Annotated in this window: 47 protein-coding genes, 6 tRNA genes, 3 rRNA genes, 1 pseudogene and 1 riboswitch (2 of these 58 only partly in view); of the genes and pseudogenes, 24 read left to right on the forward strand and 33 right to left on the reverse strand. The window is 46.5% G+C overall.

Going from position 1 to position 57,671, the window contains the following annotated elements:
• The 7 genes from GA693_RS09175 to GA693_RS09205 form a co-directional block, all read right to left on the reverse strand.
• Positions 1–805, reverse strand: partial view of an RNA polymerase factor sigma-54 gene (locus tag GA693_RS09175; RefSeq protein WP_160241019.1) — the 5' portion only. 647 nt of this gene lie to the left of the window's left edge; 805 of the gene's 1,452 nt are visible here — the first part of the coding sequence; it begins with the start codon at positions 803–805; the stop codon falls past the left edge of the window.
• A 145-nt stretch (positions 806–950) separates the two neighbouring features.
• Entirely contained in the window at positions 951–2,201 is a 1,251-nt protein-coding gene (locus tag GA693_RS09180) for an esterase-like activity of phytase family protein (protein ID WP_171502397.1), read from the reverse strand.
• Positions 2,202–2,428: 227 nt separating this feature from the next.
• Positions 2,429–2,543: ribosomal RNA gene (rrf, locus tag GA693_RS09185) — 5S ribosomal RNA — on the reverse strand.
• A gap of 191 nt (positions 2,544–2,734) precedes the next feature.
• A 23S ribosomal RNA gene (locus tag GA693_RS09190) occupies positions 2,735–5,624 on the reverse strand.
• Positions 5,625–5,977: 353 nt separating this feature from the next.
• Positions 5,978–6,053 (reverse strand) — tRNA-Ala (locus GA693_RS09195).
• 112 nt (positions 6,054–6,165) lie between these two features.
• A tRNA-Ile gene (locus tag GA693_RS09200) sits at positions 6,166–6,242 on the reverse strand.
• A 61-nt stretch (positions 6,243–6,303) separates the two neighbouring features.
• Positions 6,304–7,840: ribosomal RNA gene (locus tag GA693_RS09205) — 16S ribosomal RNA — on the reverse strand.
• Together the 16S, 23S and 5S rRNA genes with 2 tRNA genes alongside form the textbook arrangement of a ribosomal RNA operon.
• Positions 7,841–8,415: 575 nt before the next feature.
• Here GA693_RS09205 and GA693_RS09210 point away from each other — a divergent pair.
• From GA693_RS09210 to GA693_RS09225, 4 genes and pseudogenes are all read left to right on the forward strand, one after another.
• Complete coding sequence (locus GA693_RS09210) at positions 8,416–8,877, forward strand: YfiR family protein (RefSeq protein WP_228718917.1); 462 nt, start codon at positions 8,416–8,418, stop codon at positions 8,875–8,877.
• Positions 8,870–9,013 carry a hypothetical protein gene (locus GA693_RS14895; RefSeq protein WP_160241016.1) on the forward strand — a complete coding sequence of 48 codons (144 nt, stop codon included), beginning with the start codon at positions 8,870–8,872 and terminating at the stop codon, positions 9,011–9,013. The genes GA693_RS09210 and GA693_RS14895 overlap by 8 nt, the downstream gene beginning before the upstream one ends.
• On the forward strand, positions 9,010–10,098 hold the full coding sequence (locus GA693_RS09220) for a sensor domain-containing diguanylate cyclase (protein WP_160241015.1): 1,089 nt from the start codon (positions 9,010–9,012) through the stop codon (positions 10,096–10,098). The genes GA693_RS14895 and GA693_RS09220 overlap by 4 nt, the downstream gene beginning before the upstream one ends.
• 7 nt (positions 10,099–10,105) lie before the next feature.
• Positions 10,106–10,586, forward strand: a pseudogene (locus tag GA693_RS09225) (OmpA family protein).
• A 133-nt stretch (positions 10,587–10,719) separates the two neighbouring features.
• Here GA693_RS09225 and GA693_RS09230 read toward each other — a convergent pair.
• From GA693_RS09230 to secA, 8 genes are all read right to left on the reverse strand, one after another.
• Positions 10,720–10,796, reverse strand: a tRNA-Pro gene (locus tag GA693_RS09230).
• An 18-nt stretch (positions 10,797–10,814) separates the two neighbouring features.
• Positions 10,815–10,890, reverse strand: a tRNA-His gene (locus GA693_RS09235).
• Between the two features lie 34 nt (positions 10,891–10,924).
• Positions 10,925–11,001, reverse strand: a tRNA-Arg gene (locus tag GA693_RS09240).
• A gap of 41 nt (positions 11,002–11,042) precedes the next feature.
• Positions 11,043–11,119 (reverse strand) — tRNA-Pro (locus GA693_RS09245).
• Between the two features lie 154 nt (positions 11,120–11,273).
• Positions 11,274–12,341, reverse strand: a complete 1,068-nt coding sequence (nadA, locus tag GA693_RS09250) for a quinolinate synthase NadA (protein ID WP_160241014.1) — start codon at positions 12,339–12,341, stop codon at positions 11,274–11,276.
• Between the two features lie 144 nt (positions 12,342–12,485).
• Positions 12,486–13,706 (reverse strand): bifunctional glutamate N-acetyltransferase/amino-acid acetyltransferase ArgJ, encoded by a 1,221-nt coding sequence (gene argJ / locus GA693_RS09255; RefSeq protein ID WP_016658664.1) that lies wholly within the window; start codon positions 13,704–13,706, stop codon positions 12,486–12,488.
• Between the two features lie 160 nt (positions 13,707–13,866).
• A complete protein-coding gene (locus tag GA693_RS09260; RefSeq protein WP_152342516.1) occupies positions 13,867–14,220 on the reverse strand; it encodes a hypothetical protein in 354 nt (117 codons plus the stop codon).
• A gap of 157 nt (positions 14,221–14,377) precedes the next feature.
• The gene (secA, locus tag GA693_RS09265; RefSeq protein WP_160241013.1) at positions 14,378–17,095 is read right to left on the reverse strand and encodes a preprotein translocase subunit SecA; all 2,718 of its coding nucleotides are present in this window, start codon (positions 17,093–17,095) and stop codon (positions 14,378–14,380) included.
• Positions 17,096–17,433: 338 nt separating this feature from the next.
• On the opposite strand from secA, the gene GA693_RS09270 reads away from it, so the two are divergent.
• Positions 17,434–18,075 carry a peroxiredoxin gene (locus GA693_RS09270; protein WP_005179960.1) on the forward strand — a complete coding sequence of 214 codons (642 nt, stop codon included), beginning with the start codon at positions 17,434–17,436 and terminating at the stop codon, positions 18,073–18,075.
• A 120-nt stretch (positions 18,076–18,195) separates the two neighbouring features.
• Positions 18,196–18,777, forward strand: a complete 582-nt coding sequence (locus GA693_RS09275) for a dual specificity protein phosphatase family protein (RefSeq protein WP_160241012.1) — start codon at positions 18,196–18,198, stop codon at positions 18,775–18,777.
• A gap of 33 nt (positions 18,778–18,810) precedes the next feature.
• Here GA693_RS09275 and GA693_RS09280 read toward each other — a convergent pair whose 3' ends face one another.
• From GA693_RS09280 to trpA, 4 genes are read right to left on the reverse strand one after another with little or no spacing between them, the layout of a single operon-like run.
• A complete protein-coding gene (locus tag GA693_RS09280; RefSeq protein ID WP_160241011.1) occupies positions 18,811–19,836 on the reverse strand; it encodes an SPOR domain-containing protein in 1,026 nt (341 codons plus the stop codon).
• A complete protein-coding gene (gene folC / locus GA693_RS09285) occupies positions 19,833–21,116 on the reverse strand; it encodes a bifunctional tetrahydrofolate synthase/dihydrofolate synthase (RefSeq protein WP_160241010.1) in 1,284 nt (427 codons plus the stop codon). The genes GA693_RS09280 and folC overlap by 4 nt, the downstream gene beginning before the upstream one ends.
• The gene (accD, locus tag GA693_RS09290; protein ID WP_005179967.1) at positions 21,113–22,009 is read right to left on the reverse strand and encodes an acetyl-CoA carboxylase, carboxyltransferase subunit beta; all 897 of its coding nucleotides are present in this window, start codon (positions 22,007–22,009) and stop codon (positions 21,113–21,115) included. Before accD ends, folC begins: the two co-directional genes overlap by 4 nt.
• Positions 22,006–22,809: a tryptophan synthase subunit alpha gene (gene trpA, locus GA693_RS09295; RefSeq protein WP_005179970.1), complete on the reverse strand. Its 804-nt coding sequence runs from the start codon at positions 22,807–22,809 to the stop codon at positions 22,006–22,008. The genes accD and trpA overlap by 4 nt, the downstream gene beginning before the upstream one ends.
• A 364-nt stretch (positions 22,810–23,173) precedes the next feature.
• Between trpA and GA693_RS09300 the strand changes: the two genes are divergently transcribed.
• Positions 23,174–24,505, forward strand: a complete 1,332-nt coding sequence (locus GA693_RS09300) for a Na+/H+ antiporter NhaC family protein (protein ID WP_160241009.1) — start codon at positions 23,174–23,176, stop codon at positions 24,503–24,505.
• A gap of 11 nt (positions 24,506–24,516) precedes the next feature.
• Here GA693_RS09300 and GA693_RS09305 read toward each other — a convergent pair whose 3' ends face one another.
• On the reverse strand, positions 24,517–25,602 hold the full coding sequence (locus GA693_RS09305; RefSeq protein ID WP_160241008.1) for a helix-turn-helix domain-containing protein: 1,086 nt from the start codon (positions 25,600–25,602) through the stop codon (positions 24,517–24,519).
• Positions 25,603–25,722: 120 nt separating this feature from the next.
• On the opposite strand from GA693_RS09305, the gene GA693_RS09310 reads away from it, so the two are divergent.
• The gene (locus GA693_RS09310) at positions 25,723–26,601 is read left to right on the forward strand and encodes a metal-dependent hydrolase (protein WP_016658655.1); all 879 of its coding nucleotides are present in this window, start codon (positions 25,723–25,725) and stop codon (positions 26,599–26,601) included.
• A gap of 101 nt (positions 26,602–26,702) precedes the next feature.
• Here GA693_RS09310 and GA693_RS09315 read toward each other — a convergent pair whose 3' ends face one another.
• From GA693_RS09315 to GA693_RS09330, 4 genes are all read right to left on the reverse strand, one after another.
• A complete protein-coding gene (locus GA693_RS09315; protein ID WP_005179978.1) occupies positions 26,703–27,695 on the reverse strand; it encodes a DUF2804 domain-containing protein in 993 nt (330 codons plus the stop codon).
• A gap of 167 nt (positions 27,696–27,862) precedes the next feature.
• On the reverse strand, positions 27,863–28,381 hold the full coding sequence (locus tag GA693_RS09320; RefSeq protein WP_160241007.1) for a DUF1543 domain-containing protein: 519 nt from the start codon (positions 28,379–28,381) through the stop codon (positions 27,863–27,865).
• 371 nt (positions 28,382–28,752) lie between these two features.
• Entirely contained in the window at positions 28,753–29,997 is a 1,245-nt protein-coding gene (gene trpB / locus GA693_RS09325; protein ID WP_160241006.1) for a tryptophan synthase subunit beta, read from the reverse strand.
• The gene (locus GA693_RS09330; RefSeq protein WP_075168221.1) at positions 29,978–30,622 is read right to left on the reverse strand and encodes a phosphoribosylanthranilate isomerase; all 645 of its coding nucleotides are present in this window, start codon (positions 30,620–30,622) and stop codon (positions 29,978–29,980) included. Before GA693_RS09330 ends, trpB begins: the two co-directional genes overlap by 20 nt.
• 145 nt (positions 30,623–30,767) lie before the next feature.
• Positions 30,768–30,988, forward strand: a riboswitch (cobalamin riboswitch).
• Between the two features lie 38 nt (positions 30,989–31,026).
• On the opposite strand from GA693_RS09330, the gene GA693_RS09335 reads away from it, so the two are divergent.
• The 3 genes from GA693_RS09335 (at position 31,027) to GA693_RS09345 (ending at position 34,441) form a co-directional block, all read left to right on the forward strand.
• Positions 31,027–32,907 carry a TonB-dependent receptor plug domain-containing protein gene (locus GA693_RS09335; protein ID WP_160241005.1) on the forward strand — a complete coding sequence of 627 codons (1,881 nt, stop codon included), beginning with the start codon at positions 31,027–31,029 and terminating at the stop codon, positions 32,905–32,907.
• A 93-nt stretch (positions 32,908–33,000) separates the two neighbouring features.
• The gene (locus GA693_RS09340; protein WP_160241004.1) at positions 33,001–33,582 is read left to right on the forward strand and encodes a cob(I)yrinic acid a,c-diamide adenosyltransferase; all 582 of its coding nucleotides are present in this window, start codon (positions 33,001–33,003) and stop codon (positions 33,580–33,582) included.
• Positions 33,583–33,727: 145 nt separating this feature from the next.
• Positions 33,728–34,441 carry a glycerophosphodiester phosphodiesterase gene (locus GA693_RS09345; RefSeq protein ID WP_160241003.1) on the forward strand — a complete coding sequence of 238 codons (714 nt, stop codon included), beginning with the start codon at positions 33,728–33,730 and terminating at the stop codon, positions 34,439–34,441.
• A gap of 63 nt (positions 34,442–34,504) precedes the next feature.
• On the opposite strand, the gene GA693_RS09350 is transcribed toward GA693_RS09345, so the two are convergent.
• Positions 34,505–34,996, reverse strand: coding sequence for an META domain-containing protein (locus GA693_RS09350; RefSeq protein ID WP_005179993.1), 492 nt, complete (start codon positions 34,994–34,996; stop codon positions 34,505–34,507).
• A gap of 228 nt (positions 34,997–35,224) precedes the next feature.
• On the opposite strand from GA693_RS09350, the gene GA693_RS09355 reads away from it, so the two are divergent.
• From GA693_RS09355 to GA693_RS09365, 3 genes are all read left to right on the forward strand, one after another.
• Positions 35,225–36,391: an acyl-CoA desaturase gene (locus GA693_RS09355; RefSeq protein ID WP_005179996.1), complete on the forward strand. Its 1,167-nt coding sequence runs from the start codon at positions 35,225–35,227 to the stop codon at positions 36,389–36,391.
• A gap of 114 nt (positions 36,392–36,505) precedes the next feature.
• Positions 36,506–37,951, forward strand: coding sequence for a protein adenylyltransferase SelO (locus GA693_RS09360; RefSeq protein WP_016658647.1), 1,446 nt, complete (start codon positions 36,506–36,508; stop codon positions 37,949–37,951).
• Positions 37,952–38,026: 75 nt separating this feature from the next.
• On the forward strand, positions 38,027–38,407 hold the full coding sequence (locus tag GA693_RS09365; protein WP_160241002.1) for an MmcQ/YjbR family DNA-binding protein: 381 nt from the start codon (positions 38,027–38,029) through the stop codon (positions 38,405–38,407).
• A 69-nt stretch (positions 38,408–38,476) separates the two neighbouring features.
• Here GA693_RS09365 and GA693_RS09370 read toward each other — a convergent pair whose 3' ends face one another.
• The 3 genes from GA693_RS09370 to baeS all read right to left on the reverse strand — a co-directional run bounded on the left by GA693_RS09370 (position 38,477) and on the right by baeS (position 41,381).
• Entirely contained in the window at positions 38,477–38,743 is a 267-nt protein-coding gene (locus GA693_RS09370; RefSeq protein WP_104505830.1) for a hypothetical protein, read from the reverse strand.
• Positions 38,744–39,008: 265 nt separating this feature from the next.
• Complete coding sequence (locus tag GA693_RS09375; RefSeq protein WP_005180005.1) at positions 39,009–39,695, reverse strand: response regulator; 687 nt, start codon at positions 39,693–39,695, stop codon at positions 39,009–39,011.
• A gap of 15 nt (positions 39,696–39,710) precedes the next feature.
• Positions 39,711–41,381, reverse strand: a complete 1,671-nt coding sequence (gene baeS, locus GA693_RS09380; RefSeq protein WP_005180006.1) for a sensor histidine kinase efflux regulator BaeS — start codon at positions 41,379–41,381, stop codon at positions 39,711–39,713.
• A 134-nt stretch (positions 41,382–41,515) separates the two neighbouring features.
• On the opposite strand from baeS, the gene GA693_RS09385 reads away from it, so the two are divergent.
• The 4 genes from GA693_RS09385 to GA693_RS09400 all read left to right on the forward strand — a co-directional run bounded on the left by GA693_RS09385 (position 41,516) and on the right by GA693_RS09400 (position 46,827).
• Entirely contained in the window at positions 41,516–42,127 is a 612-nt protein-coding gene (locus GA693_RS09385) for a hypothetical protein (protein WP_104484490.1), read from the forward strand.
• A 296-nt stretch (positions 42,128–42,423) separates the two neighbouring features.
• The gene (locus GA693_RS09390; protein WP_075168330.1) at positions 42,424–44,226 is read left to right on the forward strand and encodes an acyl-CoA dehydrogenase C-terminal domain-containing protein; all 1,803 of its coding nucleotides are present in this window, start codon (positions 42,424–42,426) and stop codon (positions 44,224–44,226) included.
• A 173-nt stretch (positions 44,227–44,399) separates the two neighbouring features.
• A complete protein-coding gene (locus GA693_RS09395) occupies positions 44,400–46,181 on the forward strand; it encodes an acyl-CoA dehydrogenase C-terminal domain-containing protein (RefSeq protein WP_075168331.1) in 1,782 nt (593 codons plus the stop codon).
• 148 nt (positions 46,182–46,329) lie between these two features.
• Positions 46,330–46,827, forward strand: a complete 498-nt coding sequence (locus GA693_RS09400) for a phosphate-starvation-inducible protein PsiE (protein ID WP_005180016.1) — start codon at positions 46,330–46,332, stop codon at positions 46,825–46,827.
• 147 nt (positions 46,828–46,974) lie between these two features.
• Here the strand turns inward: GA693_RS09400 and GA693_RS09405 are convergent, their stop codons facing one another.
• Positions 46,975–47,400, reverse strand: coding sequence for an RcnB family protein (locus tag GA693_RS09405; RefSeq protein ID WP_005180017.1), 426 nt, complete (start codon positions 47,398–47,400; stop codon positions 46,975–46,977).
• 183 nt (positions 47,401–47,583) lie between these two features.
• Between GA693_RS09405 and GA693_RS09410 the strand changes: the two genes are divergently transcribed.
• Entirely contained in the window at positions 47,584–48,039 is a 456-nt protein-coding gene (locus tag GA693_RS09410) for a hypothetical protein (RefSeq protein WP_005180018.1), read from the forward strand.
• Between the two features lie 165 nt (positions 48,040–48,204).
• Here the strand turns inward: GA693_RS09410 and GA693_RS09415 are convergent, their stop codons facing one another.
• Positions 48,205–49,668, reverse strand: coding sequence for a phospholipase D family protein (locus tag GA693_RS09415; protein ID WP_160241001.1), 1,464 nt, complete (start codon positions 49,666–49,668; stop codon positions 48,205–48,207).
• 105 nt (positions 49,669–49,773) lie between these two features.
• A complete protein-coding gene (znuD, locus tag GA693_RS09420) occupies positions 49,774–51,930 on the reverse strand; it encodes a zinc piracy TonB-dependent receptor ZnuD (protein ID WP_160241000.1) in 2,157 nt (718 codons plus the stop codon).
• A 142-nt stretch (positions 51,931–52,072) separates the two neighbouring features.
• Between znuD and GA693_RS09425 the strand changes: the two genes are divergently transcribed.
• From GA693_RS09425 to GA693_RS09440, 4 genes are all read left to right on the forward strand, one after another.
• Positions 52,073–52,837 (forward strand): DUF4184 family protein, encoded by a 765-nt coding sequence (locus tag GA693_RS09425; protein ID WP_075167455.1) that lies wholly within the window; start codon positions 52,073–52,075, stop codon positions 52,835–52,837.
• A gap of 144 nt (positions 52,838–52,981) precedes the next feature.
• Positions 52,982–54,766 (forward strand): aspartate--tRNA ligase, encoded by a 1,785-nt coding sequence (gene aspS / locus GA693_RS09430; protein WP_160240999.1) that lies wholly within the window; start codon positions 52,982–52,984, stop codon positions 54,764–54,766.
• A 111-nt stretch (positions 54,767–54,877) separates the two neighbouring features.
• On the forward strand, positions 54,878–55,096 hold the full coding sequence (locus tag GA693_RS09435) for a hypothetical protein (RefSeq protein WP_005180031.1): 219 nt from the start codon (positions 54,878–54,880) through the stop codon (positions 55,094–55,096).
• Between the two features lie 23 nt (positions 55,097–55,119).
• Positions 55,120–55,983 (forward strand): lysophospholipid acyltransferase family protein, encoded by an 864-nt coding sequence (locus tag GA693_RS09440; protein WP_160240998.1) that lies wholly within the window; start codon positions 55,120–55,122, stop codon positions 55,981–55,983.
• A 1-nt stretch (position 55,984) separates the two neighbouring features.
• On the opposite strand, the gene GA693_RS09445 is transcribed toward GA693_RS09440, so the two are convergent.
• Positions 55,985–56,737, reverse strand: coding sequence for a glycosyltransferase family A protein (locus tag GA693_RS09445; protein WP_252726054.1), 753 nt, complete (start codon positions 56,735–56,737; stop codon positions 55,985–55,987).
• 177 nt (positions 56,738–56,914) lie between these two features.
• On the opposite strand from GA693_RS09445, the gene GA693_RS09450 reads away from it, so the two are divergent.
• The gene (locus GA693_RS09450; protein ID WP_104484482.1) at positions 56,915–57,607 is read left to right on the forward strand and encodes a glycosyltransferase; all 693 of its coding nucleotides are present in this window, start codon (positions 56,915–56,917) and stop codon (positions 57,605–57,607) included.
• 45 nt (positions 57,608–57,652) lie between these two features.
• Here GA693_RS09450 and GA693_RS09455 read toward each other — a convergent pair whose 3' ends face one another.
• Positions 57,653–57,671 carry the 3' end of a glycosyltransferase family 25 protein gene (locus GA693_RS09455; RefSeq protein WP_104484481.1) on the reverse strand. Its footprint extends 794 nt past the window's final position, so the window shows 19 of its 813 coding nt (coding positions 795–813); its start codon lies off the right edge, out of view; its stop codon occupies positions 57,653–57,655.

Raw genomic sequence — 57,671 nt, forward strand, 5'->3', positions numbered from 1 at the left:
CCATACCCGGATGCGGTTTCAAAGTTTTCAGCAACTCGACCGCACATTTCAGCTGATCGGTATTTAAACCAGTCTGCTTGAGTAGTTTTGGAATTTCATTGCTGATTAATAACTCATAATGGGTCATTAGCTGCATAGCATCCTGACGACATGGGGTATTTGTCGGCAGACTTTCCAGCTGAATCAACAGACATTCCGCCAGATGACGCGAACCAACCCCCACCGGCTCCAGCCGTTGAATATGTTTCAATACCACCAGCACTTCATCGTCTTCGATGCTGTCTTCATACTCCATCGAATCGAGCAGATGCTGGACTGAAGCAGTAATCTCGCTGATATCGCTTTCCAGAAAACCCTTATCATCCAGAGAATCAATAATGCAGTAAGCAATCAGCTGGTCAATTTTAGAAAAATGCAGCAGGTTAATCTGCTCCAGCATATGCTCTTTTAAACCCAGTACACCCTGACGGTTATCTTCACGCTCTTCATATTCTGGCGTACCCAAACTGGTCGGCTGATGGGTATAGACATCATCCCAGTCGGTATCGACCGGTAAATCATCTGGCAGATGATCGGCATTTAATTCATTGGTTAAATCTTTTTGATCACGATCTGTATCTGCCGCTGACAGACTCTCAACATCGGCCTGTTCTTCAACTTTCTCTAATAATGGATTACTATCGAGCTGTAATTGAATTTCTTGCTCAAGTTCTAAACTTGATAATTGAAGTAAACGAATGGCCTGTTGCAACTGGGGTGTCAATGACAGGGAGTTGGCAACTTTTAATCCCACTGATAACTTCATACTACCCACCTTTTTTAATACCGCATTTTATAAGCAATTTTTATGCCTGTTTTAATTTTTATAGCATGCTTTTATTAAAAAATATACAAAAAAAATTTCATAAAAAAAGGCCACCCGTGGTGACCTTCTGTAATTGCTGATAAATTTAGAACAATGCTTTTGGCAAACGAATCTGAATAATTTCATTATCATCGGCCAGATTGGCATTTCGCCCGCTTGAACCAGGAAAGTTATTATCATTCAGCACAGTAATCAGGTCCGGACCTTCAATGACAATATCTTCAATGGTCTGAAACGGAAAACCAAAACGCTCACCGGTCGCAATATCACCCGCTCGCGCAGTGCCATAAAGTAAATCCGGATTGGCAATATCCATCAAGTTGACCAGATCTTCTCTCTGCATATTCTGACCAGCGGTGCTGAGCGTGACTTTAATCAGCTTTTTATAGCCCAGCAGATCGTTTTCACTATCATCCCGTTCAATAATCATCCCTTCCGTCGGGCTATACAGCTGAAAATCACCAATCGCGGTAGCGCTAGTATGCAATGGAAAATAATAATATTTGCCTGTATAGGCTTTTTTTGCCAAATCAAATTCAGACACGATTAAACGATTAGAACTATCGTTCAGTAATGGCTTTTCCAACAGCGGATACAGATATTTTCCATCTTGAGAGATCGCCATGCCTTCAAAACCACCACTACGCTGTACCAATGGCTCAACAAAATTCAGCTGTTCTTTATTGAACTGATTCTGAGGTGAACGCAGCTCTTGCGCCGGATTCAGTGGATTCGGTAATGGAATTGGTGGACTCAGTAATACACCCTCAGCAGAAAAATGCAGTAAATAGGGTCCAAACTCATCTCCAATCCAGATCTCGCCATTCGGTGCGCGTTGCATCGATTCCGGATCAAAATCGGCACCAGTTAATAATCGTTCGACCGTGTCTTGATGGACGATAGAAAAGGGAATCAGTTTATTCGGATCACGCAGCTGCACATAACTTAAATGCTTTACTTCAGCGTTAGTTGCTGTTTTTGTTCTAAAGGTCGGTTGAATCACATGCAAACGCAGCAGATAGTCAGCCGAGTTATCTTGCGTGCCAAAACCATTGTCAGACATCACCAGATAAGTCCCATCATTATTTTTTAAAGCAGCCGAAAAACCTTGCACAGGCTGCCCAGAAAATGGCGGCAAAATTCCGTTTGCACCGGTCACATATGCACCGGAATCTGGTCCTTCTGCATAGGTGGCCACATCCAGTTTTGCAAAAGCCACCAAAGTTGGCTCATTGATCAAGGGTGTAGGCGTCACCTGCGTCTTTTCATCAGAATCATTACATCCGTTCAAGCCCAACACAGCGGCCATAAAAAGGCCAATAGATCTTTTTTTCATAAAGTTTAAAAATAGCAATTGGGGAAACCATTCAAACAAGAAAAAATGACAGTGTTGGGATGATTCAGTGACAATTTAAAGACCGGTTTTTGCGACCGAATACTTGTCTTTCTATTTATTTGATCATGATGCTTAGATACTTTTCTGGGACTTATAATTCTTTAGCTTTATTAAAAGCATAAAAAAAATCCCCCTGCTGTTTAAGCTAGGGGGATTTTGAATTAATGAGCTGGCGATGACTTACTCTCACATGGGTAACCCCACACTACCATCAGCGCTAAGAGGTTTCACTTCTGAGTTCGGGAAGGGATCAGGTGGTTCACTCTTGCTATTGTCGCCAGCACAACTGTTATGGACTTGTTCGGGTCTTAGTTACTTTGCTTAAGCTTGATGCTTTTGCATGTAATGCCTTACTTTGTTCCAAATGAGTTATTAACGGATTGGCCATTGGGTCTGAATTTTATTGTGTCGCATTAACTAAATCAAGGATTAGTTTAGAATTCAGCTTGATACAACAACTGTTTGGGTGTTGTATAGTCAAGCCTCACGAGCAATTAGTATTGGTCAGCTTCACATATCGCTATGCTTCCACACCCAACCTATCAACGTCCTAGTCTCGAACGGCTCTTTAGAGGAATAAATTCCTAGGGAAATCTTATCTTGAGGTAGGCTTCCCGCTTAGATGCTTTCAGCGGTTATCCCTTCCGAACATAGCTACCCGGCGATGCGACTGGCGTCACAACCGGTACACCAGAGGTTCGTCCACTCTGGTCCTCTCGTACTAGGAGCAGATCCTCTCAAATTTCCAGCGCCCACGGTAGATAGGGACCGAACTGTCTCACGACGTTCTAAACCCAGCTCGCGTACCTCTTTAAATGGCGAACAGCCATACCCTTGGGACCTGCTTCAGCCCCAGGATGAGATGAGCCGACATCGAGGTGCCAAACACCGCCGTCGATATGAACTCTTGGGCGGTATCAGCCTGTTATCCCCAGAGTACCTTTTATCCGTTGAGCGATGGCCCTTCCATACAGAACCACCGGATCACTAAGACCTACTTTCGTACCTGCTCGACTTGTGGGTCTCGCAGTTAAGCGCGCTTTTGCCTTTATACTCTACGCGTGATTTCCGACCACGCTGAGCGCACCTTCGTACTCCTCCGTTACTCTTTAGGAGGAGACCGCCCCAGTCAAACTACCCACCAGACATGGTCCTCGTCCCGGATCACGGGACAGAGTTAGAACCTCAACATTACCAGGGTGGTATTTCAAGGACGGCTCCATTGGAACTGGCGTTCCAACTTCAAAGCCTCCCACCTATCCTACACAAGTAAGGTCAAAGTTCAATGTCAAGCTGCAGTAAAGGTTCACGGGGTCTTTCCGTCTAGCCGCGGGTACACTGCATCTTCACAGCGATTTCGATTTCACTGAGCCTCTGCTGGAGACAGCGCCGCCATCATTATGCCATTCGTGCAGGTCGGAACTTACCCGACAAGGAATTTCGCTACCTTAGGACCGTTATAGTTACGGCCGCCGTTTACTGGGGCTTCGATCAAGAGCTTCGCTTACGCTAACCCCATCAATTAACCTTCCAGCACCGGGCAGGCATCACACCCTATACGTCCACTTTCGTGTTTGCAGAGTGCTATGTTTTTAATAAACAGTTGCAGCGGCCTGGTTTCTGCGGCTGTCAACCGCTCAGGGAGCAAGTCCCATCACCGTCAACAGCGTACCTTCTCCCGAAGTTACGGTACCATTTTGCCTAGTTCCTTCAGCAGAGTTCTCTCAAGCGCTTTGGTCTACTCGACCTGACCACCTGTGTCGGTTTCGGGTACGATTCCAGTGTAACTGAAGCTTAGAGACTTTTCCTGGAAGCATGGTATCAGCCACTTCGCTAGTAAACTAGCTTGCTATCAGCTCTCAGCATAGAGCACCCCGGATTTGCCTAAGATGCATGCCTACAGCCTTCCACCTGGACAACCAACGCCAGGCTGACTTAACCTTCTCCGTCCTCTCATCGCATTACACTGAAGTATTGGAATATTAACCAATTTCCCATCGACTACGCCTCTCGGCCTCGCCTTAGGGGTCGACTCACCCAGCCCCGATTAACGTTGGACTGGAACCCTTGGTCTTTCAGCGAACGGGTTTTTCACCCGTTTTGTCGTTACTCACGTCAGCATTCGCACTTCTGATACCTCCAGCAGACTTCTCAATCCACCTTCATCGGCTTACAGAACGCTCCCCTACCACGTATACAATGTATACATCCGCAGCTTCGGCACATAGTTTTAGCCCCGTTACATCTTCCGCGCAGGCCGACTCGACTAGTGAGCTATTACGCTTTCTTTAAAGGGTGGCTGCTTCTAAGCCAACCTCCTAGCTGTCTATGCCTTCCCACATCGTTTCCCACTTAACTATGATTTTGGGGCCTTAGCTGGCGGTCTGGATTGTTTTCCTCTTGACTACGGACGTTAGCACCCGCAGTCTGTCTCCCGGATAGTACTCATCGGTATTCGGAGTTTGCATCGGTTTGGTAAGTCGGGATGACCCCCTAGCCGAAACAGTGCTCTACCCCCAATGGTATTCGTCCGAGGCGCTACCTAAATAGCTTTCGGGGAGAACCAGCTATCACCAGGCTTGATTAGCCTTTCACCCCTATCCACAAGTCATCCCCTGGCTTTTCAACGACAGTGGGTTCGGTCCTCCAGTTAGTGTTACCCAACCTTCAACCTGCTCATGGATAGATCGCCTGGTTTCGGGTCTACACCCAGCAACTATACGCCCTATTAAGACTCGGTTTCCCTACGGCTCCCCTATGCGGTTAACCTTGCTACTGAATGTAAGTCGCTGACCCATTATACAAAAGGTACGCAGTCACCACACGAAGTGGCTCCCACTGCTTGTATGCATGCGGTTTCAGGATCTATTTCACTCCCCTCACAGGGGTTCTTTTCGCCTTTCCCTCACGGTACTGGTTCACTATCGGTCAGTCAGGAGTATTTAGCCTTGGAGGATGGTCCCCCCATATTCAGACAAGGTTTCACGTGCCTCGCCCTACTCGTCATCATTATGTGTGCCCTTTCGTGTACAGGACTATCACCCACTATGGTTGCACTTCCCAGAGCATTCCACTAAAACACACATAACTTAATGGGCTGTTCCCCTTTCGCTCGCCGCTACTGAGGGAATCTCAATTGATTTCTTTTCCTAAGGGTACTGAGATGTTTCACTTCCCCTCGTTCGCCTCAATACACTATGTATTCATGTATTGATACCTACCTTATGGTAAGTGGGTTTCCCCATTCAGACATCTCCGGATCAAAGGATATTTGCCGCCTCCCCGGAGCTTTTCGCAGGCTATCACGTCTTTCTTCGCCTCTGACTGCCAAGGCATCCACCACATGCACTTAATTACTTGACTATACAACCCCAAACAGTCGTTAATCCCTACAAGTAGGATTAAGACAATTAAATAAATAATCAATTATCTATTTAATCTACAGTTCGAAGTCCCGTGCACTTAAGCACCGTACAGCTTCAATCTAAATTCATATACCAAAACGCTTGATTCAGTTAATTTGCTAGTTCTCAATTCAATCTACGTTCATCAACCCGTCATAACAACGCGTTAACGTATATTGATTGAGTGAACAATTTATTTCAGACTCAATTTTGCCAATCTGTTAATGATTCACTACATCCTCGTCGGACTGCAGTCAACTGTGATAAATCACAGAGATTAATAAGCATAAACTTACTAAGCTCTATAATCTATGGTGGAGACTAGGAGAGTCGAACTCCTGACCTCCTGCGTGCAAAGCAGGCGCTCTACCAACTAAGCTAAGTCCCCAGCTTATCATTTGTGATTCGATGTATTGTAGACTGTGTTAAGGCGAATGCTTAACTCGAGCATAGCTCTCGTCTTGCGCTCGGGCGAAACATGTTTCGCTGACCCTCGCTCATGGTGGGTCTGACAAGACTTGAACTTGTGACCCCACGCTTATCAAGCGTGTGCTCTAACCAACTGAGCTACAGACCCTCAGATACATCGTCATGAAGAACAACTTGTTGTGGATTCTTACTAATCGTCAATCTTTCGTTAAGGAGGTGATCCAGCCGCAGGTTCCCCTACGGCTACCTTGTTACGACTTCACCCCAGTCATCGGCCACACCGTGGTAAGCGTCCTCCCTAAGGTTAGACTACCTACTTCTGGTGCAACAAACTCCCATGGTGTGACGGGCGGTGTGTACAAGGCCCGGGAACGTATTCACCGCGGCATTCTGATCCGCGATTACTAGCGATTCCGACTTCATGGAGTCGAGTTGCAGACTCCAATCCGGACTACGATCGGCTTTTTGAGATTAGCATCACATCGCTGTGTAGCAACCCTTTGTACCGACCATTGTAGCACGTGTGTAGCCCTGGCCGTAAGGGCCATGATGACTTGACGTCGTCCCCGCCTTCCTCCAGTTTGTCACTGGCAGTATCCTTAAAGTTCCCATCCGAAATGCTGGCAAGTAAGGAAAAGGGTTGCGCTCGTTGCGGGACTTAACCCAACATCTCACGACACGAGCTGACGACAGCCATGCAGCACCTGTATCAGAGTTCCCGAAGGCACCAATCCATCTCTGGAAAGTTCTCTGTATGTCAAGGCCAGGTAAGGTTCTTCGCGTTGCATCGAATTAAACCACATGCTCCACCGCTTGTGCGGGCCCCCGTCAATTCATTTGAGTTTTAGTCTTGCGACCGTACTCCCCAGGCGGTCTACTTATCGCGTTAGCTGCGCCACTAAAGCCTCAAAGGCCCCAACGGCTAGTAGACATCGTTTACGGCATGGACTACCAGGGTATCTAATCCTGTTTGCTCCCCATGCTTTCGCACCTCAGTGTCAGTATTAGGCCAGATGGCTGCCTTCGCCATCGGTATTCCTCCAGATCTCTACGCATTTCACCGCTACACCTGGAATTCTACCATCCTCTCCCATACTCTAGCTAACCAGTATCGAATGCAATTCCCAAGTTAAGCTCGGGGATTTCACATTTGACTTAATTAGCCACCTACGCGCGCTTTACGCCCAGTAAATCCGATTAACGCTCGCACCCTCTGTATTACCGCGGCTGCTGGCACAGAGTTAGCCGGTGCTTATTCTGCGAGTAACGTCCACGCATCTAGGGTATTAGCCTAGAGCGCCTCCTCCTCGCTTAAAGTGCTTTACAACCAAAAGGCCTTCTTCACACACGCGGCATGGCTGGATCAGGGTTCCCCCCATTGTCCAATATTCCCCACTGCTGCCTCCCGTAGGAGTCTGGGCCGTGTCTCAGTCCCAGTGTGGCGGATCATCCTCTCAGACCCGCTACAGATCGTCGCCTTGGTAGGCCTTTACCCCACCAACTAGCTAATCCGACTTAGGCTCATCTATTAGCGCAAGGTCCGAAGATCCCCTGCTTTCTCCCGTAGGACGTATGCGGTATTAGCATCCCTTTCGGAATGTTGTCCCCCACTAATAGGCAGATTCCTAAGCATTACTCACCCGTCCGCCGCTAGGTCAGTTACCGAAGCAACCTTCCCCGCTCGACTTGCATGTGTTAAGCCTGCCGCCAGCGTTCAATCTGAGCCATGATCAAACTCTTCAGTTAAAATCATTTCGAGTTTTATAAGTAAAACTCTTAAACTTGGCTCATCAATTTTCTGACAAATATTTCTCAAATAAACTTCGAGTAATTTCTACCATTCAATCAATGAAAATAATTTCGATCAATCAACCAGTAAAAATCCACACAAGTTGTTCTTCATAATCTCTTAATGATCTTCTCGATGCTTCGTCAGCATCAAGCTAGGTCGGCTATATTACTCTCTATTTTTAGAAAGTCAACATGCAATGTTGATTTTATTTCTAAACTTACCACCTAAACCAGAACTCAACCATTTTAGCTAAATCCTTGTTTATCAACAAGTTTTTATCAACATCACCGCCGATGGATGTGCATTATAGAGCAAATAAAACCTGACGCAACCCCTATTTTTAATTATTTTGGGAAATATATTTTAACTGTATTTTTTATGATCAATTTCAGGTTTTTTAGTTTATTTTTCATCCTTTTCTTTCATTTTTATTTTAGTTAGACTGCGGCCATAATTTTATTTTTAATTTTTTATAAAAATGCCTTCTCTCCCCTTACACAAAACACTGTGTTTTTTGCTGTGTTTATGTTTGCACCCTGCCCATGCCAATAGCCCAACCGCTGGTGCACCCCAAATGGTGTATGCCATTTTAAGTTATGCCAAATGGGAGCAAAACACGCCGAATATTTGTATTGTGAATAATCCTGTACTGGCACAACAATTTAAAAGCCAGCGTAGCGCACAGCATGTTTATAAAATCAGCCCACTACAATTAGACGATTTAAAACAGACCAGTTGTCAGGCCATTGTCTTTTCTAACCTAAGCCCGCGTGAAGAACAGAATATTCTGAACAATGCAGTGCGTTATCCCGCCTTAAGCATTAGCACTACCAATTCAGCCTGTGAACTGGGCAGTGTCTTTTGCCTTTACCAGAAGAAAAATCAGCAGTATTCATTTAGGGTGAATATGCAAAGTCTGACGCAATCGCAGGTACATATTGACCCCCGGGTATTATTACTGGGTAAAAACGGGGGCCTAAAGCATGAATAAGCCCAAAGCAGTATCGCTACGACGTATTTTCCGTCCCTACCAGCTGGTGATTTTTATTCTGACCTTTGGTTTATGCCTAGGTATTTTTTGTGTGGTGTCTAATTACACCCTGGAAGTTATGCCAAACAGAGTTTGAGTATTTTATCCGGTTCTCTGGCAGAGCGGATTCAGCCCGCTGTGGTCTTTCATGACACCTATACAATTCAGAAGATTCTGACTGAATATGCCGAGCAATATCCGATTCATTCGATTCAAGTCATCGCAACCAATGGTGAGGTCCTGTCGACCATTCATCATCATCAAAATGCGTTACCGTTTATTCAGTATTTACTGGACTGGCTGTATTTTCGTGAGCCGGTGACAGTCGAGATTCAGCATCAGCAGCAAAATTTTGGACAACTGGTGGTCTATGGCAATGCCTCCACCCATGTCAGTTTTTTCTACACCATTCTACTGGCGCTGACCATTAGCTTTATTTTACTGCTGGCCTTACTGTTCTGGTCGGCAAATGCGGTTTACCGACATTTGATGAAAGCGGTCAATCCACTGGTACAGACCACCCAGACCATCAGCACCAATAAAAATTATCAGCTACGCCTGCCCTCGTCTGAAATTTCTGAGTTTCAGGAAATTAATCGCGTGGTAAATGAACTGCTGGACAAAATTGAAGCCTCAACCCGGGCCCTGCAACATGAAAATCATCAATTGTCGCATCAGGCCCGTCATGATGGACTGACCCAACTTCCTAATCGTGAATATTTCCATCAAATGCTGGCACAGAGTTTTGCCCAAGGTACGCAAGACAGCATTGCCCTGCTGTTTATTGATAACGATAACTTTAAAGAAATTAATGATCGCCACGGCCATGCCGCCGGTGATGCCGTGCTGCTGGAAATGGCCAAACGCTTGCGCCAAGCGTTAAACCAGCATGATTTTATGTCCCGCCTCGGTGGTGATGAGTTCGCAATTATTGTAAAAAATATTGAAGATCATCATGATTTAATTAGAATAAGTGAAAATTTACTCCACTGCTGTCGCCAGCCTTTAATTTTTAATCATCATCCTATTTATTTCAGTTTTAGTATTGGCATCGCACTCGCGCAGTCAGCATCATCTCCTGAAATGCTGATCAATAATGCAGATATGGCCATGTATAAGGCCAAGCAGCTCGCACAACACTGGTACATTTTTGCAGAGCACGGGCGCATGGCCAAAGGTTAGTTTATTCATGTTAAAACATATTTTTAAAACTGCTTGTCTGCTGCTTGCACTGACTACCCTCAGTGCCTGCATGAGTCTGGGGGCAGCTCAATTACAAACAGGCCCGCATGCTCAAGCAGGAAGGTTTTAGCCTGACCAGCGAGGGCTGGAGCTTAGGCCTACCAGAAAAACTGCTGTTCGGTTTTGATCAGGCCGAGATCCAGGCGCATAACCAGCAAGCCTTACAGCAACTCTCGAGCAAGTTGCTGAAATATAAACTAGATAAAGTCAAAATTATTGGACATAGCGACAATGTCGGCGACCTGACCTATAACCTGAAGCTGTCCGGAGAACGCGCTGAAAATGTCGCACAGATTTTTATGCAACAAGGCTTTCGACCAAACCATTTACAGGTAATTCCTCGCGGTGCAGAACAACCACTGGTGCCCAATACCTCTCCTGAAAACCGGGCGATGAACCAGCGTGTAAATGTGGTGATTGTGCCTTAAGTATTTTGCCACTTTGTAGAACTAGCCTCTTGCAGAGGCTTTTTTTATGGGGAGATTTGATCCGCAGACTCAAATTTCAGGCATAAAAAAACCGCTTAACGCGGTATCTTTTATCTTTCAACTTTAGGGAAATTGGTCGGAGCAGTAGGATTCGAACCTACGACCCCCTGGTCCCAAACCAGGTGCACTACCAGGCTGTGCTATGCTCCGATGTTCAACTTTAAAAGTTGGGGTGAATGACGGGATTCGAACCCGCGACAACTGGAATCACAATCCAGGGCTCTACCAACTGAGCTACATCCACCATCAATTAGTTCTACAATACCAAGCCACCAAAATGGCGCGCCTGACAGGATTCGAACCTGTGACCATCCGCTTAGAAGGCGGATGCTCTATCCAACTGAGCTACAAGCGCTTAACCGATGATACCAAAAACACATCGTTGCCTTGAGAAATTGGTCGGAGCAGTAGGATTCGAACCTACGACCCCCTGGTCCCAAACCAGGTGCACTACCAGGCTGTGCTATGCTCCGTTTCATCTCAGCTTTTCGTGTATCGCACATCGTGCGGTACGGTGTGCATTCTAGGCGCGACGCCCGTGGACGTCAACACCTATCTTTAAAAAAATATGAAAAATCTCTTCAACCGCTTATTTATCAAGCATTTTAGACATTTTTCAATCAATTTTTAGCGTTTTAGCTGCGCACTGAAGTTTAACATGCGATCGAGCGGTAATTTGGCGCGTTCTGCCAGCGTAGGATCAACAAAAATTTCCTGATCACCCTGCTGTAAAACCTGCAAAATCCCATCTAGTTCGTTCATAGCCATCCACGGGCAATGCGCGCATGAACGACAGGTCGCGCCTTCACCGGCGGTCGGCGCTTCTACCAGAATCTTGTTCGGTACCGCCTGCTGCATTTTGTAGAAAATCCCGCGGTCGGTCGCCACAATTAAACGCTCATGTGGCAAAGTCTGGGCAGCCTTGATCAATTGCGAGGTACTGCCGACTGCATCAGCAACATCCACCACCGATTCTGGTGATTCTGGATGCACCAGCACCGCTGCATCCGGATAAAGCGCTTTCATTTGTGCAATCCCGCGGGCACGGAATTCTTCATGCACGATACAGGCACCATCCCAGAGTAGCATATCTGCGCCCGTTTTTTTCTGGATATAACGCCCCAAATGCTGATCCGGTGCCCAGATAATTTTTTCACCCAGGCTATCGAGATGCTCGACAATTTCAACCGCACAGCTTGAGGTTACCACCCAGTCGGCACGGGCTTTCACAGCAGCCGAGGTGTTGGCATACACCACTACGGTATGATCAGGATGGGCATCGCAGAATTGGGTAAATTCATCTACCGGGCAGCCCAGGTCGAGTGAACAGGTGGCTTCCAGCGTCGGCATCAGCACTGTTTTCTCAGGTGACAGGATTTTGGCGGTTTCGCCCATAAATTTCACCCCGGCCACCACCAAGGTTGACGCTGCATGATCACGACCAAAACGTGCCATTTCCAGTGAATCCGATACACAACCACCCGTCAGCTCTGCCAGCTCTTGCACTTCAGGATCGCAATAATAGTGTGCCACCAGTACTGCATCACGTTTTTTAAGTTCGGCCTGAATTAAGGCAAATTTGGCCTGCTTGGCTTCTTCAGTTAAATGATTTTCTTTCGGTTCACCCAAACGGTCTAAATGCGCCTGCACAATCGACTTTGCTTCATTGGCAATTAAATTGGTCGCATCATTCATAACAGCGTCTTCTCTATCGAAATGCTTGTTTGCACAAGCAGTTACATCAGCAATTGGTCAGTGTCAGTGCTTGACCAATCATTAAAAATACAGCGTTGTAAAAAAGCCTCACAACGGAGGCTTTTTCAGAAATACATCAGGGACTTAAGAACGGTAGTCTGCATTAATCTTGACATAATCATAAGATAAATCGCAGGTATAGACGGTATCTTGAGCCTGGCCACGACCTAAATCTACACGAATGGTCATTTCCTGCTGCGCCATGACACGTGCGCCGGCTTCTTCGGTATAGTCCGCTGCGGCGCCGCCATCTTTACAGATTTGTACATCATCTAACCAAACCTGAATTTTTTCAACGTCTAAATTTGGCACGCCCGCATAACCAATGGCCGCCAGAATACGGCCCCAGTTTGGATCTGAGGCAAAAATAGCGGTTTTTACTAGCGGTGAATGAGCAATACTGTAAGCAATATCGCAACATTCCTGGGTATTTTGTCCACCTTCGACTGCAACGGTAATAAATTTGGTCGCGCCTTCACCATCACGCACAATCAGCTGCGCCAGACGTGTCATCACCCGGGTTAAAACCTCTAATACTACGGCATAACGCGGATCTTCGGTCGAGCTGATTTCTGTACCACCGGCTTGGCCAGTTGCAATGAAGATACAGGAGTCATTGGTTGAGGTATCGCCATCGACAGTGATGCGGTTAAACGAGACATTAACCGTACTACTCAACAGTTGCTGTACCAGTTCACGGCTGATTGGAGCATCAGTGGCCACATAACCAAGCATGGTCGCCATATTCGGGCGAATCATGCCGGCACCTTTAGAAATACCGGTCATGGTATAAGTGATGCCATCCAGTTCAAACTGCTCAGATGCACCTTTCGGTGTGGTATCTGTGGTCATAATACCGCGGGCAGCGTCGTCCCAGGCATCAGCACGCAAGCTGTCTAGGGCCGGTTGTAAACCCGCAGTTAAACGCTCAATTGGTAACTGCTCGCCAATCACACCGGTAGAAAATGGCAATACTTCGGCGGTCTGTACACCTGCCAGTTCAGCCAGCTTGGCACAGGTTGCTGCTGCATTTTGCATACCGGTTTTACCGGTTCCGGCATTGGCATTGCCGGTGTTAATCACTAAATAACGTGGATTACCCGCCTGCAGATGCGCTTTACAGATATGCACAGGCGCTGCACAAAAGGCGTTTTGGGTAAACACACCGGCGACATTGGCACCTTCGGCCAGTTCAAAAATAACAAGGTCACGTCGGTTCTTATAACGAACATAGGCTTCTGCTGTCCCAATTCTCACCCCTTTGACCACATGCATCTGTGGCATAGAAACGTCACCTACTGCCATTTTTAAAACGTCCAACCAGTTAATAATTCAGTGTGCACAGCTTAGAACAAAATCAGGAAAAAATCGAGCAGAACCCGTCATCCACAAAATTGTGACCGGACTCAACTGCCGTGCAATAAAAAACCAGCCCTCAGGCTGGTTAGTGTTGTGTGCTTGACCCTTAGTTTTTGGCCAGTTGCGCAGCTTCGTTTAATAAAGCCTGTTTGGCTTTTTGCTGGCTTTCTGCAGACAATGCCGGGTTAGAAGCAACAATGCGATCGGCATTGGCGGCATTGGCCGGTGCAATGGCTGCAGTCTGGAGCACAATCGGACGTTTATTCGGGTTGGCAAAGGTATAACGGATACCGGTACGTGGGCTTGCAACCGTCACCTGGTCATTATTGACCACTGCTTGGGTGGTGCTTACACCGACTGCGGCCTGTACTTTTGCCGGCGTGGTGGTTTGGGTATTGGCAAAAGCCAAAGCAGGTGCTGCTAAAGCAACAATCAGTAAAGGTTGTAATACTTTTTTCATTGTGTTTTCCACTTTTCGGTGTGCAATGTGCAACTAAATACCATTTAATTTCCTGCACTGCAATCTGTATTCACATCTTGCAAAACTATTCAAACACTTAGCGGAATAAAAAAAAGCAGAATCGAAATTCTGCTTTTTGCGAGATGTTTTGAATGGCTTAGATTTTGCCGTGGCACTGCTTGTATTTCAGACCTGAACCACATGGACATGGTGAATTACGGCTTGCCGGTGGCGTAAACACCGTTTCGGTTGGGGTTGTCTGCTGCGCATCGGCTTCGAAAGTTTCACCGGTCAGACTGTCCACATCGGCATGAGACAGATTCAGCTGCATCGCCTCGGCTTGTGCCTGTTTCTGTGCTTCAAGTTCAGCCAGTTCTTCAGCTGTTGGTACGTGTACGCGAGACAAGTCAGTCACCACATCAGACTTGATCACAGCGAGCATGTTCACAAACAGGTTAAAGGCTTCTTTCTTGTATTCCTGCTCCGGATTCTTTTGCGCATAACCACGTAAATGAATGCCTTGACGCAAGTAATCCATTGCCGCCAGATGGTCTTTCCAGTGACGATCCAGCGAGTTGAGCATAAAGTGACGCTCCAGCATGGCTGCAGATTCATCACCCATTTGCTGACGGCGGCTGTTATAACGAGCCACCAGCTCATCAGAAATACGTTCGACCAGACCTTCTTCATCCAGACGGCGATCTTCTTCTAACCATTGGTTAATTGGCAGATCTAAAGCCAGATCTTCACGTAACGCCTGCTCCAGACCGTCAATATCCCACTGATCATGAATCGACTCTGGTGGTACATAGTTGGCAATCACGCCCTGAATCACTTCACGGTGCATTTCTTCGATGTAATCTTGCAATGAGTTTGCGGCAAGAATTTCATCACGCTGTGAGTAAATAATCTTACGCTGTTCATTGTTGACGTCATCGTATTTCAACAGGTTCTTACGGATATCGAAGTTACGTGCTTCAACTTTGCGCTGGGCATTTTCAATCGAACGCGACACCATTTTGTGTTCAATGGCTTCATCTTCTTTCAGGCCCATGGCACGCATCATGGCCACCACACGATCACCGGCGAAAATACGCATCAGGTCATCTTCAAGTGACAGATAGAAACGCGACACACCCGGGTCACCCTGACGACCGGCACGACCACGCAGCTGGTTATCAATACGGCGTGATTCATGGCGTTCAGAACCAATAATATGCAAACCGCCTGAGGCCAGTACCGCTTCGTGGTTCTGGTCCCATTCTTCTTTCAGACGTTGTTCATCTTCAGGTGTCGGGTTTTCAATTTTGGCCAGCAGAGCTTTCCAGTTACCACCGAGCAGAATATCGGTACCACGACCCGCCATGTTGGTGGCAATGGTCACCGCACGTGGTGCACCGGCTTGGGCAATAATATCGGCTTCACGTTCGTGCTGTTTGGCGTTCAGAACTTCATGATGAATACCGGCCTCTTTCAGTTTGTCCGAGAGGATTTCTGAGGCTTCAATGGTGGCAGTACCAATCAGGATCGGCGCGACACCAGATTCCTGCACGCGCAGGATTTCCTGAATAATCGCATTGTATTTGCCTTCACGATTTAAATAGATTAAATCGTTATGGTCCTGACGGATCATTGGACGGTGGGTTGGAATAATTACCACATCCAGACCATAAATTTCTTTCATTTCTGCCGCTTCAGTATCGGCAGTACCGGTCATACCGGACAGTTTTTTGTACAGACGGAAGTAGTTCTGGAAGGTGGTGGTGGCCAGAGTCTGGTTTTCAGGCTGGATTTCCAGACCTTCTTTGGCTTCAACTGCCTGATGCAGACCTTCAGACCAGCGACGACCCGGCATGGTACGGCCGGTGTTTTCATCGACAATAATCACTTCACCATCATGGATGATGTAATGCACATTGCGCTGATACAGGAAATGGGCACGAATGGCCGCAGACACGTGATGTACCAGATTCAGGTTGGAAGCAGAATACAGGCTTTCCCCTTCTGCCAGCAGCCCCATCTGAATCAGCTCATTTTCTACGGTTTCATAACCGACTTCGGTCATTTCAACCGAACGCTGTTTTTCATCAATCCAGAAGTGACCGCCATCTGGCACTTTCTCTTCTTTTTGCGGATGCAGTTTAGGCGGAATGGTATTAATCGCTGCATACAGCTGTGATGAGTCTTCGCTCTGACCCGAGATAATCAGCGGGGTACGTGCTTCATCAATCAGGATCGAGTCGACTTCATCGATAATGGCATAGGTCAGGCCACGCTGCTTTTTCTCTGCCAGCGAGAACACCATGTTGTCACGCAAATAGTCGAAACCAAATTCGTTGTTGGTCCCGTAAGTAATATCGGCACGATAGGCTTGCGCTTTTTCGGTCGGGTCCTGCATCGAATAAATAATGCCGATGCTTAAACCCAGAAATTCAAAGAGTGGACGGTTGAGCTCGGCATCACGCTGTGCCAGGTAGTCGTTCACGGTAATCACGTGTACGCTTTCACCACTTAAGGCATTCAGGTAACAGGCCAAAGTCCCCATTAAGGTTTTACCTTCACCGGTACGCATTTCTGCAATTTTACCTTCGTGCAGGGTAATACCACCAATCAGCTGTACATCATAATGGCGCATGCCCATGACCCGTTTCCCGGCTTCACGGCAGACTGCAAACGCTTCTGGCAATAACTTATCTAGACTTTCGCCCTTGTTATATCGTTGTTTGAATTCTTCGGTTTTTGCAGATAAGTCTGCATCGCTTAAGGCTGATATCGTCGGCTCGAGCGCATTAATCTTGTCTACGATTTTACGCATGCGTTTGAGTTCGCGCTCATTTTTGGTACCGAAGATTCCTCCGATCAGACTTGCCAACATGAATAGACTCTCTAAATCTTGCTTGTCAAAAGAATAATTTGTTCTCAGTCGTTATTATGGTGCTAGAAATTTGAAGTACAAGGGTTTTGCACACAACCCATCAAAAAATTCTGATGATTTCTATCCGTACAGCGAAGCTAAGGCAAAATAATGTAGCAAATTTTAATCGGATGATATAGTCAAAGCATGACAATATGACTGCATGTTTTTCAGCATTTCATGCAACTACTTATTCCATATATTCATAAAGAATTACAAAAAAAGTATTTTCAATGCTAAAAGAATTGCGCCATAGTCAATTCCATCCCCCAATACAACAACGATATGAGGCAGTTAAAATGAGTTTACGATTAGGCGATACCGCACCCGACTTTACTCAGGAATCAAGCGAAGGCACCCTGAACTTTTATGAATTTCTGGGCGACAGCTGGGGCATCCTGTTTTCACATCCTGCCGACTACACCCCGGTCTGCACCACCGAACTGGGCTATACCGCAAAACTCAAACAGGAATTTGAAAAACGTGGCGTCAAGGCCATTGCCCTGTCGGTCGATGATGTCGAGTCACACAAAGGCTGGATTAATGACATTAACGAAACCCAGAACACCAGCGTGAATTTTCCGATTATTGCCGATCAGGACCGTAAAGTATCGACGCTATATGATTTTATCCATCCCAATGCCAGCGAAACCCTGACGGTACGCTCCCTGGTGATTATCGATCCGAATAAAAAAGTGCGTCTGATTATTACCTATCCGGCCTCTACCGGGCGTAACTTCCATGAAATTTTACGCGTGGTCGATTCCCTGCAACTGACCGACAACTATAAAGTGGCCACCCCGGCCAACTGGCAAGAGGGTGAAGATGTGGTGATTGTGCCTTCACTGCAAGATGAAGCCGAATTAAAACAGCGTTTCCCGAAAGGCTATACCGCAGTGAAACCATACCTGCGTTTAACCCCGCAGCCGAATCGTGACTAAATAATCAAGGTCCGTTCATCTTCCTGTATGCCTGTCTTCGGACGGGCATTTTTCATGGTACAAGGTCAGCACCTCAGCCGTGCTACACTGGGATGGTCCAGCACAACCGATTAGAACACTATGCCCAAAAATCTGCTTGCCCTGGTCCTGACCTGCATTTGTTGCACGGGCTGTATGACTACACCGGCCTTGCCTGAACAGCAGCGCCCGAGTGCCTGGGCTCAACCGCTGGATGCACAGCATAATTTTTATCAGGTCAGCCCGATGCTGTTTCGCAGCGAACAGCCCGATCAGCAGCTGGCAGCATTGTTACAACAGCATGAGATTGATGTAGTGATTAATCTACGCCCCAAAGCGACAGATGCTGAACCGCTACAGCAGCATGGACTGCAATCGGTGCATCTACCGATTCATACCTGGGCCATTGATCGGGAAGATTTATTGCAGGTAATGCAGCAGATTCAAAGCGCCCAAGCCCAACAGCAGAAAGTGCTGATTCATTGTTATCATGGTGCAGACCGGACCGGGGCCAGTGTGGCCATGTACCGGATTATGTTTGAACACTGGCCGGTGGAACAGGCGCTGGCAGAAATGAAATATGGCGGCTTTGGCTTCCATCCGATCTGGGTCAATATTGATGCCTTATTTCGTCCTGAAAATATAAAATGGATTCGACAGCAACTGTCAAATCCATCAGATTAAAACTAAGGGCAAAATACCGAAGGATACTTACAACTAGTTCCGCTTATCTAACGGCACCCAGTCAATCACCCAGGCCGATTTCATGTTCAGGCTGGCATCTGCTGCAATTTTCTTGCGTGCTGCATCGGCACTTTCACGGTCTTTAGATGGCCCCACCATAATCCGGATCCCTTTAGAGGTCGGACTCTTGGTGACTTTATAGCCTTTGGCTTTTAAGCGCGCGGCCAGTGCATCGGCATTGGCTTCATTGGCGGCCAGTGCCACCTGCACCATCCACTGTTTACCATCATCTTCGCCTTCCAGCAGTTTACGTGCTTTCTCGGCTTCAGCTTTCTTTTTGGCTTCTTCTTCGGCTTTACGTTTGGCTTCTGCCTGACGTTTTTCCTCAGCTTTGCGCTTCTCTTCTGCAGCTTTCTGTTCAGCAGCCTTACGTTCCTGCTCGGCCTTGCGTTTGGCTTCTGCCTGACGCTTTTCTTCAGCTAAGCGTTTTTCTTCCGCAGCTTTTTGTTCTGCTGCTTTTTTCTCGGCAGCAGTACGTTCCTGGGCCGCTTTCTGCTCGGCAGCTTTTTTGGCTTCAGCTGTTTTTTGCTGTTCCAGCTTTTTCTGGGCAGCCAGTTTTTCTTCAGCCAGACGTTTTTGTTTGGCCTGCTCATCTTCAACCAGCTCTGGCGGAATATTGTCGGAACTTTGCTGCTGGCCATTACGTAGTGCATTTAAGGCCGCATATTCTTCTGCAGCCTTACGGGCGGCTTCAGCTTCTGCCTGCTGCTGCATGGCCAGGAATTCAGCTGCACGCGCTTCCTGTTCAGCCACGGCTTTTTCACGGGCACGGCGCTGCTCTTCCAGCAGACGTTTTTCAGTTTCTACATCTACCGTTAAAGGTTGTAGCTGAATCATTTCGGCTTCAGGCACAGTATTTTGCTGTAACTGTTCGACCCGTTCTGGCGTTTTGACATTATTTTGATGTATTTCTTCTTGGCCTTTCAGGAGTAATGCTGCCAATAACACACCACCACCCAATAAAACAACGCCGCCCATCCAGCGCTGTTTGTTATTCATTGACATTCTTCCAAATACTCCCATACCGCTTCTAAGGTATGAAATGATCCACATACCAAAATCAGCTGATTATTGTTCGTTTCATCCAGCGCTGATTTAAAAGCTAATTGAACACTATCAAAGTGCTGTACTGTTTCGCCCTCGAGAGCCGCATCCAGTTGTGTGATGTCTGCCGCACGAGGAACATTTAATTGTGCAATTTTCCACATTAAAACATGTTCTTTCAATAAGGCAACGACAGAATTCACATCTTTATCGGCCAGCATGGAAAACACACTGATCACTTCGGTGTACTGTTTATTGTAATTTAAATAATTTCGCAATTGCTTTAACAAAAACTCTACACCGTGCGGATTGTGCCCGGCGTCAAAGATTACGGTCTTGCCGGCAATCTGGCGAATTTCAAAACGGCCCGGGAGCTGGGCCTGTTGGATGCCTTCGGCAATCGCCTGCTGCTGGATGTTCAGACCGCTGAGTAACACGGCGGCAACTGCGGTCGACATATTTTCCAGCGCCAGCGTGCCAAGCGGTAATTTTAAGGTGCTGCCACTGCTGGCAAATAACCAGGACTGGCCATCTGCAGCGGTGCGATAAAAATAATCACGATTGGCGACATACAGCGGGGCCTGACACTGTGCTGCCTTATCCTGAATGGCTTGCGGTAATTCCTGCACGCCGCCAAAGATCACCGGAATATTCGGGCGGATGATGCCGGCTTTTTCAAAGGCAATTTTTTCAATGGTATCGCCCAGCCAGTCGGTATGATCCAGCCCGATATTGGTAATCACGGCCATATCGGGATGTACCACATTAACCACATCCAGACGGCCACCTAGGCCAACTTCCAGCACCCAGACATCACAGGCCTGCTGTTTAAAAATGACAAAAGCCGCCAGCGTGGTGGCTTCAAAAAACGATAAACTTAAATTACAGTCACGACGCGCCTGATCGACCTGTACAAAGGCCTCAATCAGTTGCTGGTCATCGACCTCGACGCCGCCCAGTTTGACCCGTTCATTAAAACGGTAAATATGCGGCGACTGATACAGCCCCACCTGATAACCCTGAGCATTTAAAATCGCGGCCAAGGTGGTGGTGGTGGAACCTTTGCCATTGGTGCCCGCGACGGTAAACACTTTTGCGTCCGGGTGAGTGACGCCCAGCTTTTCAGCCACAGGAATCACCCGTTCCAGACCTAAATCAATCCCTGTAACGTGAACATGGCTCCAATAATTGAGCCATGTTTCTAAAGAGTCGGTTGCAAGTGGTGCTGTATTCAAGACAAATTCATCAGTTTCGTGACAATGCGATATACAGTATCACGTAATGCATGACGATGAACAATCTGATCGACCACACCATGATCAAGCAGGTATTCCGCGCGCTGGAACGGTTCATCCAGTTTTTCACGTACGGTTTGCTCAATTACACGCTTACCGGCAAAGCCAATCATGGCTTTTGGTTCTGCCAGATGAACATCACCCAACATTGCCAACGATGCCGTTACGCCACCATATACCGGATGGGTTAAGACCACGATATATGGTAAGCCCGCTTCTTTTAAACGCTGGATGGCTGCTGAAGTACGCGCCATCTGCATTAAAGACAGCATGCCTTCCTGCATACGCGCACCGCCTGAGGCGGCAAAGCAGATTAACGGCTGACGTTGCTGAATGGCACGTTCCGCTGCAAGCACAAAACGGTCACCGACCACCGTGCCCATAGAGCCGCCCATAAAGTCAAATTCAAAGGCACAGGTGGTTACCGGCACGCCTTTTAATAAACCTTGCATGACCAGTAAAGCTTCAGTTTCACCGGTTTTCTTTTGTGCTTCGGCCATACGGTCCGGATACGGCTTGCTGTCCACAAATTTCAGTGGATCTTTGGCAGAAAATTCCTGACCCAGTTCGGCATCGACCTGATCGAGGAACCAGGTTAAACGGTCACGCGCTTTCATGCGTAAATGCTCGTCACATTGCGGGCAGACATAGGCATTGAAAGACATGGCTGTACGAGTCACCAGTGCATGACATTCCGGACATTCGATGGTTGGTTCGGTGAATGTCGCCTTTAAGGCTTGCTGCTCATCCGGTACATGAATTCCCGGTACGCCGCGTTCTGTCCACGGCGTAGTTGGGCTTAAGATTTTCCCTGGCTTGACTTCTTGACTCATACTAACTCATCGAGCGCGGCTCGAAGCTCCTTGACTTTATTAACCGTTTCAACCACGGCTTGTTCTGGTTCGAGGTTGGCAAACTGTTTTACGAAAGCACTACCGACAATGACTGCATCTGCCACGGCACCCATGACTTTGGCAGACGCCGCATCACTAATACCGAAACCGACACCAACCGGTACATCGGTGACTGCCTTGATTTTCTCAATCCGCTGCGCCGCTTCAGAGACATCTAAAGTGGCTGCACCGGTCACGCCTTTGAGCGACACGTAGTAAATAAAGCCGCTGGCCTGTTTCACTACATGCTGGATACGCTCATCGGTAGAGGTTGGTGCCAGCAGGAAAATCTGGTCCATATCGTACTGCTGTAAGATCTGGTCTAAATCGGCAGCTTCTTCTGGCGGCAGATCCACCAGCAAGACACCATCTACCCCACATTCATGCGCATAGGCGACAAACTTCTGGTAGCCAATGACCTCAACCGGGTTTAAATAACCCATGAGCACCACTGGTGTTTCCGTGTCTTTTTGGCGGAATTCCTTGACCATATTCAGTGCATCGAGGGTATTGGTTCCCCCTGCCAATGCACGTTCTGCAGCCAAGGCAATGACTGGACCATCGGCCATCGGGTCAGAGAATGGCAGTCCAAGCTCAATCACATCTACACCCGCCTCAACCATTTGATGTAACAGCGGTACCGTTACCTGTGGCTGTGGGTCACCTGCCATGACATAAGATACGAGGGCCTTACGTTGTTGAGATTTCAACTGTGCAAATCGGGTGGCTAAACGTGACATAGGGCTGTGCTTTCCTTGAATAATTCAAAACTGATAAGTTGCTATTGTCGAAATACAGGACATCGCATTGTAACGCTATTTTTTGCTCATTGAACAGAGCACAGCTGGTCGATGCCCGATTTCATCAGCAAAGCGCGAATTCCAGAACAACCCGAAAGCTACATTTACCGATATTTCGGTTTTTTTCTCAATGATCAAAGATGCCTAATTTCGCTATTCCCAGCAATCTCAAGCAGTTAGAAAAACCCAATGACTGAGCAAAAAAGATGATAAAAATAGGACAGTTAGCATTTACATTTAAAGTTTTCAGAAATAGCAAAAGCTGCTTTATACTAGCGCCGTTTTCAGACTTTTTCTTATTTCTATGATTTCCGACTCCCAGGCAAAAGTGCACGCTCGCGGGCTTGCGCTGTTGCCACTTATTGTATTTTTAGCCATTTTTTTAGGCAGTGGCATTTACCATTCCCTGATTGGGACCGAGTTTGCCTTCTATCAGGTCAAGGCGCCGGTGGCGGCCATTCCGGCGATTATCCTGGCATTATTGCTCTATCGTGGTCAGCTGAACGGGGCCATTGAAGAATTTTTGCAGGGCGCCAGCCATCCCAATCTGATCCTGATGTTTATGGTGTTTATGCTGGCCGGTGCCTTTGCCAGCACCAGTGGCGCCATTGGCAGTGTCAATGCCACGGTACAGCTGGGCCTGTCGATCATCCCGCCTGAATTTGTACTGCCGATGCTGTTTCTGATTTCAGCCTTTGTTGCCACCGCCATGGGCACCTCAATGGGCACCATTGCAGCCTGTGCACCCATTGCCTTTGGTTTTTCCGAAGCCACGCAAATTGCCACGGTCTATACCATTGGTGCGGTGGTTGGCGGTGCCATGTTTGGCGATAACCTGTCGATGATTTCTGACACCACCATTGCCGCCACCAGCAGCCAGAAAGTACAGCTGCGTGACAAGTTCAAGGTCAATGTCTGGATTGCCGTACCGGCCGCACTGATCACTGTGCTGATTTATATGCTGATTAACCAGAATACCCAGGCCATTGCCTATCAGGAGTATAACGCCTGGCTCATCTTGCCTTATGTGGCGGTGTTTGTGCTGGCCTTTTCCCGCCTGCATGTACTGGCAGTGTTAACCATCGGGATTTTACTCTCGGCACTGATGGGACTGTTGATGCTGCCTGAGTTTGATCTGCTCAAGCTGAATGGTGCTATTTATGACGGTTTTGTCGGCATGTTTGAAGTGGCGTTGCTGTCGATGTTCCTGGGTGGCTTATCGGCCATTATGCAAAAAGAAGGCGGCCTGGAATGGCTGATTCAACGCATCTACAAGCTAACTCGCCTGTTTAAGGTTGGCGCGCAACGTGCTGGTGAGTTGGGGATTAGCTTTCTGGTGGTGTTTTCCAACCTGTTTGTGGCCAACAATACCGTGGCGATTATCCTGTCTGGAGATATGGCGCGGGAAGTGGCGCAGGAATATGGCGTCGATCCGAAACGCGCTGCCGCCCTGCTGGATATTTTCTCCTGCGTGGTACAGGGCCTGATTCCTTATGGCGCCCAGTTATTGCTGGCCTGCTCGATTGCCAAAATGTCACCGGTAGAGCTGATTGGCAGTGTCTATTATTGCTGGGTGCTGGCGATTTTTGCGATTGCCGCTATTGCCTTGCGTTTCCCTAAACTGCGCACGGCTTAAGACTGTACTTTTTAATTTTCCAAGCGGCTATTCAGCCGCTTTTTATTGGTGGTCTGTTGCTGACGCAGTACCCGGCGCCGCTCGGTTAAGGTCTGGCCGCAATGCGCTTTATAGGCACGCGCCAAAGCCGACTGATCGGAATAACCGAGCTGGCTGGCAATCTCGGTCAGACTCAGCTTTTGCGGTAATAGCAACTCACAGCGTTTGATCCTTTCCATGTCCAGCAGCTGTTTAAATGAGGTCCCCAGTTCACTCAGTTGACGCTGCAAAGTGCGACTGGACATACACAGCTCGACAGCCAGCTCATCCAGCTTGGGTGCTTGTTGCTGCAGCCTTAAATAATCGGCAATCAAATGACGCAGCTTCTGGTCTAGCCCTTCCAACAAAGGTTTGGCCGCCATCGCTTCTTCAGCCTGTTTTTTTAAAATCCCGATTAAAGTTGGATCAGGCTGCTGTGGTTGCAGCTGCAGGCTGTCGATGCTCAGCACCAGCTGATAATCCGGCTGATCAAACAACACTTCGCAGCCATAAAACTTTTGATATTGATACAGCGCCGTTTGCGGAGCATGGGCAAAATGAACCCGGCGCAAGGGAAAGTGTTCGGCCGCAAACATCTGCCGGGCCAGCTGCAGCATACAGGCAAAGGTGATTTCGTGAATCAGCGTGCTCTGATCCTGCGGATTCGGCCAGGAGACAATCAGCAGATCATCCTGCTGCTGGATCTGCATGGGAACCGCTTCGTTAGCATCAATCACCAGCCGGCTAAACTGGGCAATATACTGCAAGGCCTCGGCCACGCTATTACTGCGCGAGGCCATATAGCCGAGCACACCAAAATGTTCCGGACGGATAAAACGCGCCAGTTCAAACACCAGATAGGCTGTGTTCAGCTGCTGCCGGGTCTGTTCCAGCAGCGTAATAAAAGCCTGACAGGAAGATTGGCCATCAATCGGCAAACTCAGTACATGCTGCACATATTGCTGCAAGCTGTCTGACAGCTCGAGCTGTTGCGGCTGCACACCTTGTGCCTGCAGGTAGGACTGCCACAAGTGTACATAGCCGTTTGGAATCTGAATATCACTCGGGTAAGTTGTCATCCTGACATTTCTTATTTTCACTATGGCGTAAAATGTATAAAAACTGGCAAGACTTGTCAAAACAAAGCCGCTAAAGCCCGACATACTGCAGATATGAACGACTAGATGAAGTAAAACAAGATGAATGCCATAGTCCAATATCAGGCGCAACCAGTGGTGCGCAGCAATCTCGACTTTAAGCTGGAACAGATTCCACGCTTCTGGTTTGGTGGAGATCCTTTTCTGACCCGCATGTTTGATGCCTTAAGCCTGACCTTTCCCGATGGGGAACGCTATTTTATTCAGTCGGTACGCTTGTACCGCGAGCAGATTCAGCAGCCAGAACTGCAGCAACGCGTGGCCGACTTTATCCGCCAGGAAGCCCAGCATGGCATCGCGCATGACAAAATGAACCAGCTAATGAAAAATCAGGGTATGCCGGTGGATCAGTTTATCCGCCAGCTCAACCGGATTTTTAAATTTGAACTGGAAAAACGCTCACCGGAATACAATATTGCCACCACGGCAGCAGCCGAGCACCTGACCGCCCTCATGGCTGAAACCTTTTATGCCCATCGCTCGACGTTAGCTGAAGCACATCCGTATGTACGCGCCTTGTTTGCCTGGCATGCGATTGAAGAAATGGAACATCGGGATGTGGCCTTTGATGTAATGCGTGATGTGGCCCAAGTTTCTGAAGCGATGCGGCATTTTGCCCTGGTCTGGACCACGTTCCTGATGTTTGGTTTTACCATTTATCGGGCCAATATCATGTTAAAACAGGATGGCTTTAGTCTGTGGCAGCGTCTGCAACTGAATGCCAAAGGTTTGCCGTGGTTCTTTGGCAAAAAAGGCACCTTGACCCGGATGGGCCGGCTATATAAGGACTGGTTTAAAAAAGATTTTCATCCCAGCCAGCATCCGATTATTGCCCAGTATGAAGTCTGGATTAACACCTTGGAACAGACCAATGATCCGATTCAGGCCGGTGAAGCCTTCTGGCAGGCGGCTAAAGATTAAAGAAAAGTTATGATGGATTAAAAAAGCTGAATGTCAGGTTCAGCTTTTTTATTGAGTGGATGAGTTGTAGCTTTTTGGTGAGAAGGAGCAGCGACGAAGATCTACCATTTGGCATAATGCTGTTCCAGCAAGGCATACTCATTCAGGAACACAATTTCCTGATCATCCTGCACAATGGTACCGCTGACTTTGGCCTGCCACTGGCTAAACTGGCTGCCCACCAGGCGCAGGTTCAGATTTTCATAACGGCGCCAGCCGGTGGTCACGGTTAAATTCAGGCTTTGGTCCAGCGAGACAATATTCCACTGGTTATCTGACTGCTGCTCAAATAACACATCTGCCAGCGGATACAGGCGGCCATTGACCCACAGGCAGTTTTCATTGCCAAAGCTTTCATTGACGCCAGAAGCCAGATTAATGCCGACCCGCTTGTTCTGGGCATCCCAGAAATTACAGGACAGCCAGAACCAGGCCGTTTCCGGGCGTAAAAAACCACAGGTATCATCCAGAGAAACAAAAGTTTTGTCATGAAACTGGATGGTTTGTCCCTGCTTGTTAATAAAAAAACCTTCACAGCCGAGCGTGGTCAGCTTTTGGGTATAGGTCCAGCCATTAATCCCATTCGGACTGCACATGCTTAATGGATCAGTGCCGGCACAGAAAATTCGCGCACTCAGACGCAGTTCGCCGTATTTAGTCACCCGGATATAACGCACTCCATTGGCATGCTGAATATCCAGCTGATAACCGGCTTTATGAAAATGACTATGGTTAAACAGCGGCTGCTCGTCCAGCACCGTATGCCGGGCCAGAAAACTGATCGCATCCCATTCCAGCACTTCACCGGTCAAATGATTGTAGATATAAACAAAACCATGCCCGGCCCAAGCAATATCAACAATGGCCAGGCCAATGGTATAATGCTCATGCTGAATACAACAAAATTTAAACTTTTTATATTTTAATCGTTTACGCCACCCAGACAGCACATCACCATAAGGGCTTTTATATTGATAATGATGGTATTGGATACTGGTCGGTAATTGCTTAAAACGTCCGTAACGTGGCTGTCCATTCTGTTGTATTAAATCCATGTACGACATTCCATGTGGTTTGAGACACTGTAGCTACCGCTTTATTATGCCTATAAAATCTGGCCAGAAAAATAAAAATAAGATTATTTTATCTAAACAATAACAAAAACATAGATTGCTTTCTTTCACAATATCCAAGCCAAACCACTTGCTTAAGTCTGCTACAGTCAGGACTCGGCAATAGGCAAATAGGTATTTTCCCAGCGGTTTCCGGCAAATTCCCCGGCCACCAGTTGCACATAACGGCCATGCACCTGATCAATGGCGATGCAGTCATCGACATCCAGCACCCGGTCGGTATGCTGCTTTTGCCAGTGTGCAGCAAAATATGCCTTGCCACGCTGTTTGGCCACCATGGCATTTTGTGCAACCACCAGAACATAGCGATGCAATTCGCCAAATTCACGCGCATCGTAGCCGCCCAAATTAATCAGCCAGAGTCTTTCATGCGCCTGATTCGGGGCCGCATTACTAAATTGCAGCTGATATTGTTGGCCTTCAAATTCCACCCCATTGATTTGCGCCCAGGCATCAATATGTAAGCCTTGCTGCTCACCAAACCAGGCCTGTCTTAGCTGAGGGAAAGTCTCTTCCAGCGTGTTACCCACGGCAAGCACCACATCGTGCACTTCGGTATTGGCGCGGGCATGACGACCGCCCAACATGACAATAAACAGACTTGGCATGGAAGACTCCAGAAGAGGGTTTTAACCAGGTAGAAGATAAATCAGCAATATGATACCCGTTGGCGATCGGGATGTCGCCTGTTGAGCAGCATGACAGGGACGTCAGATCTGCTCAACAAAAGCCTTTGCTTACTTTGGGCTTTTCCAAACTAAGGGAAAGTCTAAATGAATTACGATTGTCTGAATTTGTGTCAAAAATAGGATCTGAATAATAATCCTCCCCTCGTCCCTCCTTTTAAAAAGTGGGGAACTTTCATTACAACAATAAAAAAAATCGCACCCAATTGCTTGAATGCGATTTAAATCCTCCCAACCCTCCTTTTACTAAGGAGGGCTATTCCCTCTTTCTTAAAGAGGGTTAGGGAGATTTTTTACATATCCACCATTTCCACGCCATCAATACGCGCTACCGTCATCAAGTCTTTATCACCACGGCCTGAAACCGTTGCAATAATAATTTGATCTTTCGACATGGTCGGCGCCAGTTTGGTCACGTACGCCATCGCATGTGAACTTTCTAATGCCGGAATGATGCCTTCAATCTTGGTCAGGTCACGGAAACCTTGTAAAGCTTCCTGGTCATTAATTGGCACATAATCCACACGATGCATATCTTTCAGGAAGCTGTGCTCAGGACCCACACCCGGATAATCCAGACCAGCAGAAATCGAATGGGTTTCAATAATCTGACCTTGTTCATCTGACATCAGGTAAGTACGGTTGCCGTGAAGGACACCGACATGACCGGCATTCAATGGCGCAGAGTGTTTCCCCGTTTCAATGCCTAAGCCCGCCGCTTCAACACCGTACATTTTCACCTCCTGATCATTCAGGAATGGATAGAACAGGCCCATAGCATTAGAACCACCTCCCACACAGGCCACAAGTGCATCCGGCAGACGGCCGGCTTGTTCCTGAATCTGACGGCGTGCTTCACGGCCAATAATGGACTGGAAATCACGCACCAGTTGCGGATAGGGATGTGGACCCGCCACAGTTCCGATCACATAATAGGTTGAATCGACATTGGTGACCCAGTCACGCATCGCTTCATTCATGGCATCTTTTAAAGTTTTAGAGCCACTTTCTACCGCGACGACTTTGGCACCCAGCAAACGCATACGATACACGTTCATGGCCTGGCGCTTCACATCTTCCGCACCCATGAACACTACACATTCAAGACCTAAACGCGCCGCGATGGTTGCTGTCGCCACACCATGCTGACCGGCACCAGTTTCGGCAATAATACGTTTTTTACCTGAAAGTTTGGCCAATAACGCCTGACCAATGGTGTTGTTCACTTTATGCGAGCCGGTATGGTTCAGGTCTTCGCGTTTTAAGTAAATCTGTGCACCACCCAACTCTTTCGACCATCGCTCAGCATAATACAGTGGACTTGGACGACCGACGTAATAAGCGAGATCACGGTCGAAGTCTGCCAGAAACTGTTCATCATTCTTCATGCGAAAATAGAGCTTTTCCAAGTCTTCTAAAGCCGCCATCAGGGTTTCTGACACAAAACGTCCGCCATGGATACCGAAGTGCCCTTTTGCATCAGGGAACTGGGTATAGTCAATTGCCTGTTTTTCTGTATTAACAGTTTGCTGATCCACGATGGACTCCTTGCATAAAGCGTTCTATGAGTTGTTGGTCTTTAATACCTTTTGCGGATTCTACGCCTCCGCTCACATCTACAGCAAACGCGGCTGTGGTGTGAATGGCGTCTTCAATATTGTCAGGGTTTAATCCCCCGGCCAAAATCAGTGGAATATCCAGTTGGGGAAAGCTGCTCCAGTCAAAGCTGTGCCCGGTTCCGCCCTTTAATTCAGGATGCCAGGCATCTAAAAGTACGGCGCTAGCACCAGCCTGCTGATATTTTTGAATTTCAGCCACCACATCTAGGCCCGGTTTAACCTGAATCGCCTTGTACCAGCGACGTCCAACCTGCTGTGCAATTGACTGGCACTGTTCCGGGCTTTCATCGCCATGAAATTGCAGGATGTCCAGCGCGACTGTATTGAGAATGGCCTGAATCTCACGGGCTGAGCTATTTACAAATAAACCCACCACCTGCACATAAGGCGCAATGGCCTGTACCAGAACGCTGGCCTGTTCTGCGCTCACACTGCGCGGACTTGGAGGATAAAATACAAAACCAATTGCATCTGCACCACTGTTGACGACGGCATGTACATCTTCAACCCGGGTGATGCCGCAAATTTTGGCACGGGTTCGCATAACTTGTTTGGCTCTCGTAATGCCCGCTTTATAGCCTATCTATAAATATGGGGCCGGCTCATTGTAATGCAAATTTTTTCACTTGAGTAAAGTTCAGCCTGATAATTCTTGCACAAGTTGTTTAAAATGCATACGGCACTTATACTGCGCCCGTTTCACAGCAAGTTTAAGCCTTGGCTTTAGGGAAATTGGTGAAAATCCAACACTGCCCCCGCAACGGTAACAATGAAACATATATCAGTTTAAATCATGCGATTTACACCACTGTATTCAGATATGGGAAGGTGGATATATAGGTCCAGGTCATCATCAAGATGCTTGGCGCCACATTGAAGTCCGGATACCTGCTTGTTGTGCCCTTTAACTCAATCATTCACGTGGGGTGAATGTATGGAGCACATATCATGTCTATTCAATTTCAACCTACTGCCTTGGTAGGTGCAATCGCTCTTGCGATGGGGTTTTCAACTTCTGTCTTTGCTACGGAGTCTCAAGAGCAACCTGCCGTCAATGCGGCCCTGGATACCTTGGTGGTTACAGCTACTCGTTCTGAAGAGAAGATTGGCAATGTGCCTGCGCGAATTTCGGTCATTGATCAGAAGACGATTGAATCAAACCCTATTCTTAATGTCTCTGAACTCATTCAACGCGATCCTTCTGTTTACATCAAGCAAAGTGGTGGCTTTGGACAAATTTCAGAAATTAGACTCCGCGGTACCAATGCAGCCCATACTTTAGTGCTTAAAGATGGTGCTCGCTTAAATAGCCAAAATCATTATGGCCCGTTATACCCGACTTTTTTAGATACCACAGATGTTCAGCAAGTTGAAATTTTAAAAGGTCCTGCCTCTGTACAATATGGCACCGATGCAATTGGTGGCGTCGTCCAGCTGCTTTCCAAGAAACCTGAAAAATCCGGCGCCGAAATTACGGGGATCTATGGCGAGAATCAAACATATAAGGCAATTACCAAGGCCAATTTAGTTACTGATAACGGATTTTATGCTCAGGTTAGTGGACAACGATTAGAAACGGATGGCACAAGAATCCTCGACAACCAGAATAAAAATCAAAAAGCCAGTTTTGATCAAAAAGGATATGGTGCAAAAGTTGGCTATGAGAATGATGGTTTAAAAGCAAGTATCTCTATTAGCCAAAATGAAGGTGTTAACCAGTTCTATAACTGGATGACAGGCCAAAATGATGCGTTGCGTTTCTTCGAAAACCGTTTAATTAACTCAAATATTGCCTACGATATTGCTGACAATTTGACGCTTGCCGCACGTTTCTCAAACTTTATTGATCATCAATATGTTCAGGATAGTGAACCAGGTCCATTTGATACAGAAAATAAAGAGGGAGATGTCAATCTTCGCTGGGCATTTACACCACAGCAGAGTATTTTGTTAGGTAGTACTTATCTGAAGTCTGATTTTCAAAGTAATTCTATAAAAGATAAGAAACAGGACATTGACTCTCTTGGTTATTATTTACAACACCAGTATTCATCTGAAAAGCTAAATACCCAAGTCGGGATCCGTGCAGAAGACAATGAACTTTTCGGCACTCATACAGTAGGTCAAGGTGCGATTCGCTATCAGATTCTACCAGCGACAAGTATCTATGCGAATGTTGGCTCGGCCTTTAAAGCTCCATCTTTGACAGAACTCTACTATTTTTCTGAAGGCTTCTATCCAACGTATGGCAATCCTGACTTAAAACCGGAAAAGAGCATATCTTATGAAATTGGTGTCGACCAAATCATCACTGATCAACTAACTGCTTATTTATCTGCCTACCAGACCCATATAAAAAATCTCATTGTGAGTGACTATCTTGGTCAAAATAAATCAAGTTTTGCGAATGTAGAAAAATCTGAGGTTAATGGCGGTGAAATTGGCTTGAAGTGGAGGAATCAGGATTTATTCTTGAGCACAGAATATGCGTATGCGGATTCAAAAAATAAAAAAACCAATAACAACCTCGTATACCGACCAAAGCAAACCTTTACCTTATCAACCGGTTTAGAGAATGCCGCTTATGGCATTAGTGCCTCTTTAATTGCTCGATCAGATATTTATACTGACACAGCAAACAAGGTTAAGGCTCCTGGCTATGCGACAGTTGATCTCAATATGTATTGGAATCTGAACCCCAATATGAAGCTATTTAGTAATATCCAGAATATCGGAGACGTTAATTACAAAATTGCAGATAACTTTGGTGATGGCTGGTATGTCAACGAGGGCCGCCTCGCCTCTGTCGGCGTAACCGTTAAATATTAAACACCCCAAAGGACATATAAATTTTGAGGATCATGTCGTGACTGTGGCATGATCCTTTTTATATTCACATGATTAAAAACTCAAGGAACAGCTATGGGCCACCGTTTAAGTAAAATCTATACCCGTACTGGCGACTCAGGCACCACCGGTCTGGGTGATGGTTCACGTGTTGCCAAAGATGATTTACGCATTGCTGCACTCGGCGATGTCGATGAACTGAATGCCACCATTGGCGTACTGCGCGCACAGATTGCCGCCAGCACCATTCAGGACAAAGCCAGCTGGGATAAATCTTTAAGCCTGATTCAGCACTGGCTATTTGATTTAGGCGGTGAAGTCTGCATTCCGGGCTTTACTCTGGTACAACCGGTATCAATCGAGTTTCTGGAAAACGACATCGATCGGATGAATGAAACCCTGCCCATGCTTAAGGACTTTATTCTGCCTGCCGGCACCTTGGCGTGTAGCTATGCCCATCAGGCCCGTGCTGTCTGCCGCCGTGCTGAGCGTAGCGTGATGTCAGTGCATAGCCGTGACCAGAATATTCAGGCCACGTCTTTGCAGCTCTTAAACCGTTTATCTGACTGGTTATTTGTGGCTTCACGCACCCTGCAACGCAGTGAAGGTGGCGCTGAAGTGCTGTGGCAAAAAAACATTAACGAAACGATTGAATAAAGCCGTCATTTTCATATAAAAAATTGATGAAAATATGCGCTGATCTGACTTGTATAAATTTAAGATCAGCGCACAATAGCGCTGTCACATCCTGGTCATCTTAAAGGCTCACAATGAAACTTCCTCTCCAAACGCTGAGCCTGTTATGCGTATAATTGGACATCGTGGTGCCCGCGGCGAAGCCCCGGAAAATACCCTGGGCGGTTTTCAGTATATTCAGGATTTAGGCGTACGCGCTGTCGAATTTGACGTACGTCAGCTCAAAGACCATCAACTGGTCATTATGCATGATGATCATTTGATCCGGACCACCGGTCAGGACCGTCCGCTGTATGAATGCAGCACGCAAGATTTACATCATTATAATCAGGCCTATGGCTGGAAAAACTGGTCGAATTTTGAAATCACCCCGTATTTAAACCAGACCCTGGCCCTAATCCAGAACTTTGAACATATTGAAGTTGAAATTAAAGCGGTAGAAACCCAGGCACAGGCTGAACAGCTGACCCTGGCCTTGCACCAGCAGCTCAAAGGCTTTGAACATTCTGCTGTGATTACCAGTTTTGACCTGAAAATTCATCAGGCCTTACAGGCGCAGCAATCGACCTTTAAGCGCGGTTTACTGATTGAAGAAGATATTCAGGAACAGGCCATTGAACAGGCATTGCACTTTGGCTGCTGCCAGATTGGCTGGATGAATGAACTGGCGACCCCGCGTATGATTCAGGCCACCCAGCAAGCACAACTGGGGGTCAGTGTCTGGACGGTGAATGAAGTAGAACGTGCCAAACAGCTGAAAGATTTAGGCATTAACGGATTAATTACCGATTTTCCAAAACTAATGATGCAGCATATTTAATAAAAATAGACGCTCAATCAGCCTGCATGTTACAGGCTGATTTTATATTGATTGAACTTCTATTTAGCGTTGATTGGCCTGAATCAGCATTAGCCCGCGCTCATCCAGCAAATATAAGGTTTTACCCTGTAACTGGAAGCGTTTGACCCGTTGCAAGGCATCCATCAAGTCAGCTTCCTGCGCCAGCGCATGATCACAACTATTATGCGTGGCACGGCTGTTCAGGCTTAAACGGCCCTGACTGAACTGCAGCTGATAGCGGCCGAAAAGAGAATTACAGCCGGTATTGCCCTGCAGATTCTGAAAACGGGAATTGAGCATCAAATACGGGCTGGCATGAAAATAACGTGCCTTTTTCCCCTGAATGGTTTGAATTTCCCAGCGAATATCCTGCAGACCATCGCTACTGCGTTTAACCGCTGCCGGTGCTTTTACCGCACGTGGCTGTGACTGGACTTTGGAGGCTGTAGAAGACGGCGGTGTGCTTTGACAGGCCGTAATGAAAACCACCGCGATCAAATACGGCAAAATTAAACTAATTTTACGGTATCTCATGTGATTGATTTCGCATTGATCAAGGATTTATCTTTATCATGCCGCAGCCTTCGATAAAATCAATGAAGCTTCAATCTTATTCTGTTACTGTTTAGTACAATACATCTGTACAATAATGCTAGTGACGCCGAAACGCGCATGCTAATATGCTCAAATCTTATTCCATACAAAAAGTAATGGATTAAGCACTTCTTTACACCTCCCCAGCTTTCAGGAGTACTGTTGGAGATGAATGCTCCCCTACCCAAAGCCCCAATTAACTGGGTTGCCGTTTTTGCTCTGGTGTTCTTGCCAATTGTCGCAATCATTGCCATCCCGTTATATGCTTACCACCATGATTTTAGCCTTGCGGCTTGGATCAGCATGTTTGTTTTACTTGGCGTTAGCAGCTTGGGTATTACAGCAGGTTATCACCGTTTATGGGCGCACCGTGCCTATGAAGCCACTTTACCTTTGAAAATCATTTTAATGATTATGGGCACCTTTGCCGTGCAGAACAGTATCCTGTTCTGGGCCTCAGGTCACCGTACCCATCACCGTCATGTCGATGATGTCGATAAAGATCCGTATTCGATCAATAACGGTTTCTGGTACGCCCATTTAGGCTGGATGCTGCGCGACTATCCGGCAGCAGAACCGAATTATAAAAATGCGCCAGATTTGCTGAATGACAAACTGGTGATGTTCCAGCATAAATACTATGTACCGTTAGTGATTCTGGTGCATGTCGGCATTTTACTCCCAATTGGCTGGGCTGTTGGCGATATCTGGGGTGTTCTGCTATTAGGCGGTTTGATGCGTCTGATTCTGAGCCACCATGTGACCTTCTTTATTAACTCGCTGTGTCATATGTGGGGCAAACGTCCATATACTGACGAAAATACGGCACGTGACAACTTCTGGCTGGCTATTGCCACCTGGGGCGAGGGTTATCATAACTATCACCATATCTTCCAGTACGATTACCGTAATGGCGTGAAATGGTGGCAATATGACCCGACCAAATGGTTAATCTGGAGCTGTTCGAAACTGGGTCTGGCAAAGAACCTGCGCCGTATTCCAAGCTTTAATATTAAAAAAGCGGAACTGGCCATGAAGTTCAAATATGCCGAGCAGGACCTGGCAGTATATGGTCACAATGTCAATGACGACATCAGCAGCGTCAAACAGCGTCTGGCACAAGAATATGAAGCCTTTACCCACACCTTAAATGACTGGGCCAAATTAAAAGAGCAGGAAATTCAGGCCAAGAAATCGGCAGTGGCAGAAAAAATCCATCAAATGGATGACAAGCTGAAAGTTGAATTCCAGCTGGTGGAACAGCGTCTAACCCATCACCGGGAAACCCTGAACATTCTGATGCGCAACCTGAAAAAGAATCCGGTTTCACAATAATACCAAAGCCCTGCAAAAAGCCTCCTGATGGAGGCTTTTTCTATTCGGAAACACGACACTTTTCTCCAGCCAAGTTTGTTATAGTGAAGGCCTGTTCTGAATGGCTGTTCTGCAATGCAATTTAACTCGCGCTATCCTACCCTGCCTTCCCGTCTGTATCACCAGCAACAACCGCTGCCTTTAAAAGGCGCCAAAGCCGGGCATTTCAATGCAGCACTGGCCGATGAACTGCAATGGTCAAATGAAGACAAAGCACAGTGGGTCGAAATCTGTAGCGGCCAGAAAACATTTGCTGAATTTCCGGCATTGGCTATGGTTTATGCCGGGCATCAATTCGGGCAATGGGCCGGTCAGCTCGGTGATGGACGTGGCTTACTGATTGCCCAGATTGTTGACCAGCATCAGCAGACCATTGATCTGCATTTAAAAGGTGCCGGTGCCACTCCCTATTCACGGATGGGCGATGGTCGCGCGGTGTTACGCTCGGTGATTCGTGAATATCTGGCCGGTCATGCCTTAAATGCCTTGGGCGTACCTTCCAGTAATGCGGTGGGATTTACTTCATCCACCCAAGGGGTACAGCGTGAAAAACTGGAACCGGGTGCAATGATGTTACGTACCTCGGACTGTCATATTCGGCTGGGGCATTTTGAATGGATCAATCAATATCAGCCAGATTTACTGCCTGAATTTACCCAGAAATGTATCGAATGGCATTATCCGGAATGTCTGAAGGCCGAGCAGCCTGTTTTAGCTTTTGCCACACAGGTGGTGCAGCGTACCGCAGTGATGATTGCCCAATGGCAACTGGTCGGCTTTGCCCATGGGGTGATGAATACCGATAATTTAAATATCACCGGTTCTACCCTGGATTTTGGCCCTTACGGTTTTATGGAGCGCTTCCGTCCGAACTGGATCAACAACCATTCCGATTATCAGGGACGTTATACCTATCAGCAGCAGCCGAGTATTGGGCACTGGAACTTGTGGACCTGGCTGAACAACCTGATTCCACTTTGTCCGGCAGACGATGACCAAGAGCAATGGAAAACGGATCTGGCTCAATGTCTGGCCCATTTTGAACCGACCTTCCTGGAACACTACAAGCATGGTTTAAACCAGAAAATGGGCTTACCCAGCTTCCATAAAGACAGCTTTGACTGTGCGATGGCTTTTTTAAGAATCTTGCAAAGCGAGCAGCTGGATTACACCCAGAGCTTTATTCGCCTGCAACATAAAGACTATGAAACGATTAAAGATGACTGCTTAGACCGTCGTCAGTTTGAAGCCTTCCTGACGCAATATGAGCGTATTCGTGAACATCAGGATACCGATGAACTGGATGCCGCCATGACCGCCGTCAATCCGCATTACATCCTGCGCAACCATATGGCGCAAAAAGCAATTGAACTGGCCGAGCGGGATGATTTTTCTGAAGTCGAGCGTTTATTTCGCCTGCTCAGTCAACCCTATACCCGACAGACTGCGCTGGAAAAACCGGAAGATTTAGCGCCGCTGCCAAGCGATGTGCCTGAAGTGATGGTCAGCTGCTCGTCTTAAAGTATCCACATTAGCCTGGTAAATTGTGGATAATTTCAGCATTATCCACAAAGTGCCCTTCAACCTAAATTGCGTATGGCTTTGCATCCACTTGCGGCAAAAGTCGCTACTACCCTGCCTGAAGCCACAGTGACCCAGCCTTTTGGTGAGGGTTGTGATGTGTTTAAAGTGCAGGATAAAGTCTTTATGTTACAGTTTCATCTGCACGGACAAGCGGCCATTAATTTAAAAGTAGCGCCAGATCATGGTGCCATGCTGCGTGATATTTATCCGTATATTCGTAGCGGCTGGCATATGAATAAACAGCACTGGATTTCAGTGTATGAAGATGAAGAGCTGGATGAAGCTTTAATCGAAGATTTAGTGCTGAATTCTTATGCGTTGGTGGTGTCCAAACTCAAGAAACTGGATCGACAACGTATAGCGTTACTCAAAACTGTAGGCTCGCGTGTTTAGCTCGGGCAAAAACACAGAGATAAATCGTGCCCACAGTTTAATCCTGTCTCTCGTATGTAAAATCAGCGATTAAACTTTATATTTATCATTGAACAACTCAAAGGCTTTGCGCCACCCTGAATGTTCACTGCTGTGCTGGCTTTTTGCAATTAAATACTGCAATAGTGCTTTGATGGTGGCCACTGTATCGGAATTTAAACAGACAATAATCTGCTGTACACAGAAGTTGATCTGATGTTCCAGGCGGGAACTATCCTGGGTTTGTTCAAAATAGTGTATCGCGGGGGTGATATTGCGCTGAATTAAGCGTGCGACAAGCTCAGTATTGACGTGCATAGAAAAATTCCCAAAAGCGGGCTGCGGATTATACCGGAATTTTATTTACTTCAATTTTCAGGCTTATTAAAATTTACAAAATATTCTTGTTAAAAATTAAATTCATTTAAAAATTATAATATTAGAAATCCCCCCCTTTTATCTTGGTCTTATGCTTGATCAGTCTGTTGATTTATCACCATCCTGCCCCTAAATACTGCACAACCTACTCTCATAAAAAAAGCGAATAGGCACATATCTATTCGCTTTTTCACTCCGCATGAAATTAATCTTCCGGATATTCAAAACGGTAGCCAACCCCATAGACTGCCTGAATCCACTCATGACGATTACCGGTTTCTGCCGCTTCGGAAATCTTGCGGCGCAGGTTTTTGATATGACTGTCAATCACCCGATCTGCAACATCAAAACTGTCCGGGTTAATATGGTCCAGCAACTGGGCACGGGAATAAACCTGCCCAACATGCTCTAAAAACAGTTCCAGTAAACGAAATTCGGTCGGGGTCAGGTTCAGTGCTTTTTGCTGATACCAGATCCGTTGCTGGGCTTTATCCATCCGGAATAAATCATTGGTTTCCGGTTCAGCCTTGCGGTCTAAGCGACGCAGCACTGCCTGCACACGTGCCACCAGTTCTTTCGGACTAAATGGCTTACAAATATAGTCATCTGCACCCATATTCAGGCCTAATACCCGGTCAATTTCTTCGGTACGCGCCGTAACCATAATAATGGGTAAATCAGACTGCTCACGTACTTTACGGCAAATGGTCAGCCCATCCATACGTGGCACCATCAGATCCAGAATCATCAGGCTCGGTTTACGCTGCAAAAAGCTGTTATAGGCTTCTTGTCCATCATGAAACATACTGACCTCAAACCCAGCAGCTTCAAGATAGTCGCGGACCAATTGAGCGAGTTCAACTTCATCTTCAACCAGCATGACATGTTTCATGAATATCTTTTCCTTTTATTGTTTGGTCGGAATCGGGAAAGTCAGTTTGCAGCGCAAGCCACCCAATGGCGAATGCGCAAAACTCAGCTGGCCACCCATGGCCTGCGCAATTTTAGCAGACAGCGCCAGACCTAAACCGGTACCGCCAGTGCTCCGCGTACGCGAATCATCCACCCGGTAAAAACGCTCGCCTAAACGGGCTAGCTGTTCATCGGTCAGGCCAAATGGACTGTCATCGACATAGACACTCCATTCTGTTGCCGTCTGCTCACTATGAATATGAACCTGCCCACCGGCCTCAGTATAACGAATACTGTTCGCAATCAAGTTCACCATAATTTGTTTAAAGCGGTCTATATCTAATTGTAAAGGCACAGCTTCACCTTCTAGACGCACGCTTAACTCGGCCTGTTCAAACTTCGGCCGGAAATTCTCGACTTCCTGTTCAATCACCTGCCAAGGGTTGATTGAGGCCAGATAGAATTTCAGCTGCATGGCTTCGGCCTGGGCTAAATCAGCCAGGTCCTGAGTCAGTTTTTTCAGGCTGCTGACCTGACGCATCATTGCATCTAAGTGTTCCGGTGTGGCTTTACGGATACCATCCTGCATAGCCTCAATTTGGGCCTGTAACACTGCCAGTGGGGTTTTTAATTCGTGTGAGGTATCAGCCACCCACTGCCGGCGTGAGGTTTCATGTTGATCTAAAATGACTGCCAGCTGATTCAGCTCTGTAGATAAATCACCGAGTTCATCATTACGGTTTACTTTCACCTGATACTGATAATTGCCTTTGGTCAGTTCACGGGTCCCATTGAGCAGACGCTGAATCGGCTTTTTAAAATAGGTCGCCAATAACCAGGCCACCAGTAAACTGGCAATAAAGGACAGACCATAAATCAGCAGCAGATAACGCTTTTGTTCGCTAAAGAAATTAATGCTGAGCGCATCATCCTGATCCAGCACCGGTTTTAAACCCAGATAGCCGACCACCTGATTGTTCATTAAAATCGGGCGATACGACATTTGTCCTTCTGCTGGCTCACCGACCACAAACTGGCGTTTGGCATCATATAAAGCCAGACGCGAGCTAAGACCCAAACGGTCCGGCATGGAAATAAACTGTTTTTTGCCATCCGATTGTGGCTGATTCGGACGCGGATTCTGGGCACTGCCCTGATTAACCCGGGTGGTATTCTGCTGCGCGCTTAAAGGAAATTTCAGGCCTTCAAAGGGACGGTACTCGGAAGGCAGATTCATTTCCAGCCATTTTAGTTCCTCCTGCGAGGCCTGGCGTTTCTGCGGATCTGGTTCAGCCAGCGTTGGCGCCACATTCATTAAGGTATGTTCTTCAAAATAACGCTGCTGCAAGGCAATATCGTACTGACGGCGCAACCACCAGCGCGACAGGCGGTCATAATCTTCCGGGCCGGCCTGCCCTTCAATTTGCAGGATTTGTGCCTGAATGGCATTGCCCCAATCATGATAGACGCCATACACACCGGCCAGATTATGAATCACATGATCCAGCTTCTGCATTTCGACATCGGCCACGTATTTGGTGAAATTGCGTTGCATATTCCAGTGCAGCACCCACAGGCTGACCGTGGAAATGACCAGCGCGGTCAATAGCACAGTCAAAAACAGGCGCAGGGCGATTGGAATCCGGCGTATTTTCAAAACACTCATCTCAATTTTTCTTTTATTTCACTATTGTAGCGAACAGTGTTTGAAAAAACTCTCCATTGTTTCTTCATCTTTATTATTTATTCTTGTCGCAGGTAAAAATAACTGTATCGCGGTTCTGTGTGGAGACAATAATCATGAAAACGATGACAAAAATTGCGCTTGTTTCAGTGGGTTTACTCAGTGTCGGGACACTGACAGCCTGTCAGTCAACCAATAGTACAGCAACGCCGGAACGTGAAGGCCGTATGGCTCATTCCATGCACGGCAAACATGCACGCCTAAGCCCGGAACAGCGTGAACAATGGCAGCAGCTGCGTACTGAACGCCGCCAGATGATGCAGCAGATCAAAACGGCCTGTGAAGGCAAAGCTGCCGGACAGGTGGTTCAGGTCAAAGCCGGTGAAAAAACCGTGAATGGGACCTGTACCCTAATATTTACGCCGGAACGCCAGCAGCTTAAACACAGCCGTGAACATCGTCCAATGCGTGGCGATGTACGCCAGTTTAAACAGCATGCTGCTCAGACGGGTGCCTTAACCGATGCCAAACGTGCCGAACTGGTGAAACAGTATGATCAGCGCCTGGCACAGCGTCAGGCCCGTCAACAGGCTATGGCCAATGCCTGTAACGGCAAAACAGCCGGTCAGACTGTCCAGATTAAACTGGGGGATAAATCGGTCAATGGTCAATGCAGCCTGCGTTTTAAACCGAATACCGCTGTGACCATTCCGGCCAAAGTGGCTTAAGCGAAGTCAGCAAATAAAAAAGGCGCATGGTGCGCCTTTTTTATTGGACATATCTGTTTACGTTTTTGACTATTTGTCCACTTCCTATACCGATAAATCTGTTTACACTCAATACACTTAGCTATTTCAAGTTAAAAATCTTTGACTTTACAGTCACCAAGAAAAGCCATTGAAATGCTTGTACCCAATTAGAAGATGTTGCACGATTAAAACATTCAAGATGCGCCTGTGAAGGCGCGTGAACTCACTGATTTAGGATTATAACCGCTGGTTAAACCAGTATTGAGGAACCCGATATGCCACAATACAAAGCGCCACTACGTGATATGCAATTTGTTTTGCATGAATTATTAAATGCTGAAGAACATTATGCAAAACTCCCTGCATTCTCTGGAAACGTAAGCCGTGAGTTGGTTGACCAATATTTAGAAGCTGCTGCTGACTTCTGTGAAAATGAATTATCTCCTTTAAACCAGGTGGGCGACCGCGAAGGCTGTACCTGGAACGATGGTGTAGTCACCACGCCGACTGGCTTTAAAGAAGCGTATCAAAAATATATCGAACTGGGTTTCCCGTCTTTATCTGCCGAAGAACAGTACGGCGGTCAGGGTTTACCAAACTCTCTGGGCATTACCATTTCTGAAATGGTCGGTACCGCAAACTGGGCTTGGGGTATGTATCCGGGTCTGTCTCATGGTGCAGTACGTACCCTTGAGCACCACGGTTCGCAAGAACAAAAAGATACCTATCTGCCAAATCTGGTATCAGGTGTCTGGACCGGGACCATGTGTCTGACCGAATCTCATGCCGGTTCTGACCTCGGTATTATCCGCACCAAAGCAGAACCAAATGCGGATGGCAGCTATGCAATCTCTGGCGAGAAAATCTTTATCTCTGCTGGTGAGCACGACATGGCCGAGAACATCATCCATATCGTTCTGGCGCGTTTACCAGGCGCACCGAAAGGCACCAAAGGTATTTCACTGTTCATCGTACCGAAATTCAACCTGAATGCCGATGGTTCAATCGGTGAGCGTAATGCAGTGCGTTGTGGCTCGATCGAACACAAAATGGGGATTCACGGTAACGCGACTTGCGTGATTAACTTTGACAACGCCAAAGGTTACTTGATTGGACCTGAAAACCGTGGTCTGAACTGTATGTTCACTTTCATGAACACGGCGCGTATCGGTACTGCAGTACAAGGTCTGTCTGCATCTGAATCTTCATTCCAGGGTGCTTTGGCCTATGCAAAAGACCGTCTGGCTATGCGTTCACTGTCTGGTCCAAAAGCGCCAGAAAAAGAAGCCGATCCGATTATTGTGCATCCAGCAGTACGTAATATGCTGTTGACCCAAAAAGCATTTGCTGAAGGTGGCCGTGCACTGGTTTACTTATTGGCTCAATATGCAGATGTGGTTGAGCAGGCTGCTGAGGAAGAAGACCGTAAATTTGCCGACAACATCCTGTCTTTATTGACACCAATTGCCAAAGCCTTCCTGACCGAAACCGGTTCAGAAGCTGCAAAACACGGTGTACAGGTGTTTGGTGGTCACGGCTTTATTTCCGAGCACGGTATGGAGCAGATTGTACGTGATACGCGTATTTCTTGCCTGTACGAAGGTACTACTGAAATTCAGGCACTTGACCTGCTTGGCCGTAAGGTTCTGGGTACACAAGGCGCGATGCTGAAAGATTTCACCAAGATCATTCACAAATTCGCAGAAGCCAACAAAGACAATGCCGGCATGAAAGAGTTTGTTGAACCGCTGGCCGCGCTGAACAAAGAATGGGGCGACCTGACCATGCAAATTGGTATGCGTGCGATGCAAAACCCTGAAGAAGTCGGTGCTGCAGCAGTCGATTACCTCTACTTCTCTGGCTATGTGACACTGGCTTACCTATGGGCACGTATGGCACTGGTTGCACAAGAAGCCTTGGCTGCGGGTACTACCGATGTCGACTTCTATAATGCCAAAGTGACCACTGCACGCTTCTACTTCAAGAAGATCCTGCCACGTGTACGCTCGCATGTTGACGTGATTGCGACTGGCCTGGATCCATTGATGGCACTTGATGCTGAACACTTTGCCTTCTAATGCACGTGATGTGTAGTAACTTGTAATGGATGTAAAAAGGACGGCCAGCTGTTGGCGGTCCTTTTTCTCTATTTATCGCGCTATATTAACCTTTCGTCGTCTAATCAATTGAAATCTCATCGTTTAGACTGACCTGATCACTATGAATAAACAAGAAACAGGTGAAATGAACTATGCCAATTTATAACGCACCGCTTGCCGATATGAAATTCATCCTGAATGATGTCTTCCAAGCAGAACAATTCTGGCAAAATAACGAAAATCTCGCCCACCTCGATGCTGCAACCGCAGAAGCTATTCTTGAAGAAATGGCCAAATTTACCCAGAACGTTACCCTGCCCTTAAACCGCACTGGTGATGAAGAAGGTGCCCAATATAACAATGGCAGCGTAACTACACCGGCCGGTTTTAAAGAAGCATTCAAGCAATATGCCGAAGGCGGCTGGATTGGCCTGGGTGCCGATGAAGAATGGGGCGGTCAAGGCATGCCAAAAATGCTGACCGTTCTGTCAGATGAAATGATTTTTGCTACTAACCCGTCATTCATGCTGTATCCACTGCTGTCAGTTGGTGCGGGTATGGCACTGAGCAGCTATGCTTCTCAGGAACAGAAAGAAACCTATTTACCAAAAATTTATTCAGGTGAATGGTCTGGCACCATGTGTCTGACTGAACCACATGCCGGTACCGATTTGGGTATTATTAAAACCAAAGCGGAACGCAACGAAGATGGCAGCTATAACATTACCGGGACCAAAATCTTTATTACCGGTGGTGACCATGACCTGGCTGAAAACATCATTCACTTAGTACTGGCCAAAACCCCAGATGCGCCTGCCGGTTCACGCGGTATTTCGCTGTTTATCGTACCGAAATTCCTGGTCAATGCCGATGGTTCACTCGGTGAACGTAACCCCGTTGGCCCAGGCTCTATCGAACACAAAATGGGGATTAAAGCCTCTGCCACGTGTGTCATGAACTTTGATGGTGCCAAAGGCTATCTGGTCGGTAAAGAAAACGAAGGCCTGGCAGCCATGTTCGTGATGATGAACTATGAACGTCTGTCAATGGGTATTCAGGGTTTAGGTGCCTCTGAATTTGCTTACCAGAATGCAGCACAATATGCGACTGACCGTTTACAGGGCCGCAGTGCTTCAGGTGTACAATCACCAAACAAACCGGCTGACAGTATTTTAGTACATGGCGATGTACGTCGTATGCTCTTGAATGTGCGTGCCAACAACGAAGCATCACGTGCCTTTGCAGTCTATGTCGGCCAACAGCTGGACATCACCAAATTCTCGACTGATGCAGACGCGGTGAAAAAAGCCAATGACCGTGTGGCGCTGCTAACGCCTATTGCCAAAGCCTATTTAACCGATACCGCTTTCCAGGCAACACTGGATGCGCAAATGTGCTTCGGTGGTCATGGCTATATCCGTGAATGGGGCATGGAGCAATGTGTACGTGATTTACGTATTGCGCAAATTTATGAAGGTACCAATGGCGTACAGTCACAAGATTTAATTGGCCGTAAAACCATTAAATGTCAGGGTGCCTATATTGCAGAATATATTGCTGAAATCCGTGACTTTGCCAACCAGTTAGATGCCGATCTGAACTTCATTAAAGATGCGACCTTAGATGCAGCTACAGAAGTCGAATCAGTAACACAATACATTCTGAATGCGGCGTCTGAAAATGCGGAATTCCCGAATGCCGCAGCGGTCGATTATTTACACGCGGTTGGTCTGCTCAGCTTTGCCTATATGTTTGCCCGTATTGCCCAAGCGGCACAGGCCAAACAGGGTGAGTTCTATCAGAACAAACTGGCGCTGGGTCTGTACTTTGTACAACGCATTCTGCCAGAACTGGAAATGCGAATTACCCGTATCAAAGCCGGTTCCGATGTGATCATGAAATTCTCGGAAGATTATTTCACTCATCAGGCTTAAGCTTTTTATCTCTCAAAAACGCCTGCACTGTCAGGCGTTTTTTTATAGCATCCATGTTTTCCTGCTGTTTTTACACCACTTTTCCTGTAGTTGTGCACAGTTTTTGCATGAGTTTTTCTTATTCATTCAGCAGAATCAGGAGGAGCATATGACAGCACGGCATCCCAAAGTAGAAAAAATAGAAACCCTCCTCGACCGGTTGGGTAATCTGGCCGTTGAAAGTTTTCACTATATTGCCCTGTTCGTGATTGGCTGTATGGTGATCTGGTCGGCCGGCCATACTGTGGTCGATATTCTGACCGTCAAACAATATGCCACGATTGATGATATTTTACTGCTGTTCATTTATTTGGAGCTCGGTGCCATGGTGGGTATTTACTTTAAAACCAACCACATGCCAGTACGCTTCCTGATTTATATTGCCATTACCGCCCTGACCCGGCTGCTGATTTCCGATATCCAGCACGACCATAAAGCGGATATTGACCTAGTAATTATTACCGGTTCGATTCTGATTCTAGCCTTTGCGATTCTGGTGGTACGTTTTGCCTCCTGGAATTATCCATCGGTAATTCGGGATAAACACAGTGAAAAACCGTTGCCACAAGGCAAGACCCCACGCCCGGAAGATGATGAACTGGCCTAAACACCAAAATCACATCCATCATTCAAATCTGAAGAACAAAAAGCGCGCCTGGATACCACTACGGCGCGCTGATTTTTGAGTGAAGATTCACCGGATCATCAGTTTGGTTCAAATAGTTTTCCTTAGCGCTGGAGCGCTCCGGATGATCTAACGGTTTGGCACCAAAATATAACGACCATTTTCATAAATCCAGTAGCTGCCATTTGGCGGAGCCGGCAAACCTAAACGGCGCCAGTCAGTAATGATGGTCTGCGTGCTGCTTTCAATCCGGGCCACATTCGGGTCACCATTGACCCAGCTATAACTTTGCGAATTCTGGTAAATGGTGGTGGGCGCCTGATATTGAATACTGATGCCCGGACGTACCGGTTGATGGCCCCATTGCGGACGGGGCGGATAATATTGTGGTGGCCTGTGCTGCGGATAAGACGGGCGATGCTGTGGATAATGCTGCGCATGCGATTTTCGCTCCACACCCTGATAACTGGCCCAGCGATTGGTATCGGCCAGGGATAATGTCGAGATGGCAGACAATCCAATGCCTAACCATAAACCTGCTTGTATTCTTTTCACTACCCGACTCCCAAACATCAGCCTATTGATTTTACTATAAAACAGGATTAAGGATAAAAAATGAACATGCATGCTTTATACAAGTTTTTTAGATGAATGGCGGTAGATCGGCCATATTTCTCAGTGAAAATAATGGCCTACTTTTATGCTACACTCGCTTTTTTTCATACTAGGTTCATGCTTGTGTCTGATTTAAGTTTTGATCGTCTTTATGAATATTTCTGCAAAGTACCCAGTGTTCAAAAAAACTTGATCGATGCCTATGGCACAGATGGTGCTCAGGCATGGTGGTTTAAATTTCAGATTAATGTAGCACACCCACTGGCCTGGCAAACCGTACAGGAACTGGGTCATGTGCTGAACTATATTTCCAAGAATGAACGTTTGCCAACGCAGTTTTTACCGGTATCGCCACCACCTTATATGAATGGTGAAGCCAAAGATTTCCTGTCTTGGGTAATCCAGTGTAACCATGCCGATTTCCCGCCCGATGTGGTCTGCGACTGGCTGGAAGCGCGTTTGCCGAATCCGGTTGAAGATGAAAGCCAGTGGAAAATTAAAACCGACCTGAGCGAGCTGGATGAGCTGTCTGATAAAGATCTGGATGAACTGGTACCACCGAATCCGGGGCAAAACTAAGCGTCAAACCTTAATACTGACCTCTCCCCGATTCTCTCCTAGAAGGTTAAGGAAAAGCGTGTCTCCCTAACCTTCTCTTACAAAGGTGGAAGAAAACTCATTCTTCCAAACATCTCTTATAAGCAGAAGCCACGGCTCCCAAACAGAAGCTTGGAATGAGGGAGGTTAGAACGTCGACCAGCCACTCCATTCCATCAAACGATACAGTCCATATTTCAGCGTCGATTCATCGGCATACTGGGCATAATCCACACTCATCTGACGGCCATTTAAGTTTGACCAGGCGGTATCAAAATACTGCTGAGCATCTTGAAACACCTGAGCTTGAGCCGGGCCTAACACGCGTAAATTGGTTTCCAGATTATAATTTTTTAAATTCCGTGCGGTGAAATTGGCCGAACCTAAAATCATCTCCTGTTGCTGGGCATTGCGCTTGATCAGCATTTTGCTATGACATTGCTCGCCTTGGGTATTACACCAGCGCAGTGGAATGCCGGCCTGATGTAATTCTGCTGCCACTGGCCGGTTCGGTACGCCATTCTTTTCCAGACCAAACGCATCTTTATTGGCATCGAGCAACACCCGCAATTTCACCCCACGCTCATGGGCTGCAAGCAGGCTTTTGATAATCTGGCGCTCGGACAGATAGAACATCACCAGATCGACCTGTTCATTGGCTTTGGCGCTATTAATCAGGTTTAAAGTCGCATCATAAATGGCTTTTTCAGTCAGCACCTGCACCTGCGGTTCAGTAGCAGCGGCCTGAAACTCACCGACAATCACCCCGGGAATATTGCTGCCGGACATGAGCGCCACCGACTGCTCGGTTTTCAGAATATCTACCGCGGTATTGCCTTTGACCACCAGCGCCACATTGGAGTGATGGGAACTGGCATCATGCGGATTCATTGAGGTCACCAAAGCTTCCCAGCCGTCCGGGGTATCAACCACAATGGTTTTACGGTGATTGGCCTTAAAATTCAGCAGCTCGGAATAACTGCGCAGGGTGATTTTGCCCTCGCCAAACGGATTGGCCAGCCAGCCGGCATCCGGATTATTGCGGATGCCCTGACAGCAGATGTACCAGAATCCGGACCACATCGGATTGGAAGCACGTAGCGGGGTTAAATTGGTTTCAATCACATCAATCCCGGCCTGACACAGTTGCCGATAATGCTCTGGCGCAAGCCCGCCATAAACCGAATTAATCGGATCGGTAATCAGCTTGATTTCAATATCCGGCTGGGTACGGCGTTTTTGAATCAGTGCATCGGTTAATTGCTGGCTGAGCGGTTGATGCTGGGCCTGTGATGCCCCGGTTTGCGGATTAAACAGGAACATATCCAGCACAATTAAACTTTGTGCTTCATCAATCAGGCGCAGCATTTCATTAAAAATCTGATGATCATAATGCTGCTGGCCCTGTGCATCCAGATAGGTCTGATCGGCCAGAAATTTGACTTCGGCATGACGTAGCGGTCCCGCATAATTCAAACCATCCGGTAAGGGCTTATAGGTATGATACAGTGCCGAGGATAAATAGCTTAACGCCAGCAGGCCCATCATCACGCCCAGATAACGCCGTGGTGACCAGTTCAGTTTATTGTGAATTCGTTGAAAGATACGCATAAGAAAAAACCTAACCCAATCAGCTCAGGCTAGGTTTTCTTCAGGCTTTTTTCAAGAGGATTTCCGTGACATCCTCTTGATTTTGGCAATAAATTTAAGTTTTGCTTAGAAGTTATATTCTAAACCAACGGTAAAATTACGGCCCACTTGCGGAATGTTGGACAGGAATGAGGTGTGTGAATAAACCTGATCATCCAGCAGGTTATTGGCTTTAAAGAACACGCGGTAGTCCTGGTTATTCGCCATGGCACCTGCATACGCCAGACCGACATTGACCATGTTATAGCCTTGGGTTTCCTGTTCATTGCTGGCGATCTGGTCCTGTTTAAAGACATGATAGTACTCTGCCAGACCTGACCAGCCATCAGCAAAATCGGCTTCTACTTTGGTACCTAAACGGCCTGCGGGTACACGCGGGGCATTTTCACCATCAATTTTGCCACGCACATAGTCACCAAACAGGCTAACTTTATAAGCATCGTTAATGGCATAGCCTAACTGCGCTTCTGTACCGTAGAAACGGGCTTTGTCTTGTTTATAATCAACTAGACGGAATGTTCCTTCGCTGTCGGTTGTTGAGCCATAAATATAGTTATCAAACCAGTTGTGATAAACATGCACATGATAGTCGAGTTTCGCACCTTCATAATGCAGACCTAACTCAAGGTTATTTGACTTCTCAACATCCAGATCCTCATTTCCACGCTCATAGGTATTGGTGGCAAAGTGAATACCGTCCGCATACAACTCTTGTGCCAGTGGTAAACGTTGCTGATGCGAGCCAACCACAGAAAGCTTATAGTTTGGAGCAAATTCCCAATTGGCTGCTGCTGAACCTGACACACCGGTATCCGAATAGTCTTTTTGAGTTGAATCTACATCAATTTTTTGATGTTCTACACGTGCACCCAATTCCACATGCACATCACCAAACTGCTTATGTTCTAAACCGAACAGGCTATATTTTTCGGTCTTGGTGTCTGCCATCAGCACGCCACTATGAGAATGCCCATCATGTTCTTCCGCACCACCCGCAAGATTAATTTTCTGTTGGCTATATTGGGTACCAAAGACCCCTTCCCAACCCGCGACTGGTTTATGAACCAACTCTAAACGGGCATCATAGCCTTTGCTTTTAAAATTACTGATAACTTCACTTTCTTCCAGCTCGTCATGTTCATAATCGGTATAGCTGGCATGGGCACGTAACTTGTCAAAACCGGCAAATGGCTGATCCAGTTCTGTACGGACATCATAACGGTGTGATTCCAGATCGACCCATGGACCACCATGAGCATGTTCGCCCTCGTCTTCATCTGGAGCTGAAACGCCATGTCCGCCGCAATGAATTTCATTACCATGAGGATGGCAGTCATGATATTCATGACTATGCCCTGGTAAACCGTATTTGTCCTGACGGTTGCTATAAGACACCCCGACAAAACCACGTTCATGAATCCATGAACCGCCAATATTCACGGTTTGGCCTTCAGCAAAGGTATTGTCTACACGACGGGCTTTATCAAAATGTGTTTCATGCTCTTCATCACCCTCATGTGCATCATCATGTCCATGATCTTCATGGCCAGCTTCATCATTATGATGCTCTACCCAGTAATCCGGCGTAATATAGTTATTTGCTTTACGTTTGGAGCCTTCTACACGTAAGGCAAAGTTGTCACCAATTGCTGCTGTTACCCCCGCACTGGCCAGCTTCTCATCGCTACCCGAGTTATAGCGCACGCCGACGGTGCCCTCTAAGCCATCTGCTGGGATTTGGGTTGGAATTTTCTGATCGGTTACATTGACCAAGCCACCCACGGTACCGGCACCATAGAGTAAAGTCGATGGACCACGAATCACTTCAACCTGTTTTGCCAGAATTGGATCTACTGTAACTGTATGGTCTGGAGATAAAGTCGATACATCAGCAGTTTCAGATGCGTGTTGTAAGACTTTGACACGCGGGCCATCTTGACCACGAATCACGGGACGGCTTGAACCTGTGCCGTACTGATTTGAATATACACCCAGTTCATCAGCCAGTGCATCACCAATGGTTGTTGGGCGTTCAGCCAATACTTTCTGTTCCACCACCTGATCTGCTACCGCAAAGTCCGCTGCAGTCTGAACCAGAGGATGGGCTTTTAGCTGGATGGTTTCAAGTTGCTGTGCATTGGATAGATTCGCCTCATCTGCAAAAACTGCAGGGGTCACAACAGCAAAAATAGACAGTGTTATTAAATTCTTATGGAAGGACATGACTCAGGCTCAGAGTAACAAATTTGAATAATGTTATAATATAACATTTCAACTGTTTTGCAATAAAAAACATAAAATTCATCTTTGCTTGGTTAAGCTATAGGGCCTCACGGATTTTTCTGTTTTTATTGTCTACGCCTGTATGCCCTTTACCTTATCTCATGCGGTTTTAGCACCTCCCATTGCCCAGCTGACAGGTCATCGTCTTCCCGTTGCAGCCCTTGCCATTGGCTGTATGCTGCCCGATTTAAGCCGATTATTTACCACCGATCAGGGCGGCTTGAATCATTTATGGAGTTCAATTGTTCATCCAAATTTATGGCTGGGTCTGGCTTTTTGTGCGGCGTGGTATCTGATTTATCGTCCGGTGCTGTATCGGGCGCTAGGCATACAACATGAGCTCAATCTGGATTCGTTCAAGTCGGCCCTTGGTTTTTTACTTGCGGTAATCCTCGGGCTATTGCTGGGCAATGCCACCCATTTAATTTGGGATGGTTTAACTCACGTCGACTTTCGCACTTTTGCCTTTCATAACGTCTTAAGCCAGCCGGTGTCCTGGTTCTCCCAGACCTATCCACTGCATTTTATTTTGCAGATTGGCAGTTCGCTTCTGGCCCTGCCGTTTTTGCTGTGGATGTGCTGGCGTTATTATCAGCGCTATCGTCAGCACTGGCCAGTGAGCCGACGGGTCAAACAAGCGGCAGCCATCCTGATTGGCCTGGCCATTTTGCTAGGTGCTTATTCGGTCTGGGATTATGCCCGCTATTTCAGTGATGAACTGTGGTATAGCCATCGTTATTATTTTCTGGGCCGGGCTTTTAATGAGTTTAGTCAGGGTGCCTTAATCATTTTAACCACGGGCTGTATTTTATTTCAGATTCTGGACCGCAATCATGAGTTCGGTTAACTCGAAATAGCAGGAAATTGCCGGGTTTTTCACGCTAGTTCTTGTGACAAAACCTGCAAAGAGGCATAATCCAACATTTACTTCAAGCGGTACGCTGTTTACGTATGCGCTGTCATTAACCCATATAGTTGGATTTTTTACGCTATGATGCGAACTCATTACTGCGGTTCTTTAACCGAAGCTCAAATCGACCAAACCGTAACCTTGTGTGGTTGGGTACATCGTCGCCGTGACCACGGTGGGGTGATCTTCCTGGATATGCGTGACCGTGATGGTCTGGTACAAGTGGTTATCGACCCGGATACCCCAGAAGCGTTTGCCACAGCAGATAAAGCTCGTTCTGAATTCGTATTAAAAATTACAGGCCGTGTACGCCGCCGTTATGCGGGTACTGAAAATGCCAATATGGTCAGTGGCCAGATTGAAGTATTGGGCAAAGAAATTGAAGTGCTGGCTCAATCTGAAACGCCGCCATTCCCACTGAATGATGAAAACACCAATATTTCTGAAGAAATCCGTCTGAAATACCGCTTCCTGGACATCCGTCGTCCAGAAATGTTAGAACGCTTACGTTTCCGTTCTAAACTGACCAACCTGATTCGTAACTACTTCGAAGACAACGGTTTCCTAGACGTTGAAACTCCAATTTTGACTCGTGCAACGCCTGAAGGTGCGCGTGACTATCTGGTTCCAAGCCGTGTGTCTAACGGTAGCTTCTACGCACTGCCACAATCACCACAGCTGTTCAAACAGTTATTGATGGTGGGTGGTATTGACCGTTATTACCAAATCGCCAAATGTTTCCGTGACGAAGACTTACGTGCGGACCGTCAGCCAGAATTTACCCAGATCGACGTTGAAACATCGTTCATGAGCGATGATGACATCATGGATCTGATGGAACGTTTGACCGTGAAGATGTTCAAAGAACTTCTGAACGTTGAATTCGAAAAATTCCCGCGTATGACCTATGCCGATGCGATGCGTGACTATGCATCCGACAAACCGGACCTGCGTATTCCGTTGAAACTGATTGATGTTGCAGATTTAATGCAAGACGTTGAGTTCAAGGTATTCGCTGGCCCTGCCAAAGATCCGAAAGGCCGTATTGTGGCACTTCGCGTTCCGGGTGCTGGCTCACTGCCACGTAGTGCAATTGATGAATACACCAAATTCGTGGGCATCTACGGTGCCAAAGGTCTGGCGTATATCAAGGTGAACGAACTTGAAAAAGGTATCGAAGGCCTGCAATCGCCAATCGTGAAATTCATCGAGCCAATCGTGCTGGATCTCTTAAAACGCGTTGGTGCTGAAAATGGTGACATCGTCTTCTTCGGTGCAGATAAAGCCAAAGTTGTGAATGACGCAATGGGCGCGCTTCGTGTCAAGATTGGTCACGACATGAATCTTTCGACGTGCGAATGGGCTCCGCTTTGGGTAGTTGACTTCCCAATGTTCGAAGAAACTGACGATGGCAAATGGACTTCTGTGCATCACCCATTCACGCTGCCAAAATCAAGCGTTGAAGACGTGAAGAACAACCCGGGTGCTGCGCTGTCTGTCGCTTACGATATGGTATTGAACGGCACTGAAATCGGTGGTGGTTCACTGCGTATTCACAACCTGGAAATGCAAAAAGCCATCTTTGAAGCTTTAGGTATTGGTGAAGAAGAAGCTGAAGAGAAATTCAGCTTCTTACTAAATGCTTTACGTTACGGTGCGCCTCCACACGGTGGTCTAGCATTCGGTCTGGACCGTTTAGTGATGCTGATGACCGGCGGTGCGTCTATTCGTGATGTGATTGCATTCCCGAAAACCAAGACTGCTGAATGTCCATTGACTCAAGCACCAGCACCAGTTGAAGCGACTCAACTGCGTGATTTGGGTATTCGCTTACGTGAAAAACCAAAAGCGGAATCTCAAGAATAATAGCTTGTCATTCTAAAGAAGCCCTGCACTTGCGGGGCTTTTTTATTACATTGAGATCACTGCCGAGCAATGGCATAATAACTGCAGTTTTCATTCTTAGGTGATTCAGCAATGGCAATGCGTCCTGCAGTACGTAACCGTGGCATCATGCTCATTGTCTTTTCGATTGTACAATGGCTGTTCATGCGTTATATCTTGGCGAATAACCTGTTTGCGCTTGATACCAATGACCGTATTGTGTATTTCAGCCTGAGTAGTATTATCGGCGCCTTGCTGATTTTTGTCGGACTGATTTATATGGTCTTAAAAGGCAATGCAGATCGACCATAATTGCGCGGACTCTTGCTTGATTCATGTATTCCCTTCTTAAAAATTTCTCCAAACTCCCCCTGCGCTTGATTCAGGTCACCGCCCGATCTGTGGGCTGGTTGCTGTATGTGAGCAACTCCTCCGCCCGACGTGTGACAGAAATTAATTTAAAGTCTGCTTATCCGGAGTTATCTGAATCAGAACGGGAGCAACTCACGCGGCGCAGCCTGAAAAGCCAATGTATGACCTATGCAGAATCGGTCAAGATTTGGGGTTCTGCGCCGGAGTTTGCCCTTGAACAGATCAAGGTCGTGCATGGAGAAGATATTTTTTTAGACGCCCTGCAAAACCCGAATGGGACCTTGGCAGTGGTGCCGCATTTTGGCACCTGGGAATTGATGAATGCCTGGGTGAATTTACATACTGCACCGGTCATTATGTATAAACCGAGCAAAAATCCGGATGTAGACCGGTTTATGCTGGAAGCACGGCAGCGCCTTAATGCCACACTGGTACCCACCGATGAAACGGGGGTACGTGCCTTATTTAAACATTTGAAACAAGGTGGATTTGCCGCAATTTTACCAGATCATGTGCCTAAAGAGTCGGGTGGTATTTACTCACCTTTCTTTGGTCAGAATGCACTTTCCTCTACCCTGCTCTCTAAACTGGCAGCCAAGACCCAGTGTTCAGTGATTGGCTTAAGCTGTTTACGCCGTGAAGATTTAAGTGGCTTTGAGCTGCATGTGCAGACTTTGTCTGCAGAGATTAATGCCAAAGATTTGCAGCTTTCAGTCGATACGCTTAATAAAGAAATGGAGCGCATGATTAATGTCGCTCCAGAACAGTATTTGTGGGGGTATAAAAGGTTTAGGAAATTAGAAGGCCTGAAATCCATATATAAATAAGCTACCTATCTCGCACCTTTAAACCAAGCTTTCGCTTTAAATCATAATATTTGTCTTTAGATATTAGATTTTTAATAATATCCTTAGGTAAAAATATATGTTTCATCAACATCTTATAGAAAACAAACTTATTAGGAGCAGATCTAATTTGTTTTATTAAAATTCTAAAGGTATGTTTATTTTCATATAAATCTGATAGAGATAAACCATCATCATAATACTCTATTACTTTAACCTTTTTAGGAATTATTTGAATATTAAATGGTATTTGATAATAAAAAATATGTTCATAACCATTTTTAAAAAATTTCTCTGGATATCTTATTTTTTTAAAAGCATCTAGTTTAAAAACAAAATGCTTATCACCCTTATAATTATTATAAAATTTATTATAACTTAATACTTCATAACTCTCAAAATCACTATTTTTAAAAAGATGACCTGAAAGAGATTCACAATTAAAACAATACCATATACCTTTTATTTTACTTATACTCTCTGATATTATAGCCAAGCTATCTTCACTTAAATAATCATCATCACTTAAAGTAAAAAAATAACTGTTACTAATATTAAAATTTTCTGAAAAAATTTTATCCAGAATAATATTCCGAGACTTATTTACTCCAACATTATGACTCTTAATATATTCAATATTATCAACACCTTCAATAAGATTCTCCAAATCAGAATAGCTTTTAGTCGAACCATCATTAAAAATAATTAACTTATAGTTTTCATATTTCTGATTCATTACTGATTTAACAGACCTTAGAACCAATTCCGGTCTATTAAATGTAGGTAACATTATATATAAAAATGGGCTGTCCAACTCACACCTCTAAAAACCTTTTACACAAAATATAACTATGATTTTTCTCACAACTATTATAAGTTATAATTTTTCTAATTGTCACTTGGAATTCGAACTTTGAGTAAAAAAGAAATCACGCTATGTCTAACGATTGGCAAACGCCCAGAATTACTTCGCCAAACTTTAGAAAGCTTGTTAAACAAAGTAGATTTTAAACATATTATCGCAATCAATGACTTTCGCGATGAACCTACAAATGCAATGTTTAAGCAACTTTGCCCTCATGGTCAACTTATTCTCCTACCAGAACAAGTTGGTCATCATAAAGCCGTTGATACTATGTATGCACAAGTAAAAACACCTTATATTTTACATTGCGAAGATGATTGGCTATTCGATCAAGCTTTAGATATCGACACCTGTATTCAAAGCTTAGAAAATGATAAAAATGCAACGCTGCTATGCTTAAGAAAATGGACTGATTTTGATTTTACCGATCATGAAATTTCAAAAATTAAATTTATACAGCAAGACCCACTCAATGTCGTACGCTTAGATCCACTACATGACCAATGGCATGCTTTTACTTTTAACCCTCATATTGTATCAATTGAACTCTGGAAAAGTTTAGACGGTGGCTTTTCAAATTATAAAAAAGAGCGTCATATTTCACGTATGTTCAGAAAACAAAACCGATACGCCCTATTCCTTGAAGATGGCATTTGTCACCATATTGGCGAAGAATGTAGTATTGCCAATCCCCCACCCAAAAATTGGTTACAAAAGTGGAAAAGAAAAATTTTTGGCTAAAATACATCAGCTCTTTCCCACCAAGGTCAGAGCTGAAAATATCTTTTATTTTATTTTAAATTTC

Source organism: Acinetobacter indicus, from assembly GCF_009914475.1.
GTDB classification, from domain to species: domain Bacteria; phylum Pseudomonadota; class Gammaproteobacteria; order Pseudomonadales; family Moraxellaceae; genus Acinetobacter; species Acinetobacter indicus.

Bases quoted from the DNA above. Each gene is read 5' to 3' on its own strand.
- baeS (WP_005180006.1), bottom strand. From the start codon at position 41,381: ATGAGTGTTTTGAAAATACGCCGGATTCCAATCGCCCTGCGCCTGTTT.
- GA693_RS09345 (WP_160241003.1), top strand. From the start codon at position 33,728: ATGCGTATAATTGGACATCGTGGTGCCCGCGGCGAAGCCCCGGAAAAT.
- GA693_RS09320 (WP_160241007.1), bottom strand. From the start codon at position 28,381: ATGCCAAGTCTGTTTATTGTCATGTTGGGCGGTCGTCATGCCCGCGCC.
- trpA (WP_005179970.1), bottom strand. From the start codon at position 22,809: ATGTCACGTTTAGCCACCCGATTTGCACAGTTGAAATCTCAACAACGT.
- GA693_RS09415 (WP_160241001.1), bottom strand. From the start codon at position 49,668: ATGCGTATCTTTCAACGAATTCACAATAAACTGAACTGGTCACCACGG.
- GA693_RS09425 (WP_075167455.1), top strand. From the start codon at position 52,073: ATGCCCTTTACCTTATCTCATGCGGTTTTAGCACCTCCCATTGCCCAG.
- GA693_RS14895 (WP_160241016.1), top strand. From the start codon at position 8,870: ATGAATAAGCCCAAAGCAGTATCGCTACGACGTATTTTCCGTCCCTAC.
- aspS (WP_160240999.1), top strand. From the start codon at position 52,982: ATGATGCGAACTCATTACTGCGGTTCTTTAACCGAAGCTCAAATCGAC.
- GA693_RS09395 (WP_075168331.1), top strand. From the start codon at position 44,400: ATGCCAATTTATAACGCACCGCTTGCCGATATGAAATTCATCCTGAAT.
- GA693_RS09260 (WP_152342516.1), bottom strand. From the start codon at position 14,220: ATGAAAAAAGTATTACAACCTTTACTGATTGTTGCTTTAGCAGCACCT.
- GA693_RS09375 (WP_005180005.1), bottom strand. From the start codon at position 39,695: ATGAAACATGTCATGCTGGTTGAAGATGAAGTTGAACTCGCTCAATTG.
- znuD (WP_160241000.1), bottom strand. From the start codon at position 51,930: ATGTCCTTCCATAAGAATTTAATAACACTGTCTATTTTTGCTGTTGTG.
- GA693_RS09270 (WP_005179960.1), top strand. From the start codon at position 17,434: ATGAGTTTACGATTAGGCGATACCGCACCCGACTTTACTCAGGAATCA.
- GA693_RS09400 (WP_005180016.1), top strand. From the start codon at position 46,330: ATGACAGCACGGCATCCCAAAGTAGAAAAAATAGAAACCCTCCTCGAC.
- GA693_RS09355 (WP_005179996.1), top strand. From the start codon at position 35,225: ATGAATGCTCCCCTACCCAAAGCCCCAATTAACTGGGTTGCCGTTTTT.
- argJ (WP_016658664.1), bottom strand. From the start codon at position 13,706: ATGGCAGTAGGTGACGTTTCTATGCCACAGATGCATGTGGTCAAAGGG.
- GA693_RS09300 (WP_160241009.1), top strand. From the start codon at position 23,174: ATGATTTCCGACTCCCAGGCAAAAGTGCACGCTCGCGGGCTTGCGCTG.
- GA693_RS09360 (WP_016658647.1), top strand. From the start codon at position 36,506: ATGCAATTTAACTCGCGCTATCCTACCCTGCCTTCCCGTCTGTATCAC.
- GA693_RS09335 (WP_160241005.1), top strand. From the start codon at position 31,027: ATGTCTATTCAATTTCAACCTACTGCCTTGGTAGGTGCAATCGCTCTT.
- GA693_RS09390 (WP_075168330.1), top strand. From the start codon at position 42,424: ATGCCACAATACAAAGCGCCACTACGTGATATGCAATTTGTTTTGCAT.
- GA693_RS09280 (WP_160241011.1), bottom strand. From the start codon at position 19,836: ATGAATAACAAACAGCGCTGGATGGGCGGCGTTGTTTTATTGGGTGGT.
- GA693_RS09445 (WP_252726054.1), bottom strand. From the start codon at position 56,737: ATGAATCAGAAATATGAAAACTATAAGTTAATTATTTTTAATGATGGT.
- nadA (WP_160241014.1), bottom strand. From the start codon at position 12,341: ATGAATGATGCGACCAATTTAATTGCCAATGAAGCAAAGTCGATTGTG.
- GA693_RS09435 (WP_005180031.1), top strand. From the start codon at position 54,878: ATGGCAATGCGTCCTGCAGTACGTAACCGTGGCATCATGCTCATTGTC.
- GA693_RS09385 (WP_104484490.1), top strand. From the start codon at position 41,516: ATGAAAACGATGACAAAAATTGCGCTTGTTTCAGTGGGTTTACTCAGT.
- GA693_RS09305 (WP_160241008.1), bottom strand. From the start codon at position 25,602: ATGACAACTTACCCGAGTGATATTCAGATTCCAAACGGCTATGTACAC.
- GA693_RS09440 (WP_160240998.1), top strand. From the start codon at position 55,120: ATGTATTCCCTTCTTAAAAATTTCTCCAAACTCCCCCTGCGCTTGATT.
- accD (WP_005179967.1), bottom strand. From the start codon at position 22,009: ATGAGTCAAGAAGTCAAGCCAGGGAAAATCTTAAGCCCAACTACGCCG.
- GA693_RS09365 (WP_160241002.1), top strand. From the start codon at position 38,027: ATGGCTTTGCATCCACTTGCGGCAAAAGTCGCTACTACCCTGCCTGAA.
- secA (WP_160241013.1), bottom strand. From the start codon at position 17,095: ATGTTGGCAAGTCTGATCGGAGGAATCTTCGGTACCAAAAATGAGCGC.
- GA693_RS09340 (WP_160241004.1), top strand. From the start codon at position 33,001: ATGGGCCACCGTTTAAGTAAAATCTATACCCGTACTGGCGACTCAGGC.
- GA693_RS09180 (WP_171502397.1), bottom strand. From the start codon at position 2,201: ATGAAAAAAAGATCTATTGGCCTTTTTATGGCCGCTGTGTTGGGCTTG.
- GA693_RS09350 (WP_005179993.1), bottom strand. From the start codon at position 34,996: ATGAGATACCGTAAAATTAGTTTAATTTTGCCGTATTTGATCGCGGTG.
- GA693_RS09330 (WP_075168221.1), bottom strand. From the start codon at position 30,622: ATGCGAACCCGTGCCAAAATTTGCGGCATCACCCGGGTTGAAGATGTA.
- GA693_RS09275 (WP_160241012.1), top strand. From the start codon at position 18,196: ATGCCCAAAAATCTGCTTGCCCTGGTCCTGACCTGCATTTGTTGCACG.
- GA693_RS09310 (WP_016658655.1), top strand. From the start codon at position 25,723: ATGAATGCCATAGTCCAATATCAGGCGCAACCAGTGGTGCGCAGCAAT.
- GA693_RS09370 (WP_104505830.1), bottom strand. From the start codon at position 38,743: ATGCACGTCAATACTGAGCTTGTCGCACGCTTAATTCAGCGCAATATC.
- GA693_RS09315 (WP_005179978.1), bottom strand. From the start codon at position 27,695: ATGGATTTAATACAACAGAATGGACAGCCACGTTACGGACGTTTTAAG.